The sequence below is a fragment of the Brevibacillus sp. SIMBA_040 genome (genome assembly GCF_046535075.1).
GTDB lineage: Bacteria > Bacillota > Bacilli > Brevibacillales > Brevibacillaceae > Brevibacillus.
On record NZ_JAWRXI010000008.1, the window covers coordinates 173,015 to 230,685 of the forward strand.

At 45.8% G+C, this 57,671-nt stretch carries 50 protein-coding genes and 3 pseudogenes (2 of these 53 running past the window's edge); 42 read left to right on the forward strand and 11 right to left on the reverse strand.

All coding sequences use genetic code 11. The features are described from left to right. A protein-coding gene (locus tag SB752_RS15310) for a M24 family metallopeptidase (protein WP_410716490.1) crosses the window boundary here: on the forward strand, positions 1 to 591 show its 3' portion. It extends 501 nt beyond the left edge of the window; only the last 591 of its 1,092 coding nucleotides appear in the window; its start codon lies off the left edge, out of view; it ends in the stop codon at positions 589 to 591. Positions 592 to 629: 38 nt separating this feature from the next. Next, the gene (locus SB752_RS15315; protein ID WP_410716491.1) at positions 630 to 803 is read left to right on the forward strand and encodes an arginase family protein; all 174 of its coding nucleotides are present in this window, start codon (positions 630 to 632) and stop codon (positions 801 to 803) included. A gap of 99 nt (positions 804 to 902) precedes the next feature. Here SB752_RS15315 and SB752_RS15320 read toward each other — a convergent pair whose 3' ends face one another. Beyond that, the gene (locus SB752_RS15320) at positions 903 to 1,532 is read right to left on the reverse strand and encodes a Crp/Fnr family transcriptional regulator (protein ID WP_410716492.1); all 630 of its coding nucleotides are present in this window, start codon (positions 1,530 to 1,532) and stop codon (positions 903 to 905) included. A gap of 84 nt (positions 1,533 to 1,616) precedes the next feature. Next, entirely contained in the window at positions 1,617 to 2,264 is a 648-nt protein-coding gene (locus SB752_RS15325; protein WP_410716604.1) for a Crp/Fnr family transcriptional regulator, read from the reverse strand. A gap of 356 nt (positions 2,265 to 2,620) precedes the next feature. On the opposite strand from SB752_RS15325, the gene SB752_RS15330 reads away from it, so the two are divergent. From SB752_RS15330 to SB752_RS15425, 20 genes are all read left to right on the forward strand, one after another. Next, positions 2,621 to 4,099: a 4-hydroxyphenylacetate 3-hydroxylase family protein gene (locus SB752_RS15330; RefSeq protein WP_410716493.1), complete on the forward strand. Its 1,479-nt coding sequence runs from the start codon at positions 2,621 to 2,623 to the stop codon at positions 4,097 to 4,099. A 30-nt stretch (positions 4,100 to 4,129) separates the two neighbouring features. After that, the gene (locus SB752_RS15335) at positions 4,130 to 4,342 is read left to right on the forward strand and encodes an NADPH-dependent FMN reductase family protein (RefSeq protein WP_410716494.1); all 213 of its coding nucleotides are present in this window, start codon (positions 4,130 to 4,132) and stop codon (positions 4,340 to 4,342) included. Beyond that, positions 4,302 to 4,427 carry an NADPH-dependent FMN reductase gene (locus tag SB752_RS15340; RefSeq protein WP_410716495.1) on the forward strand — a complete coding sequence of 42 codons (126 nt, stop codon included), beginning with the start codon at positions 4,302 to 4,304 and terminating at the stop codon, positions 4,425 to 4,427. The genes SB752_RS15335 and SB752_RS15340 overlap by 41 nt, the downstream gene beginning before the upstream one ends. 495 nt (positions 4,428 to 4,922) lie before the next feature. Then, positions 4,923 to 6,398 (forward strand): M81 family metallopeptidase, encoded by a 1,476-nt coding sequence (locus SB752_RS15345; protein ID WP_410716496.1) that lies wholly within the window; start codon positions 4,923 to 4,925, stop codon positions 6,396 to 6,398. Then, positions 6,395 to 6,679 (forward strand): serine hydrolase, encoded by a 285-nt coding sequence (locus SB752_RS15350; RefSeq protein ID WP_410716497.1) that lies wholly within the window; start codon positions 6,395 to 6,397, stop codon positions 6,677 to 6,679. Before SB752_RS15345 ends, SB752_RS15350 begins: the two co-directional genes overlap by 4 nt. After that, positions 6,663 to 7,298 (forward strand): hypothetical protein, encoded by a 636-nt coding sequence (locus SB752_RS15355; protein ID WP_410716498.1) that lies wholly within the window; start codon positions 6,663 to 6,665, stop codon positions 7,296 to 7,298. Before SB752_RS15350 ends, SB752_RS15355 begins: the two co-directional genes overlap by 17 nt. Positions 7,299 to 7,602: 304 nt before the next feature. After that, positions 7,603 to 8,316, forward strand: coding sequence for an HAD family hydrolase (locus SB752_RS15360; RefSeq protein WP_410716499.1), 714 nt, complete (start codon positions 7,603 to 7,605; stop codon positions 8,314 to 8,316). Positions 8,317 to 8,332: 16 nt separating this feature from the next. Further along, complete coding sequence (locus tag SB752_RS15365) at positions 8,333 to 9,178, forward strand: MurR/RpiR family transcriptional regulator (protein ID WP_410716500.1); 846 nt, start codon at positions 8,333 to 8,335, stop codon at positions 9,176 to 9,178. Positions 9,179 to 9,212: 34 nt separating this feature from the next. Beyond that, positions 9,213 to 9,935: an MBL fold metallo-hydrolase gene (locus tag SB752_RS15370; protein ID WP_410716501.1), complete on the forward strand. Its 723-nt coding sequence runs from the start codon at positions 9,213 to 9,215 to the stop codon at positions 9,933 to 9,935. A gap of 21 nt (positions 9,936 to 9,956) precedes the next feature. Continuing rightward, positions 9,957 to 11,546: an ABC transporter substrate-binding protein gene (locus SB752_RS15375; protein ID WP_410716502.1), complete on the forward strand. Its 1,590-nt coding sequence runs from the start codon at positions 9,957 to 9,959 to the stop codon at positions 11,544 to 11,546. Between the two features lie 15 nt (positions 11,547 to 11,561). After that, the gene (locus SB752_RS15380) at positions 11,562 to 12,506 is read left to right on the forward strand and encodes an ABC transporter permease (RefSeq protein WP_410716503.1); all 945 of its coding nucleotides are present in this window, start codon (positions 11,562 to 11,564) and stop codon (positions 12,504 to 12,506) included. 5 nt (positions 12,507 to 12,511) lie between these two features. After that, positions 12,512 to 13,330: an ABC transporter permease gene (locus SB752_RS15385; RefSeq protein ID WP_410716504.1), complete on the forward strand. Its 819-nt coding sequence runs from the start codon at positions 12,512 to 12,514 to the stop codon at positions 13,328 to 13,330. 12 nt (positions 13,331 to 13,342) lie between these two features. Next, positions 13,343 to 14,326, forward strand: coding sequence for an ABC transporter ATP-binding protein (locus SB752_RS15390; protein WP_410716505.1), 984 nt, complete (start codon positions 13,343 to 13,345; stop codon positions 14,324 to 14,326). Continuing rightward, a complete protein-coding gene (locus SB752_RS15395) occupies positions 14,323 to 15,303 on the forward strand; it encodes an ABC transporter ATP-binding protein (RefSeq protein WP_410716506.1) in 981 nt (326 codons plus the stop codon). The genes SB752_RS15390 and SB752_RS15395 overlap by 4 nt, the downstream gene beginning before the upstream one ends. Then, a complete protein-coding gene (locus SB752_RS15400; protein WP_410716507.1) occupies positions 15,300 to 16,112 on the forward strand; it encodes a metallophosphoesterase in 813 nt (270 codons plus the stop codon). The genes SB752_RS15395 and SB752_RS15400 overlap by 4 nt, the downstream gene beginning before the upstream one ends. Before the next feature lie 24 nt (positions 16,113 to 16,136). Continuing rightward, positions 16,137 to 16,262, forward strand: a complete 126-nt coding sequence (locus SB752_RS15405; RefSeq protein ID WP_410716508.1) for a hypothetical protein — start codon at positions 16,137 to 16,139, stop codon at positions 16,260 to 16,262. 191 nt (positions 16,263 to 16,453) lie between these two features. Then, positions 16,454 to 17,863 (forward strand): dihydrolipoyl dehydrogenase, encoded by a 1,410-nt coding sequence (gene lpdA, locus SB752_RS15410; RefSeq protein WP_410716509.1) that lies wholly within the window; start codon positions 16,454 to 16,456, stop codon positions 17,861 to 17,863. Positions 17,864 to 17,924: 61 nt separating this feature from the next. Continuing rightward, positions 17,925 to 18,503 (forward strand): TetR/AcrR family transcriptional regulator, encoded by a 579-nt coding sequence (locus SB752_RS15415; protein WP_410716510.1) that lies wholly within the window; start codon positions 17,925 to 17,927, stop codon positions 18,501 to 18,503. Between the two features lie 14 nt (positions 18,504 to 18,517). Beyond that, a complete protein-coding gene (locus SB752_RS15420; RefSeq protein ID WP_410716511.1) occupies positions 18,518 to 19,861 on the forward strand; it encodes an SCP2 sterol-binding domain-containing protein in 1,344 nt (447 codons plus the stop codon). Between the two features lie 919 nt (positions 19,862 to 20,780). Then, positions 20,781 to 21,572, forward strand: a complete 792-nt coding sequence (locus SB752_RS15425; protein ID WP_410716512.1) for a VanW family protein — start codon at positions 20,781 to 20,783, stop codon at positions 21,570 to 21,572. 214 nt (positions 21,573 to 21,786) lie between these two features. Here the strand turns inward: SB752_RS15425 and SB752_RS15430 are convergent, their stop codons facing one another. Then, positions 21,787 to 22,668, reverse strand: a complete 882-nt coding sequence (locus SB752_RS15430) for a LysR family transcriptional regulator (protein WP_410716513.1) — start codon at positions 22,666 to 22,668, stop codon at positions 21,787 to 21,789. A gap of 146 nt (positions 22,669 to 22,814) precedes the next feature. On the opposite strand from SB752_RS15430, the pseudogene SB752_RS15435 reads away from it, so the two are divergent. Next, a pseudogene (locus SB752_RS15435) lies at positions 22,815 to 23,957 on the forward strand (MFS transporter). 40 nt (positions 23,958 to 23,997) lie between these two features. Then, positions 23,998 to 24,573: an NADPH-dependent FMN reductase gene (locus SB752_RS15440; protein ID WP_410716514.1), complete on the forward strand. Its 576-nt coding sequence runs from the start codon at positions 23,998 to 24,000 to the stop codon at positions 24,571 to 24,573. A gap of 21 nt (positions 24,574 to 24,594) precedes the next feature. Here the strand turns inward: SB752_RS15440 and SB752_RS15445 are convergent. Together SB752_RS15445 and SB752_RS15450 are read right to left on the reverse strand one after the other, a co-directional pair. Further along, positions 24,595 to 24,800: pseudogene (locus SB752_RS15445) on the reverse strand (transposase); the annotation flags it as partial. Between the two features lie 320 nt (positions 24,801 to 25,120). After that, positions 25,121 to 26,860, reverse strand: coding sequence for a methyl-accepting chemotaxis protein (locus SB752_RS15450; protein ID WP_410716515.1), 1,740 nt, complete (start codon positions 26,858 to 26,860; stop codon positions 25,121 to 25,123). A gap of 177 nt (positions 26,861 to 27,037) precedes the next feature. On the opposite strand from SB752_RS15450, the gene SB752_RS15455 reads away from it, so the two are divergent. From SB752_RS15455 to SB752_RS15485, 7 genes are all read left to right on the forward strand, one after another. Then, the gene (locus tag SB752_RS15455) at positions 27,038 to 29,122 is read left to right on the forward strand and encodes a sigma-54 interaction domain-containing protein (RefSeq protein ID WP_410716516.1); all 2,085 of its coding nucleotides are present in this window, start codon (positions 27,038 to 27,040) and stop codon (positions 29,120 to 29,122) included. A gap of 154 nt (positions 29,123 to 29,276) precedes the next feature. After that, entirely contained in the window at positions 29,277 to 30,383 is a 1,107-nt protein-coding gene (locus SB752_RS15460) for a M20 family metallopeptidase (RefSeq protein WP_410716517.1), read from the forward strand. Further along, positions 30,367 to 31,128 carry an SDR family NAD(P)-dependent oxidoreductase gene (locus tag SB752_RS15465; protein ID WP_103107480.1) on the forward strand — a complete coding sequence of 254 codons (762 nt, stop codon included), beginning with the start codon at positions 30,367 to 30,369 and terminating at the stop codon, positions 31,126 to 31,128. Before SB752_RS15460 ends, SB752_RS15465 begins: the two co-directional genes overlap by 17 nt. A 35-nt stretch (positions 31,129 to 31,163) precedes the next feature. Next, the gene (locus tag SB752_RS15470) at positions 31,164 to 32,522 is read left to right on the forward strand and encodes a glutamine synthetase family protein (RefSeq protein ID WP_410716518.1); all 1,359 of its coding nucleotides are present in this window, start codon (positions 31,164 to 31,166) and stop codon (positions 32,520 to 32,522) included. A 49-nt stretch (positions 32,523 to 32,571) separates the two neighbouring features. After that, the gene (locus SB752_RS15475) at positions 32,572 to 34,026 is read left to right on the forward strand and encodes an NAD-dependent succinate-semialdehyde dehydrogenase (RefSeq protein WP_410716519.1); all 1,455 of its coding nucleotides are present in this window, start codon (positions 32,572 to 32,574) and stop codon (positions 34,024 to 34,026) included. 56 nt (positions 34,027 to 34,082) lie between these two features. Beyond that, entirely contained in the window at positions 34,083 to 35,471 is a 1,389-nt protein-coding gene (locus SB752_RS15480) for an APC family permease (protein WP_410716520.1), read from the forward strand. 198 nt (positions 35,472 to 35,669) lie between these two features. Further along, the gene (locus tag SB752_RS15485) at positions 35,670 to 36,428 is read left to right on the forward strand and encodes an SDR family NAD(P)-dependent oxidoreductase (RefSeq protein WP_410716521.1); all 759 of its coding nucleotides are present in this window, start codon (positions 35,670 to 35,672) and stop codon (positions 36,426 to 36,428) included. Positions 36,429 to 36,788: 360 nt separating this feature from the next. On the opposite strand, the gene SB752_RS15490 is transcribed toward SB752_RS15485, so the two are convergent. Next, complete coding sequence (locus tag SB752_RS15490; RefSeq protein ID WP_410716522.1) at positions 36,789 to 37,280, reverse strand: hypothetical protein; 492 nt, start codon at positions 37,278 to 37,280, stop codon at positions 36,789 to 36,791. A 637-nt stretch (positions 37,281 to 37,917) separates the two neighbouring features. Here SB752_RS15490 and SB752_RS15495 point away from each other — a divergent pair. Together SB752_RS15495 and SB752_RS15500 are read left to right on the forward strand one after the other, a co-directional pair. Next, positions 37,918 to 39,417: an Ig-like domain-containing protein gene (locus SB752_RS15495; RefSeq protein ID WP_410716523.1), complete on the forward strand. Its 1,500-nt coding sequence runs from the start codon at positions 37,918 to 37,920 to the stop codon at positions 39,415 to 39,417. 193 nt (positions 39,418 to 39,610) lie between these two features. After that, positions 39,611 to 39,775 (forward strand): annotated as a pseudogene (locus tag SB752_RS15500) (YciI family protein); the annotation flags it as partial. Between the two features lie 274 nt (positions 39,776 to 40,049). Here the strand turns inward: SB752_RS15500 and SB752_RS15505 are convergent. Further along, positions 40,050 to 40,958, reverse strand: coding sequence for an EamA family transporter (locus SB752_RS15505; protein ID WP_410716605.1), 909 nt, complete (start codon positions 40,956 to 40,958; stop codon positions 40,050 to 40,052). A gap of 891 nt (positions 40,959 to 41,849) precedes the next feature. Between SB752_RS15505 and SB752_RS15510 the strand changes: the two genes are divergently transcribed. The 4 genes from SB752_RS15510 to SB752_RS15525 all read left to right on the forward strand — a co-directional run bounded on the left by SB752_RS15510 (position 41,850) and on the right by SB752_RS15525 (position 46,552). Beyond that, positions 41,850 to 42,881 carry a Cfr family 23S rRNA (adenine(2503)-C(8))-methyltransferase gene (locus SB752_RS15510; RefSeq protein WP_410716524.1) on the forward strand — a complete coding sequence of 344 codons (1,032 nt, stop codon included), beginning with the start codon at positions 41,850 to 41,852 and terminating at the stop codon, positions 42,879 to 42,881. A gap of 598 nt (positions 42,882 to 43,479) precedes the next feature. After that, positions 43,480 to 44,019 carry a sigma-70 family RNA polymerase sigma factor gene (locus tag SB752_RS15515; protein ID WP_410716525.1) on the forward strand — a complete coding sequence of 180 codons (540 nt, stop codon included), beginning with the start codon at positions 43,480 to 43,482 and terminating at the stop codon, positions 44,017 to 44,019. Then, the gene (locus tag SB752_RS15520; RefSeq protein ID WP_410716526.1) at positions 44,012 to 45,073 is read left to right on the forward strand and encodes a DUF4179 domain-containing protein; all 1,062 of its coding nucleotides are present in this window, start codon (positions 44,012 to 44,014) and stop codon (positions 45,071 to 45,073) included. The genes SB752_RS15515 and SB752_RS15520 overlap by 8 nt, the downstream gene beginning before the upstream one ends. 228 nt (positions 45,074 to 45,301) lie before the next feature. Next, complete coding sequence (locus tag SB752_RS15525; RefSeq protein WP_410716527.1) at positions 45,302 to 46,552, forward strand: serpin family protein; 1,251 nt, start codon at positions 45,302 to 45,304, stop codon at positions 46,550 to 46,552. 243 nt (positions 46,553 to 46,795) lie between these two features. On the opposite strand, the gene SB752_RS15530 is transcribed toward SB752_RS15525, so the two are convergent. Together SB752_RS15530 and SB752_RS15535 are read right to left on the reverse strand one after the other, a co-directional pair. Then, the gene (locus tag SB752_RS15530; RefSeq protein WP_410716528.1) at positions 46,796 to 48,127 is read right to left on the reverse strand and encodes an aspartate aminotransferase family protein; all 1,332 of its coding nucleotides are present in this window, start codon (positions 48,125 to 48,127) and stop codon (positions 46,796 to 46,798) included. Next, the gene (locus tag SB752_RS15535; protein ID WP_410716529.1) at positions 48,124 to 49,911 is read right to left on the reverse strand and encodes a sigma 54-interacting transcriptional regulator; all 1,788 of its coding nucleotides are present in this window, start codon (positions 49,909 to 49,911) and stop codon (positions 48,124 to 48,126) included. Before SB752_RS15535 ends, SB752_RS15530 begins: the two co-directional genes overlap by 4 nt. Before the next feature lie 320 nt (positions 49,912 to 50,231). Between SB752_RS15535 and SB752_RS15540 the strand changes: the two genes are divergently transcribed. Genes SB752_RS15540 through SB752_RS15555 form a run of 4 tightly spaced genes read left to right on the forward strand, consistent with a single transcriptional unit; the run spans position 50,232 to position 55,312 of the window. Beyond that, positions 50,232 to 51,383, forward strand: a complete 1,152-nt coding sequence (locus SB752_RS15540; RefSeq protein WP_410716530.1) for an amidohydrolase family protein — start codon at positions 50,232 to 50,234, stop codon at positions 51,381 to 51,383. A gap of 15 nt (positions 51,384 to 51,398) precedes the next feature. Continuing rightward, positions 51,399 to 52,748: an APC family permease gene (locus tag SB752_RS15545; protein ID WP_410716531.1), complete on the forward strand. Its 1,350-nt coding sequence runs from the start codon at positions 51,399 to 51,401 to the stop codon at positions 52,746 to 52,748. Positions 52,749 to 52,766: 18 nt separating this feature from the next. Continuing rightward, positions 52,767 to 53,972: a M20 metallopeptidase family protein gene (locus SB752_RS15550; protein WP_410716532.1), complete on the forward strand. Its 1,206-nt coding sequence runs from the start codon at positions 52,767 to 52,769 to the stop codon at positions 53,970 to 53,972. Further along, on the forward strand, positions 53,966 to 55,312 hold the full coding sequence (locus SB752_RS15555; RefSeq protein WP_410716533.1) for a glutamine synthetase family protein: 1,347 nt from the start codon (positions 53,966 to 53,968) through the stop codon (positions 55,310 to 55,312). The genes SB752_RS15550 and SB752_RS15555 overlap by 7 nt, the downstream gene beginning before the upstream one ends. A 459-nt stretch (positions 55,313 to 55,771) precedes the next feature. Here the strand turns inward: SB752_RS15555 and SB752_RS15560 are convergent, their stop codons facing one another. Both SB752_RS15560 and SB752_RS15565 read right to left on the reverse strand, forming a co-directional pair. Next, positions 55,772 to 56,062 (reverse strand): YesK family protein, encoded by a 291-nt coding sequence (locus tag SB752_RS15560; protein ID WP_410716534.1) that lies wholly within the window; start codon positions 56,060 to 56,062, stop codon positions 55,772 to 55,774. Positions 56,063 to 56,652: 590 nt separating this feature from the next. Continuing rightward, entirely contained in the window at positions 56,653 to 56,880 is a 228-nt protein-coding gene (locus tag SB752_RS15565) for a hypothetical protein (protein ID WP_410716611.1), read from the reverse strand. A 429-nt stretch (positions 56,881 to 57,309) separates the two neighbouring features. On the opposite strand from SB752_RS15565, the gene SB752_RS15570 reads away from it, so the two are divergent. Continuing rightward, positions 57,310 to 57,671: the 5' portion of a hypothetical protein gene (locus tag SB752_RS15570; RefSeq protein WP_410716535.1), read on the forward strand. It continues 235 nt past the right edge of the window; only the first 362 of its 597 coding nucleotides appear in the window; its start codon is at positions 57,310 to 57,312; its stop codon lies beyond the right edge, outside the window.

The following is a 57,671-nucleotide window of genomic DNA, read 5'->3' on the forward strand; positions in this document are numbered from 1 at the left end:
GAAACTGAGATTGTTGCGGAAATGGAATACCAGATGAAAAAGCGCGGCGGCGATGCTCCAGCATTCTCAACAATCGTCTTGTCTGGAGAAAAAGCGTCCCAGCCTCATGGAGTTCCGGGCAGTCGCAAAATCCAGGAGGGAGAATTGCTGTTGTTTGATACTGGAGTGGTCGTGGATGGATACTTGTCCGACATTTCACGAACGTTTGGTGTTGGTGAAGTGGATGAAAAGCTGACCGAAATGTACGAAACGGTCTTGCAGGCTAATATCGCGGCGATTGCAGCGGTTCGGCCAGGGGTCACCTTTGCCAGTATCGATCAGACGGCCCGTGATATTTTACAGCAAAAAGGATACGGCGAGTATTTCCTCAATCGTGTCGGGCATGGGCTGGGTCTGGAAATTCACGAATACCCGTCCATTCACGGGAACAACCAGGACCTCGTTAGAGAAGGTATGGTGTTCACGATTGAGCCAGGGATCTATATTCCACAGTTTGCAGGAGTTCGCATCGAGGATAATGTGTGGGTAACGAAGGATGGTGCCGAGGTGCTGACGTCCTATCCGAAAGAACTGAAAATAATCGGTGTTTAGATAGAAGCAGATGTCAACCCGAAACCGTTCTGCGGCATGTGTCAAATTGTTCAGTCTCGCAACCTCGACAAAGTAAGATAATCGGTTTTGACGTTGTAGAAGTGTCCCCCTCATTGGATAACTCTTCAGTGGCTGTCTTTGCCGCTCGGAAAATACTGACAGAATGCTGGGGGCATTATTTGCGCAAAAACAAGCCCGAGGGTGGGAAGTGAGATCCCAGATCACGATTCTTTCTGAGTGCTCCTGCATTCAACAGAGTCGTGATTTTTTTGTTCGCGTTTCTGCTTTCGCCTTAGTTTGACGAATACAAGTCATGTGACATCGGTTTTCACAATTCCACGTAAGCTCTTTAAATCCACTACTCGGATGGCACTACGTTCAGACAATTCAATCAAGCCTTGCTGTCGCCATTTCTGCAAAATCTTATTCACGGTAATGCGGGACGTATCAATATAGCGTGCAAAAGACGTCTGATCGATGGGAATAGTATTATCTTCATGAACAGCTATAAGTTTGAGTAAAAAATTAGCCATCTGCTGTTCAATTGGGCTGTCAGTGAACGCGATGATTTCAGCCAGGAGACGTAGCTTATAGATCTGTGAATTGGTGAAGATCACTGCCGCTTGGGGGTGGTCTTGACATATGCGGGATAAGACCTCGTCGGAGAAAAAGTAGATGACGGAAGTAGCAGTAGTTATGGCAGATGTCAGGTATGAGCCCTTGTAGGAGCCGTGTTCCCCGAACAAACCTCCGGATGGAATGTAATCGATAGACCGCTCATGGCCGTTCTCAGATAAGAGAGTGATCTTTACGCTCCCTTTGTCTAAATAGTAAAAACCGGTTCCCACATCACCTTGACGGTAGATTGTTTTGTTTTTGCCCATTTCGATCTTCTTGCCGTATATAAGGTACGGGGCCCACTGAGAGCGGAGATATGCCATTGTGACCACCTTTCACATTTATTAGACGTCACGACGGTTCTAATTTAGAAGTGAATAGGAGTGACTCTTATCAATTCGACACTCTTACACGGTGTAAGTAGTACATGCCGTGAGATGTGGAGGTTTTAGCATATCTGGGCGTTTGACAACAAAGGCTCGGTTTCTGATTTCAATGATGCCACGTTCCTTCCATGCCTTCAGGATCTTGTAGACGGTGATACGGGTGAGACCAGCACAATCAGCAAGCTCCTGTTGAGTGAGGGGTACTTCGTGGTTTTTAAAGTCTTCGCAAATGTTAAGCAGGAGACGGGCGATTTGTTCTTCTGAAGTCAATGCTTTCATGTTGATGGCAGTCAGAAGAATCCGCATTTTTTGATTGATTGTTTGAGTTAAAAGTGGCAAGAGCTCAGGTCGTACCTTCAGCGTTTCGAGGAATTGCGTACAGGAGAAATGATAGATGACTGCATTTTTTACAGCAATAGCCGTTGTGAAATGGGGTTGCTGATCCATAGTCTGAAGCCCCATGATTTGACCAGGGACTACGATGTTTACTAGACGATCTTTCCCCTTAAAGGTTGAAGTTACAATCTTGACAAGTCCCTTATGAAGATAATAAAAGCCTTCTCCCAGCGTTTCTTGCTTATAGATTGCCGTTTTTCTTTTCACAAATTGACGGGTGCCGTATTTTAAGAGGGTTTCCCATTTCAAATCGGTTTCAAATGGGGATACCATCATCAATACTCCCTTCCTCACGATTTTTTGCCTTATAATCTTAATTTTCTGAACTCGTTATCATGATTATATAAAAATAAAAAGCGCTTTAACAATATTCAACATGGAAAATGACGTGTATCCAAAAGAAAAACAGAAATCATGTTAATTAGTTTACAGATACCAAGTTTCCTCTGTTTGAACTCGCGGTCTCTGCGGTTTCTTTCTTAGGGATCCGAGTAACCTTCTCAACAGTTCTTATCTTTTTCAGCTTTGATGTTAAGTGGACTACAATTTACGGAAAAATCAGATATTATAATGCGATCTAAGGATGAAAATGACGCTATCAAACTAAAAAACAACAGGGAGGAATTGTGATGGGAATCCGTACAGGTGCCCAGTACATGCAGGGCTTGAGATCACGACAGCCTGAGATTTGGCTGCAAGGCAGGAAGGTGACAGATGTATGTGAAGAAGCGGTTTTTCGACAGCCAATTCATGAAATAGCCAAACTGTATGACATGCAGCATGACGAGAAGTACCAGGAGAGGATTACCCATGTTTGTCCGGAGACCGGTGAACGTGTGAACAACGCTTTTCTCGTTGCAAAGACCCCGAAGGAATTGCAGGCGAAACGAGCATTGTACGAAGCTTATGCGGAAGCCACTTTTGGCTTGATGGGAAGAACGCCGGATTTTCTCAATGTTGTTTTGACGTCTCTCTACAGCAATGCGTCTTTCTTGGAAAGGTACAATCCGCAGTGGGCGGAAAACGTGAGAAATTATTACAAGTATGTTCGCGACCAAGACTTGTTTTTAACACATGCGATTATCAATCCACAAAATGACCGCAGCAAATCCTCCCATGAACAAAAGGATGTGTATACCCATTTAGGAGCTGTAAAGGAGACTCCGGAAGGGCTAATTGTCAGAGGGGCGAAAATGCTTGCAACGCTGGCGCCGATCACGGATGAAGTCATCATTTATTCGTTCCCGGGCTTCAAACCAGGAGATGAACGTTACGCCCTGGCATTTGCCATTCCGATTCACACGCCGGGCCTGCGCATCATTTGTAGAGAGCCCATGCAGGATGGTATTCGTTCCGTTTATGACCATCCTTTGGCATCGCGATTCGAGGAAATGGATGCTGTTCTTGTCTTTCATGATGTACTCGTACCTTGGGAGCGCTTGTTCCTCTACAACAACGTAGAAGCGGCCAACCTGCTATATCCAAAGACAGGCATCGGACAGCAGCCGGCGCATCAGACAGGGGTAAAGGGACTGCTGAAGCTCCAATTTGCCACGGAAGTCGCAATGCGGCTCGCAGACTCCATCGGGGTAGACGTGTATCCGAATGTCCAGAATAATCTCGGGGAGCTCGCTCAATCGTTGGAATCGGTCAGAGCGCTCTTGAAGACAGCAGAACTAGAATATGAGACATTGCCGTCGGGCGAGCTTATGCCGGGTTACGTACAGCTTGAAACCATTCGTGGATTGCTTCCGAAGCTGTACCCGCGTGCGATCGAAGTCATACAAATTATTGGAGCAGGCGGATTGCTCATGTCCCCGACTGACAGTGATATGGAGCACCCAGAGTTGGTGGGGGATGTGGAAACGTTTTATGCGGGACGGGAGGGTATCTCCGGTACAGATCGGGTTCGCCTATTCAAGCTGGCATGGGATCTGTGCGGGGAAGCTTTCGGGCAGCGTTTGCTACAATATGAACGATACTATACCGGGGATCCGGTACGGAAATTAGCGATTTTTTACAATAATTATAAGAAGTATCACGCATGCACGATGGTGGATGACGCGCTCAGAGTATTTGGTGCCAAATCGTCATCTGAGGTTTGTTAAACAAGTCCAGACAGATAGGAAGGGAAGGCCATGAAACTATTGGGTATAGCAGGCACATTGATCGGAGCGAAAACAAGCATCGTCGTGCAAAGCGTTCTGGATGAAGTGAAAAAAGTAGCGCCGGAAATCAATGTGGAGCTGCTTGATTTGCGCGAGCATCGGATGTCTCTGTGTGACGGAAGGGATCCGGAGACATACACGGATGATACGAAAAAAAGTGATCGAGAAGGTATCCTCAGCTGATTTTTATCTATTTGGAACGCCTGTTTTCCAAGGCTCGATGACAGGGGCGCTCAAAAATTTGTTTGATCATATCACGAAATTATAGACGAAGACGTTTTGCACAGAATCAGCGATCTTGCACGAGAACTCGTTCATATGCAAAAGACATTGAAGCAGCCAGGAGAAAAACGTTAATGGTTGATAATGCTAAAGAAATCAGAAAATGAGGGCTGTACTAGACAAAAAATCTTGCGGATATCTTGCAAGTTTTTTTGTCTATTTATTGGATGTCACTCACGAAGACAGCTTGATACATGCGCCAACTTGTTTATGAAATTGTCTTGGCACATGATTTGCTTAGTATGGATGAGGAAAATAGGAGGGCATGAAGCCAGATCAATTCTGTTTAGGAAATGATCACAATATGAATGAATGAAAAAGAATGAAGAGTATGAATAATCCGTATTGCGGAAGATGGAAGTTAGCGTTACAATCATTTCCAGAAGTATTTACTTCTATATTAAATGGTACTCGAAGTAAATACTTCTAACTTCATTCGTATAAGCGTTTTAATTCTGACTTTTCGGGAGGTAGAAGACAAATGCGAATTGCAATCGGTATAGTAGCTCACGAGACAAACACATTTTCCAGTGTACGTACAACGGTAGAGTCCTTTAAAGAACTAGAGTGGGACCATGGACAAGCAATTTTGGATAAGGGTAGAAATGTACGTGACTTCGTCGGAGGAATGATTGATAAGGCAGAAGAATTGGGGATTGAATTGGTACCCACTTTCTCTGCTTTTGCCGAACCATCAGGAATAATCACAAAGGAAACGTATGAAACCCTAATCAAGGAGTTACTAGATGGTATCAAACATGCAGGTGAGATAGATGCCGTTTGTCTAGGTCTGCATGGAGCAGGAGTAGTAGAGGGGATTGATGATCTGGAAGGAGAAATTTTACAAGCGGTACGCACTGTAATAGGCTACTCTATTCCACTTACGGCAGCGCTTGACCTGCACGGAAATCTGACCCAGAAAATGATAACGGAAGCAGATGCACTGTTTGGTGTTCATTTATATCCACATGTGGACATGTATGAACGAGCCGCCGAGGCAATTGACCTTGCCCATCGTATGGTAAAAGGCGAGTGTAAACCGGTGATGCATCTTACAAAACTGCCGCTGATTATCCCCACCTCGACGACTAATCTCTCACCTGCAAAGGATATTAATGAAGCGTGCTACAAGTGGGAAAAGGAGCCTGGAGTCATCGACTGCGCGTTTTTTCACGGCTTCCCCTATACGGATACGCCTGATGTAGGTGTCTCCATTATCAGTGTCGTAGACGGAGACAAGGAACTGGCAAAGCGAGTGACAGAGGATGTTGCAAGACTGGTTTGGGAAAAGCGGGATGAGTTTACACCGCATGTCCTTACCTCGGCAGAAGGCATTCAGGAAGCACTTGGGTCAGAGGGCCAACCGGTTGTAATTAATGAAACGTCAGACAATCCTGGCGGAGGTACACCTGGAGATGGGACGCACTTGCTGAGAGCGATGCTAGAAGCAAAGCTGGAGAATGCCTGCTTTGGTTTTATCTACGATCCAGAGGTAGCGCAAATCGCTCATGAAGCTGGTGTCGGCTCAACAATCGAAGTAAAGCTGGGCGGTAAAACGGATATGTTGCACGGGGAAGCTCTATCTATCACAGCCTATGTAAAAAGCTTGTCGGACGGAAAGTTTATCGCTTCTACTCCCATGGGAAAAGGAAGTCAAGTTAATTATGGTAAGTCAGCTAGACTGCAGGTAGACGGGTTAGATATACTCGTTTGTTCTGTGCGAGCGCAGGTGATGGATGAACAAATTTTCCTGTTGCACGGCATTAACGTTTTGGAGTATAAGATTGTCGCGCTAAAATCCAGTCAACACTTCAGAGCTTCCTTTGAACCGATTGCAGCCCGGATCATTACAGTAGACTCACCTGGACTTACATGTCTGCAATTTACTCAATTCGATTACAAACGACTCCAACGCCCCATTTATCCGCTTGATCAGGAAGCTGTATTTGCCAAATGAAAAAACATTGGGAAGCTGCCTTTGAAGATTTTGCTCAAAATGTGTTTTCAGAAAGTCGCGCACCTGGCCTGATTGTAGGTTTGAATAAAGACGGAGAGTGCCTGTACAGAAAAAGCTTCGGCTACCGAGATGCAGAGCAAAGGCTGGAATTAACGCCAGATACCGTAATGGGGCTGGCTTCGGTGACAAAATCCTCCCGATCCAGACTGGGAAGACGGTCTGGTCGTCGCAGCTTCTGGCTTCTTAACTTCTACCCTGCGAGACATGCTGAACTACGCTGAGATCTTCCGTACAGGTGGACTGGTTGGCAAGGAGCGCATTCTTTCTGAGGAAAGCGTTAAAGAAATGATGCGGCCACACATTCGTTGTAGTTATGACAGATATTACGGATATGGATTGATGATCCAGCCCGACTTCTTTGGTCAAACGATGGTAGAACATGGAGGTGCGATAAAGGGTGTAGCGGCCCAGCTGACCATTTTGCCGGAAAGTGGAATCACGGCAGTAAGCTTTGCCAATTTGGTAGGCACACCTGTTGGGGAAGTAGTTACGGCAGCAATCAATACGTTTGTAGGGCGTCCGGCAGACGCTTCCGCTGCGATGTACAGGGAGTATCACGTTCCTGTTGAAAAAATGGGCAGGTATGTTGGACGATTCATTTCAGGCGAAGGTGCGGATTTAAGTGTAGTGCTAGAAGAAGGAGCATTACAGATCGTGCATAATGAATCCATCACCGGGATCGGAAACAAAGAAAAGTATCCGCTACAGCCAATCGGAGAGGACTATTTCTTGGTCAACGTAAAGGGAAGAGAGTTTTCCGTTGGGGTTATTACTGAGGATGATGGGGAAGTGAAGGCCATCTCTTATGGCCTACGGATCATTCCCAAAGAGAGAAAGTAGAAAAAGGGTCGAGGGAGAATTCGGAATTATCAACAAACAATATGTGCAAAAGGTATTGGAAGAGAATGCAAAATTAAAAGCTGAGCTAGAAAAGCTTCAAACAGGAAATCATTGATGAAGAGAAAGTCTCCTTTTACAAAAAGGGGGGCTTTTTTTGTTTGTGAATAAAGAAACACAGTAATTTACGATTTCAACAATTTGCGTTAAAGCTGGGTTAATATCCGTTCTCTATGATGACTATGAAGGAAATGAATCAAAACGGAAGTGATGAAGGAAATACTACACGGAAATGAGGGTATGCAGCATGATTCAGTTTTTATGGTTCGATCTTGGGTACACACTAGTACAAATGAACAGGGAAGAGGTTTACCAGAAGGTACTTGGGGAGTTCGATGTATACCGCAGCCAGGAGGAAATCGCGCTTGCTTACCATCGGACAGACAAGCTGTTCATGCGAGAGTATCAAGGCGTGCTTGGCAAAGACAGTAGAGCATTCTTACCGTGGTATGTCGGCGCTCTTAACTATAAACTACGTCTTTCCTTACCGATTGAAGAGGTTGTTCACGTTTATCGAAAGCTTGCTGATGAATATCCTCTGAAATGGACTGCCTTCGATGGGGCAAAAGAGACTCTTTTTGAGCTAAAAAATCTCGGCTACAGGCTTGGACTGATTTCCAACTGGGATCAAACGGCGAGGACAGTGCTGGAAAATAACGGTCTGGACGAGGTTCTCGATGAAGTCTTCATCTCCTCAGAAGTTGGACTGGAAAAGCCTGACCCAGCTATCTTCCGACTGGCATTGGAAAAAGCCAAAGTGACGTCCAATCAATCTCTTTACATCGGTGACAACTATTACGACGATGTGATCGGCTGTCAAAAGGTCGGCATGCATTGCCTGCTCATTAATCCATATGGAAATTGTGGCGTGGAGGAATTATCCTATCAGCCAGTTATTCGCGGAATCGAGGATGTTGCTACCTACTTGGGTCATCCGCAGCAGCGTCTTGAGGTCAATTAACGGGAGAGATTTGCCTATGCAGTCGTTTGTAGAGAGAATTCAGGAGCACTTTGACACCTTGAGTACCGGCCAGAAAAAAGTGGCTCACTATATTCAAACCAACATGCAGGATGCAGTCATGCAATCAGCACACAAGATCGCGGATAACTCGGGGGTTAGCGAAGCAACCGTTCATCGACTGGCGCAAGCTTTGTCCTATAGCAGCTTCTCCAACATGCTTCAGGAATTGCGGCACTATGTGCTGAAGGATCAGCGGGCGGTGAGAAATTTCCTGATTTCCACAAGCCATCAGGAAGATTCCTGGCTGGAAAAGCATTTTCAGCAAGAGTTGGACAATCTGCATGAGACGATGGCACGTACGGACAAGTCTTCGATCAACCTAGCCGCACGCATGCTACTCGAAGCGGATCGCATCTGGGTGGTTGGCTGGCGGATGGGATTATCCATCACCTCATATATGAGCTTCGTTTTGAAGTACATGCTGGGCAATTGTGAATTAATTCCACAAGGAGGTGTTGCGGAATACGCGACCTACATAAGGCCAAGCGATACAGTGTTTGCCTGTGGCTTTCCAAGGTATTGCTCCAAGACTCTAAAAATAGCTTCACTCGCCAAGGCAGAGGGGGCGAAGGTCATTGTGCTCACCGATTCTGAGCTGTCACCATTCGCCAAGCTCGCTGATCTGACGCTGTTTGCTTCCAATAAATCTACTGGATTTTTGGATTCGTATACGGCCTCATTGTCGGTGGCAAGCGCGATTATAAACGAAATCTCCTACCTGGAGAAAAATCGCGTGCACAAAAATATTCAGAAGATGGAAATGATGTTCAAAGAGTTTCAGGATCATTTTGAGTGGAAATGACGCATGGGAAAGGAACCATAGGATGAATCTTACGGTGATTGGATGTTGGGGAGCGTACCCCGAGAAAAATGAGGCGACCTCTGGATATCTGGTCGAATACAACGGGAGCAAGATTTTGTTGGATTGCGGAAGCGGTGTACTGTCTCGTCTGCAAAATCACTGCTCTCTCGAAGAGCTGGACGCCGTCGTCATTACGCATACACATGCCGATCATTTTGCGGACGTGTATAGTTTGGAGTTTGCCATTCTGATACTTATGCAAATGGGCAAAAGGAAGAAGCCACTCGACGTGTATGTATATGGTTCCGATCTGGACAGCCTGTCCTTTAGCTTCCCGCAGTATGTGCATGTCCATCCGATCCACATAGGTGAGTCATTAAAAATCGGTACAGCGAACCTCGCATTTTCTGAGAACGTCCACGAGGTTCCTTGCTGTGCGGTCAGGCTGACAACAGAGGACGGCAAAACACTTGTTTATTCTGGAGATACAGGCTATTGCCAATCGTTGATCGAGCTTGCTCGCCATGCTGATGTGTTCCTGATTGAAAGCAGCTTTTACGAATGGCAAAGAGGGATGATGGATGGCCATTTGACGGCGGGAGAAGCCGGTGCCATCGCTGCTTTGGCTAATGTGAAGAAGTTGGTGCTTACACATTTTCCTCATTATGGAGAACTTACTCAATTGGTTGAAGAAGCAACACAGCATTACGACGGACCCATCCATTTGGCTTATGGTGACATGAAACTATCGATCTAATCCTGGAAAGGGGTTTTTCCCATGTTGAAAATAAGGCAGACGTTCGTAACAGGCTTCTCCATGCTTGCAGTATTGTCGATGGTCATCTCTGGTTGCGGCAGCAGCACCTCTTCAGCTCCGGCAACAACAGGCTCCGCACAAACAACGACTGATACACAGACAAAAGACAGTGGTCGGGATGAGAAAGTGGAGGGCGGAACTGTACGGGTTGCCATGGCAACGGAGCCGGATAACCTGGATCCATATTTGTCTGCAGCGACTGACACCAGTTCCATGATGGATAACGTATTTGACGGTCTGTTCGAGGCAGGAGAAAACAGCGAATTGGTTCCAGCAATTGCAGAATCGTACCAGGTTTCTGAGGATGGGCTGACCTATACGTTCAAAATCCGTAAAGGGATCAAATTCCACGATGGCTCGGATTTGACTGCTGAAGACGTTCAGTACTCGTATGCAAAGCTGTCCGGACTGAACGGCAAGGAACCACTATCGGCAAAGTTTGCTGCCATTGAAAAGATTGATACCCCCGACGATTCCACGGTAGTAGTCAAGCTCAAAGAAAAGGACGCAGCTTTTCTAGCAGCCAACATCGTTGCCATCGTGCCAAAAGATTATGAAAAGCAAAGTGAAAAGCCGATAGGGGCTGGTCCGTTCAAATTCTCGTCCTATACACCGGGCCAGCAGCTCGTCTTGGAGAGAAATGATCAATTCTACGATCAAGAGAAGAAGCCTGCACTTGATCGCGTCGAATTCAAAATCATGCCCGATACCAATGCTTCTGTATTGGCTATGCAATCTGGCGATATCGACATGATTCCAGGCATTTCTGACCAAGGCGCAAAGCAGTTGGGTGGGGGATTCCAGATCGTCTCCGGTCCGCAGAACATGGTTCAGCTGATGGCCTTGAACAATTCGGTAAAGCCACTGGATGATGTGCGGGTTCGTCAGGCAATCAATTTTGCGATCAACAAAGATGTGATTATTCAAACGGTTGCAGAAGGAAACGGAGTAAAGCTTGGATCAAATATGAGCCCGGCAATGAAAAGGTACTATCAGGAAGGCTTGACGGAGCGTTATCAGACCGATGTGGAAAAAGCGAAGGCACTGCTAAAAGAAGCAGGCTACGAAAAGGGCTTCAAGCTGGCAATTACAGTTCCTTCGAACTACACCTTCCATGTCGATACGGCACAGGTTATTGCAGAGCAGTTAAAGGTGGTTGGCATTGCAGCAGAGATCAGGCAGATCGAGTGGAGCAGCTGGCTGGAAGACGTGTACAACAATGCTAAATATGAAGCAACGATCATCGGTTTGACTGGAAAGCTCGATCCGCATGAAGTCCTGGGCAGATTTGAAACCACCTACCGCAAAAACTTCTATAAATTCAGCAACGTCGAATTTGATGATCTCGTAAATCGCGGACGCACGGAAGTGGAGGAAACGAAGCGGGCTGACTTGTACAAAGAGGCACAGACGATCCTCACCGAGCAGGCAGTTGCGGTATTCATTATGGACCCTAGCCGCTCCGTTGCGTTGAAGAGAAATTTACACGGCTTCAAAATGTATCCAGTACAAAAATACGATTTCGCCGCGATGTATTTTTCCACAAAGTAAACGAGGGATGCTGAAGTGAGATTTTACATGACAAAGCTGGCTACTTTGCTGTCCACCGTCTTGCTCGTCTCTATCATGACGTTTCTAGTCTTTCAAATTTTGCCGGGCGACCCTGCCGAGATCGTGCTCGGTGTGGACGCAGATCCTCACCAGCTGGCTGAATTACGCAAGACAATGGGGCTGGATCGACCGCCTACGGAACGTTATGCTTCATGGATCGCGGATACGGTGACCGGAGATTTCGGCACGTCGCTTCGCTATCAGCGATCAGTGGCGGATATCGTGGCAGAGAGGCTGCCTGTTACGCTATCACTATCTGTAATGTCGTTGGGATTGACCTTAATCATCGGTCTTCCCCTCGGCATCTACATAGCAAGAAAAGACGGCAAGTTCTCGTCTACGCTGTTATCTGCCTTCACGCAGCTGGGTTTGGCGGTACCCTCGTTCTGGATGGCATTTATTCTGATTCTGGTGTTCTCCGTCACCTTCAAGCTCTTTCCGACTTACGGCTATGTACCCTGGACCAAAGATCCTGTGGGTGCGTTCAAATCGCTGTTTCTGCCTTCACTCGCCCTCGCGATTCCGGGCATTGCTGTGATTATCCGGTATTTGCGCAACACGCTGCTGGACCAGCTCCGTATGGATTACGTACGAACAGCCAGAAGCAAAGGATTGCGGGAGAAGAGCATCATGTACGGCCATATATTGCGTAACTCTCTGATTCCGGTGCTTACGATTGTCGGCTTGTTGATCGCAGACACGCTGGGAGGCAGCATCGTTGTAGAGAATGTGTTCGCTCTACCGGGGCTTGGCAATCTGCTTATCACTTCGATTGGCACACGCGATTTGCCCCTCTTACAGACGCTCGTTCTTTACATTGCGATTATTGTAGTTTTGATAAATTTTGTTGTCGACATCCTGTACAAAGTGATTGATCCGCGAATTCGATTGAAAAGGTGAACGAGATGAGATGGAACCAGCTAGTACGCAATAAGCTGTTTATCATCGGAGGTAGCTTGATTGCTGTACTACTGGGACTGATGGTGACAAGCCTGTTCTATACTCCATATGGTCCCAACGACATGAATACAGCAATGCGCCTGGCACCACCGCAAGCCTCCCACTGGTTTGGAACAGATAATTTCGGACGCGACATTTTTAGCAGGATTATGGAGGGAACACAGACTTCATTTGTGATTGGCATCGCATCTGTCGCGATCGGCTTGGTCATAGGCCTTTTGATTGGTGCGATAGCCGGTTATTGGGGAGGATGGCTGGACGAAATTTTGATGCGGATCATCGATGCGATGCTGGCGTTTCCAGGCATTTTACTGGCAATCATGCTCGTGTCCGTGTTCGGTCCGGGATTTGGCAATACCATCGTCGCGCTTGGAATCATGAGTGTGCCAGCGTTTGCCCGAATTGCCCGCAGTGGCTTCATTCAATACAAGGAGTTTGCTTTCGTCAAAGCAGCGATAGCCAGAGGCGCAGGCTCACTACGCATCATTTCTCATCATATTCTTCCCAATATTACTTCCCCGCTCATCGTTGCTTCGACGATGCGATTTTCCGGGTCCATCTTGGCAGAAGCCGGATTAAGCTACCTGGGTCTTGGCGTACAGCCGCCCGATCCAAGCTGGGGCCGAATGCTGAAAGAAGCACAACCGTTTATTATCGGTGCACCTTGGTACGTTTTTATTACGGGAGTGGTCATAACAGCAATGGTTCTCGGTTTCAATCTGCTCGGAGACGGAATGAGAGACGGTTATGACTTGAAGCGTTAGGAGGGACGAACAATGGCAAACACACTGCTGGCAATCCATGAGCTGGATGTGGCATTTACAATCGGTAAAAAGCAATATCCAGCGCTGCGTCAGCTGAGCTTCCAGGTCAAAGAGAAGGAAAGAGTAGGAATCGTCGGAGAATCGGGCTGCGGAAAAAGTCTTACTTCCTTGTCCGTCATGGGTCTATTGCCCGAATCGGCAACGATTACACGTGGCGAGATCAGTGTGGCAGGTAAAGCGTTGTCGACTGAAAAGGGAGAAGAATGGAACTCCATACGAGGCAGGCAGGTCGCAATGATTTTTCAGGATCCGATGTCAGCACTCAATCCGCTCATGCCAGTCGGAAAACAAATCGCCGAAATGGCGATGACCCATCTTTCCGTCTCGAAGAAGGAAGCAAAAGGGCTAGCTCTGGATATGATGGCAAAAGTCGGACTGTCCCGAATTCATCAGCTCTATGGAGAATATCCGCATCGTCTTTCGGGCGGTATGATGCAAAGAATCATGATCGCGATGGCTTTAATATGCAAGCCCAAGCTGCTAATCGCAGATGAGCCGACGACAGCGTTAGATGTCACGATTCAGGCACAAATTTTGGACTTGCTCCATGAAATGAATCGTTCGACAGATACGGCAATGTTGTTTATCTCCCATGATTTGGGGGTCATTCGTGAGGTATGTGAGCGGGTGATTGTGATGTATGCGGGATATGTGGTTGAGGACGCTCTTGTACGTGAAATTCTGGAACATCCGAAGCATCCGTATACAGCCGCTTTGTTGCAGGCACTTCCAAGTGTTGAGAAGCGAGGTCAACTGCTTTATACCATTCCCGGACGAGTGCCTCCGTTAACCGAACGAGGGGACGGATGTCCATTCGCTGGTCGTTGCCCGAGAGCCTCCAACATATGTCATACGAAAACCCCCGAGCTTGAAATCTGTGGGAATAGTCATCAGGTGCGTTGTCATCTCTATGCGGAAGGGAAGATATTCGCATGAGCAAAGCACTGATCCAGGTAGATACACTGACGAAGCATTATGCTTTGCCCAAAATGAAGCTACTTGAGAAACGACAATTTGTAAGAGCGGTAAACGAGATCTCATTCGAAATCTCAGAGGGAGAGATATTCGGACTCGTCGGGGAGAGCGGCTGTGGCAAGTCCACGACTGGACAAATGCTCGTCCAGCTGGTGAAGGAATCACATGGCAGAATTTACTACCGGGACCGGCAAATCAACCGATTATCAGCAACTGAAATGAAAGCACTCCGACAGGATCTGCAAATAGTCTTCCAGGACCCGTCCTCTTCCTTAAATCCGAAGAAGACGATTGGCTGGTTGTTGGAAGAACCGCTTGTTATACACGGCTACACAAACAAGACGACAAGAAGAGAGATAGTGATTGAGACGCTTGAGCAGGTCGGACTCGGTGCGGATTACGTGAAGCGATATCCCCATGAATTAAGCGGTGGACAAAAGCAACGCGTAGGCATTGCTGCAGCTCTTGTCCTGAAGCCCAAATTTATTGTTATTGACGAGGCAGTGTCAGCACTGGATGTATCCGTACAGTCGCAGATTTTGAACTTGCTTCTGGAACTGCGTAGCAAACTGGGATTGACCTATCTGTTCATTTCCCACGATCTCAACGTCGTGCAATATATTAGTGATCGGGTAGGTGTTATGTATCTGGGGAGGCTAGTTGAAATATTCGATGTCGACCAATCGGCAAACGGACCGCTGCATCCCTATACAAAGGCGCTTTTCTCTGCAATACCCGATGTGAAAAACACCAGAGAACGGATGCTTTTGAAAGGCGACGTGCCCAATCCGCTTTCCCTGCCAGACGGATGCCCTTTTCATCCGAGATGTCCGCTGGCAATCGACAAATGCAGCAAAGAAGGGCCGACCTTGCAAGCGATAGCACCTCGGCACGCAGTCAGTTGTCATTTATTCGAGGAGGGGGATTTTCTTTCATGAAGCTAGGAATTATCTCAGACCTGCACGTAGATCTCAACGAGGCTCCCGGTGAACCGCTTGTGGAAGAAGCGCTTCTGGAACTAACTACCCAAGAAAAACTCGGTGCTCTAATCATTGCTGGAGATATCTCCAACGATGTCCATCGAAGCTTGCAAGTTCTTGAAATACTTCAAGAGCAGGCCGGCATACCCGTTCTTTTTGTTCCTGGCAATCATGATTATTGGAGCAAGGATAACGGCATTACCGACACATGGGAAATCTATCGCAAGTTTCAATCGTACGCAGGTTGTGTAAGCGAAAGACCTTATACCTTGGAAAATGGATGGGTCGTCGTTGGCAATTCGGGCTGGTACGATTATACGATGGGCGAGCCAGGGTATTCCTTTGAACAATTTGAGCAAATGCATGCGATGGACAGAACCTGGCAGGATAGCATCTATGTGCGATGGGGTATGAGTAACGGGGATATTCACCGATATTTTTACGAGCGTATGGAAAAAGAACTGGCGCAGTATCGAGACAGCCAAATTATCATGGTGACGCATATGCTGGCTCATCCTTATTTTAAGGTGCCGATGCCTCATCCGCAGTGGTCGTATTTCAACGCCTTTTTAGGAAGTGTAGACTATGCTGACCTCTACAGGAAATACGGCGTGCGTTATGGAATCATGGGTCATGTTCATTACCGCAAAAGACATGTAGAGCAGGGTACGGACATGATCTGCGCCTGTCTCGGCTACCGCAAGGAGTGGCGTAATAAGATCGTAACGGCAGAGCTTCGTGAATGTATGCAAATTGTCCAGCTTTAAACCGCGTTAAGTAATATTCTTATCATGGCTCATATTGTCCGAAATCTGGAGGATGTGGAGAAGCTGGTTGAAGCGGGGGCAACCCGTATCAGTACAAGCTCGGGCAATGCCATCGAAATGGTCAGCAATCGCAGTTTGCTTACTAAGTAGCTGTTTGTTGGGAGAGAGGAATTACTACGTAGGGTAGGAGAGTCTGAGCTCTTCCTACCTTTTTTGTGTTGGTATTATTGCTGTGAATCAGCCCCAAGTGCAGTGCAAGACAAAGGCGACATTGACTGCTTTTAAATATGATGCTTATAATATATTATGACCATCATATTTAAACGTAGGAGGATATGAATATGAACCAGCTTAATCCGGTGGACACATTGGTTATTGGATCAGGTCCGGGAGGGTATATGGCGGCGCTAAAATCCGCACAGCTTGGAATGAAGACGGCAATTGTAGAACGTGACCAAATCGGCGGAGTCTGCACCCATGTGGGCTGCATTCCTTCTAAAGCATTGATTGCAGAGTCGCATCGTTACAATACGTACAAGCAATGGAACAACACTGCTGCTTCCATCTCATTTGAGAATGCTCAGGCTTTCAAACAAGCTGTCGTCAACAAGCAATCCGGCGGAGTCCATTATTTGTTAAACACGGCGGGAGTAACGATTCTCACAGGAGAGGCAAGCTTGATCGATGAACACACCGTAGCTATAAAAAAAGCGGGAGCGGATCAAAAGCTTTCATTTAAACACGCTGTTCTGGCAACGGGTTCCCGACCAATTGAGCTACAGGCACTGCCGTTTGGAGGACGTATCTTGTCATCCACAGAGGCTCTTTCACTTTCTCAAATACCAACCAGCTTGGTCATCATCGGTGGCGGATATATTGGTGTTGAACTGGGACAAATGTATGCCAAATTCGGCACCAAGGTGACAATTCTGGAGGGAGCAGGACAAGTGCTGCCAGGATTTGAGGCTGATCTTGCCGCACCTGTTATCCGCCAATTGAATGATGATGGCATCACCATTATTACGGGGGCGACAGCCATAAAAGCAGAACAGCATGCTGATTCGCTTACACTCCATTATTTGAAAAATCAAGAACAGCATCTTGTTAAAGCGGGGTATGCGCTTGTGACTGTAGGAAGAAAGGCGAATACGGACGGGAACTTAGGGCTGGGGCGCATTGGAGTCCAGATGTCGAGAAATGGACTCATCGAAACTGACGAACAGTGCAGGACGTCGATTCCGCATATTTTCGCAATTGGAGATATTGTTAAGGGCCCGGCGCTTGCCCACAAAGCATCTTATGAAGCTAAGGTTGCAGTAGAAGCCATTGCTGGTGAGCCTTCTGCCGTTGATTACAAAACGATCCCGCTTGTCGTTTTTTCTGAACCGGAGCTTGCAAGCGTTGGATTGACTGAAACAGAATGCAAAGCAAAAGCCATTCCGGTTGTTATTGGCAAATCCTCGTTCTCCATTAATGGCAGATCATTGGCGCTGAAAGCACCAGAAGGTTTTGTCAAAATGATTGCAGACCAGGCATCAGGAACTGTAATGGGTGCACAAATCGTTGGAGTAGAGGCTTCAACACTCATATCGGAACTTGCACTTGCGATCGAGATGGGAGCGACCGTTGAGGATTTAGCTTTGACCATTCATCCTCATCCTACTTTGGGAGAGGTGATCATGGAGGCAGCAGAGAATGCCATTAGAAAAATCATGAAGGATAGAAATAAAGAAAAGGCTGTCCCTAATTGACACTTTAAATATGATAGTTATAATTTTTTGTAACAAATCATGTTTTACGGGAGTGATTGGCATGCCTTATACCCAAACACATAAAATGAAAGTTCGCGAAAAAATCGTGGGAAGTGCTGCGGAAGCATTCCGCAAGAACGGCATTAAAGAAGTGAGTGTGCCGCAAATCATGAAGGGTGTGGGATTAACCCACGGAGGTTTTTACGCTCACTTTGCGAATAAAGATCAGCTTGTCGCCGAAGCGTGTCGGAAAGCGCTTGAAGAAACGATAGATCTTCTGCGAAGTGCTGCGGAGCATAAAGCGGAGGATTCAAAGATACAAACTGTCATTGACTATTACCTAAGCACAGCTCATCGGGACATGTTGGAAAAAAGCTGTATTCTTCCCACTTTGTCCAGCGAAATCTCGCGTTCTTCCGAAGATATCCGTGAGACATTTACGGAGGAGCTAACGCGGTTCATTTCCTTTATTTCTGGAATGGTTGGAAACAGCGATCAGAAAAGCATGGCTCTGATTAGTACAATGGTTGGCGCTCTGTTGCTTGCGCGTTCGGTAAATGACCCCGAATTAAGCCAGAACATTCTCGATGCCAGCAAACGCTATACCAAGGAGCTAGTTTCGATCCATACATCTTCTTAAAGGAGTTGTGCACAGTGGCAAGATCAATCATGAATGAACATCCTACTGTTAAGCTGTACCACATGAAACAAGAAGCAGCAGAGGAGCTGCGCATGGCTTCTGTTGATACGCAGTGGTTGCGGGATGTATGCCTCGATGCAGGAGCTGATGATGTCGGATTTGTCTCTATCGGGCGGACTGAACTCGACGCCCAGCGCCAAGAAATTGTAAGTTTGTTCCCTCAAGCCCGGACACTGATCAGTTTCGTCTGCAAAATGAATCGTGAACCTTTGCGTTCAACTGCCAGGTCCATTGCCAATGCGGAATTTCATCATGTGATTGATGACGTGACGCATATCGGACATCAAATCGTGAAAGAGCTTGAAGCGAGAGGCATCAAGGCGTTGAATCCGCCTGCTGGGTTCCCGATGGAGGTTACAAGTCCCGGCAAGTCATGGGTCATTTCCCATAAACCGATTGCGGTTGCAGCTGGACTCGGACAAATCGGTATCCACAGAAATGTCATTCATCCCAAGTTTGGTAACTTCATTTTGCTCGGAACGATCCTGATGAATGCGGAATTGACCTCAGAAAGCCAGCCGATTGATTACAATCCGTGTTTGGAGTGCAAATTGTGCGTGGCTGCCTGTCCGGTAGGGGCGATAGGCTCTGACGGTCACTTTAATTTCTCTGCCTGTTATACACACAACTATCGAGAGTTTTCCGGAGGCTTTACTGATTGGGTGGAAACAATAGCCGACAGCAAAAATTCAAAAGCTTACAGAGCCAAAGTCAATGACACAGAAACGGCTTCCATGTGGCAAAGTCTCTCTTTTGGAGCAAATTATAAAGCTGCGTACTGTTTATCTGTTTGTCCTGCTGGAGAAGATGTGATTGGCCCTTTTCTTGCTGATCGTAAAAGTTTTTTCCAGGAGGTTGCCAAACCGTTACAGGATAAAAAGGAAATGGTTTATGTCGTACCGAACTCCGACGCCGAGGAACATGTCAGAAAGCGTTTTCCGCATAAAGAAGTTCGTCTTGTGAGCAATGGCTTGCGCTCAAAATCAATCCGGGCATTTTTGGCCGGTCTTCCCCACATGTTTCAAAGAAATCAAGCTAAAGATTTAGTGGCTACCTATCATTTTACTTTTACGGGAGAAGAAGAAGCTCAAGCAACGATTGTCATTTCGGACAAGACCATTTCTGTAAAAATGGGACATATCGGTGATGCAGATTTCCAGCTTATCGCGGACAGTAAAACCTGGATTCGTCTGCTATCCAAAGAAACAGGGATATTATCAGCTGTCCTCTCCCGAAAAATTCGCACGAAAGGCCCTGTAAAGCTGCTCAAGGCATTTAGCAGATGCTTTCCGTCGTAAAAGCAGACAAGCAAGAAGTAGCCCCTCTTGCGGGAGTAGCGCTGGTGGTGGATTGGCAGCGGGTCTAGCCCTATACGTTGAATTCGACATCCATCATCTGAGGCTGCTTATTAATTGCAAAACAACTAGACTTTGACGGTGTCTTAATTGAATTACATGTATACTCTGTATATCATCATTTGCCTCCAATGTTTCCGAATGCGCATTTTTCTCAAGAAGGCGCCAAATCAAGTGAATACGCCTTGCTGAGAGCACTAAAGCTGCTTTGATGTTAAGCCAACTTAAGTAAGACTGGTTTAACATCACCTTTCCGGATATGAGCCGAAAATCATATCCGGGAATTTTTATGCATTTTTTCAAAAAAACCATTGAGTCTCCAATCACTGGAGAGTATATCATGGAGATAGGGATGCAGATAGCAATTTATGCTTAACCGCTAAAGCTAGCAATGCTCACAAAAAGATATGGGAGGGGAGTAATCATGCAAGGCACAGAATGGAAACAATCATTTGAAGAGTACATGAAAAAATAACGGAGGCAGCCAAGGTCCCAGGCGGAACAAGAATTAGCCCATCTAGAGAATCAATATGTAGAGGTAGAAAATAGCTTTAATCTAATAAAATTGAAATTTCAGTAAAATGCAAATTGCTCTCATTTATTTCGTCATAGGTACTATTTGCGAACCCCCAAATTATCAAGAGTGTGCTTTAAATGGATTATTATATCGTTTCATTCGTTAAGGGTAGCGTTAGTCTTGGGTTAACAAATTGGATTTTCAATGGCTGGGGAAATCGATAGCCGTTGCGTATATGTGTTACATTTTATGATTTGTGTTTGGGGTTATTACGAACTCGCAAATATTCAAGTTATCCGAAACTCCATCGCACTTAAAAGTCATTTGTTAATAGGTGGCTGCTCAATGATAAAACAAGTCTTAGTTAAATTACCTTTGGTATATAGACTTAGAATCCTTCAGCTTCGCATAAAGAGAGCTAGCTGTAACTTTTTCGTGAATTTTGCAAAAGAAAGAATAGCCGATCGATTTCCCTATGTGATAAAACGGCATCAATCTCTCTTAAGGAGAAAATTAGGAACATCTGATCCTGTGTTACAGGAAAATAAAATTACAAATTTGAGCATTGCTCTAAAATCCATTAACGGTATTGTATTAAAACCAGGTGAAACATTTTCGTTTTGGCATTTAATCGGGAAACCTAAAGCAAGTAAAGGATATATTGACGGATTGTTGTTATCTCAAGGTGAAGTGAAAACGGGTGTTGGGGGAGGGTTATGTCAATTAGCTAATTTACTTTTTTGGCTTGCCTTACATACACCGTTAGAAATTACGGAAAGACATCATCATAGTTTTGATCCATTTCCAGATGAGCATAGAGTCTTACCTTTTGGGAGTGGTGCAAGCGTATTTTTTAATTACATTGATTTACGTTTCTGTAATCCCACCAATCATAAGTTTCAATTTCATGTTTGGTTAACTGATCAACATCTAAAAGGAATCGTATTTTGTGATAACGAATTACCATTTTCATACCATTTGGAAGAAAGAAATCATCAATTTCATCATATAGAGGGGAAAAACTTTAGAGAAAACGAGATATGGAGAAGAGTCATTGATAAACAAACGGGGAACATGATACAGAAACAGTTAATGATTCACAATTATTCTGAAGTGAAATATGAAGTCACTCGTTAGGAATTTCAGAAAAAATACAGAATCGGAGAATGGTACGACTTCTTAAATTGAAAGAGGTCAACCAGTAAAACTTACGGGTATCGATAGTTGAAGAAGATAGACAAAGAAAGAGCCATCTGATAAGGATGGCTCTAAAACTTGCCGTTACTGAGTTGAATATCAGGACAACCGGCTTTTTGCACGAAAGGAGAAACGCACATCGGGGGATCGGCGTTCATATTACAAGGTTTTGAAAGTATTCAATCGTATAATCTCGAAATTTGCGTGCAGCCACAGACAAGTAACGTTTTTCAAGCCAAGCGATTTGATAGGTGCGTTGACAGTCAGGGTCTGAAATAGGGATTAGATGAAAGGGCAGTTCTTTATCATAAAAAGGGGTCTCGGGCAAGAATGCGACTCCAATACCGGTACGCAAAAAATGAATAATGGCGGAAAGTTCATCCACTTCGCAAACGATATTTGGAATAAGGCCTGCTTTTTCGCAAAACGTATCGGTCATCTCTCGAAACGGATTTCCTTCTTTAATGCATATAAATGCCTCTTCTTCCAGTTCAAGCAAATCAATGCTCGATCGATGAGCGAATCGATGCGTTAAGGGGACCGCTATTTTAATTTTTTCTGTGAGAAACGATGTTCCCGCAATTCCCTCTTCTTGTAATGGAGGAAACGTGATACAAATATCAATGTCCCCGTTTTTTAATTGCTTGATTTTGTCGTCCGTTGAAGCTTGGTTGATATGAAGTTTGATGTCAGGATGTTGGGATATAAATGATCCGATCATATCGGAGAAGCATTTGTGCGTCGTAGTCGAAAGATAGACTCGTCTTTGTTCTATTTCCGCTAAATCCGCCACTTCCGTTTTTCCTTCTTCAAGCAACATAAGCGCGCCTTCCGCTTTTTTCAGAAATGCTTTTCCATATGGGTTCAGTTTGATGTTTCTTCCTTTGCGGTCGAATAAAGGCACGCCCAATTCGGCTTCCAAGCGCGCAATCGTTTGGCTTAGTGCGGGTTGTGCGATTCTTAACTTTTCCGCAGCTTTCGTCATATGCTCCAACCGGGCCACCGTTCGAAAATAATGTAATTGTAATAGCTCCACAGTATAGGCACCTCTTATTCATAATATTGACATTATATATTAATAATAAAAGATATATTTTTAACTATATAAGAGGTGTTATAAAATGTCTATAGGGTTGACTGAACAGCAAGCAAGTGGGGTAGTTTGACGAAAGAGGGGTGAAGATGGAGCAAACAGATGGTTGGCAAAAAAGAAGATTGATGTATGCTGTCATGGCCACGCTTGTTATATCCACCATGAGTGCAACGATGTTTAATATTGTTTTGCCTGAAATAAGAAAGGAATTTCATTTGTCTCTTGCACAGGTAAGTTGGGTATCGACTGCTTATATGTTAACCTATGCCATTGGTTCCGTTACTTACGCAAAGCTGGCGGATCTGTATAGACTCAAAAATTTATTGACGGTCGGATTGATCATTCTTGCTTGTGGTTCCTTTATTGATCTTACGGCGCAAACTTTTTGGATTGTTCTTGTTGGTTGAACAGTACAGGCGATAGGGGCTACTGTCATTCCAGCTGCAGCGACGATCATACCGGTACGTTATTTTTCTCCAGAAAACCGAGGATATGCCTTGGGTTTGTCGGCCACTGGGTTATCGCTTGGGATTGCTCTAGGGCCAATCGTTGCAGCGTTCATTCTTAGCGAATTAAATTGGCGATGGCTTTTTTGCGCTCCGTTGTTGGTGATCCTTTCACTACCGTTTTATCGTAAATACCTGGTAGATCAATCACGGAAGGGAACCGAAAGCTTCGATTGGATCGGGGGAATCCTGCTTGCAGGCACTGTGGCGTTCTTGCTTTTGGGCATTACGAATAGTGAGTGGGGAAAATCAATAATTTCAATCGTTTTTTTAATCTTAACTATCGTACGCCTTCGCCTTACTGCACATCCTTTTATTAAATTGAATTTAGTGGTTTGTTTTATTCTATTATCTGCTTTTGCTGGTGTTTCATCGTTGTTCATATCAGTCTTTTTGATCTTTGGGCAAGTTGGACAGACGTTCATGACCATTTCTATGTCAAATTCCATTTCCCGAATGTTGCCAAAAGAGCAGATCGGAGTAGGTATGGGGATGTTAGCGTTGCTAAATTTCATAGCATGTGCGATCTCTGCCAATATACTTAGCAAGTGGGTTGATATGGGTTATGGATTTATGTGGAATCCAGTTCATTCTTTTCCTAATGCTGCCGTATATAGCAACATCTATTTCGTCTTGACCACATTGCAAGTAGGTATATTTCTATTTTACAACTTTAATATGAAAAAAACTCGAAAATTGCCTCAGCATCTAGCACCAGATGAATGAAATCCTGAAGTATGAAATCTTAAGGAGGATGGAAAATCATATGTTAAAAATAGGAATTGTACTTGGAAGCACGCGTAAAGGGCGAAATGGCGAGGCGGTGGCCAAATGGATATACCATTTTGCGAAGAACCGAGAAGATGGTGTTTCGTACGAGTGGGTGGACCTTGTCGATTATGACCTGCCTTTTTATGGTTCGGAAATATCGATAGAAAGGCAACATGTCGCGGATTCCGCAATCCAAGCCTGGACACAGAAGATGGCATCTTTTGATGGATATATATTCGTAACTCCTGAATACAATCATGCTACAAGCGGAGTGCTAAAAAATGCGCTAGATTATTTAAATCGTGAAGTAAACAATAAAGCTTGTGGATTTGTCGGTTATGGCGGTTTAGGTGGCGCGCGTGCAATTGAGAATCTGCGTTTGATTGCAGGGGAACTGCAAATGGCGGATGTTCGTACGGCAGTTACGTTCTCGCTTATGACTGACTTTGAGAATATGTCTGTTTTTCGTCCGGCTGATTATCATGAGAAAAATGCACAGCAAATGATCGATCAAGTCGTTGCTTGGAGCGAGGCTTTGTGCGCTGTGCGTGGAAAGAGGCAGGTTGGATGAAAGCGGTAGCGATTTTGTCGTATGGTTCTCCCGATCTGCTCGTTCGTACGTCACTAATTTCTTTGCGTGAGTAAACCGATCGATTTCTCCATTTTCTGATAGCATCGTTGCCGCGATTTTTTTCCGATACCGGGAATTGTTTGGATAATCTCATATTCTTCAACTCCTTCAGCAAGAGCATCAATCTGGTCCTGTAAGCTGGAAAGATGCTCTTGATACTGACATAGACCTCTCCCTCTCCAAAGAATTATTGCCGGCTACCCCTATTGACTGCTTGCAGTTCCACAGCATCTAGTGATGCGAGATCTTCTTTTGTCCCAACCAGCCTAAACATGGTTTCCACAAGTAGGGGGGTGAACAGTTTTAGCTATAATGGTTCAATTTGCCGCAGAAAATTTCGTGCAAGGAATTCTAGGCAATTGTCCTCCTCGAGTAGCTCCTTCCGTCCATTGTCTTTCCTTCTCTACAGGCTCATAAAAAGAAAAGCCCTTTTGATCACAGTGACAGGGTGAAGACTGCCAGGCAACCAAAAGGACATTTCTATGGCTTATACTTTGAAGATGTTAACGGTGTCACGCAGCTCCTGTGCCATCTGATTCAAACGTTGAGCAGATTCAGAGATCGCTTGCAAGGAGGAGAATTGCTCTTCCGATGCGGCAGCTACATCTGTAATTTGATCGGCAGACGTTTGGGAGATAGCGGCCAACTGGGTCACAGTTGCAGATACTTGTTGGGAGCTAGCCGACATTTGTTCAGATACAGCGGAAACATCTTCGACCTGTTCGGCAACTTGTTGGGTGGCGTTCAGGATATGCTGGAAAGCATCTCCGGCATTTTTCGCTACCTGAATACCTGTTTCTACTTCCTTCGTGCCTTGCTTCATACTTAGGACCGCTTTGCCCATTTCCTGCTGGATTTCCTCGATCAGCAGGGTAATTTGGGCTGTCGATTTGGACGACTGTTCCGCAAGCTTTCGAACTTCATCCGCCACAACAGCGAAACCTTTCCCGTGTTCGCCTGCACGTGCTGCTTCAATCGCTGCATTCAGCGCCAGCAGATTGGTTTGGGAAGCAATCTCGGTGATAACATCGACGATATGGCCGATCTCTTTCGAACTATTCTCGAGTGAGCTTAGCGCCGATGATGAGATTTGAACAGAGCGGCTGATCGAATCCATCTGATCAATGACCATTTGCACAGAATCGGTACCTTTCTCTGCTTCCTTCGACATGTCAAGAGAGGATTCTGCGACAGAGGAGGTAGATTCGGCAATGCGCTGAATTCCTGTAGCCATTTCTGTCATGGCACGGGCATTCTCGTTTGCAGAGAGAGAGGTAGCATCTGTACCTGCCTTCAAACCCTGAATCGTCTCGGTCACCTGCTGCAAAGTAGCCGTGTTCTGAGCTGCACCTTCCGCTAATTCATGTGCAGAGGTTGCCGCGTGCTCTGCATGCTTTTGGACGTTCTCGATAATGGTACGCCAGTGGTTGATCAAGCCGTTCACTTTATTTGCGACCAGGCCGAGCTCATCATTTTGTTTTACTTGAATGGAGACATCCAGGTGACCTTCATTCATTTTTCCAATTACGTGTACGAGATCTTTTAGTGGCGACAAGAATTTACGCAGGAATCCGTATTGTAAGAAGAACACAATGATAAAGGATACAAGGAAGCCGATTCCCAACCATTGAAATAGCTCTTGCTTGCCTCGATCTACGATATTCGCGTTCGTATCAACCCCAAAGATCGCGATGACATTCCCGTTTTCATCCATCAATGGCTGCAGAATGGTGACCCATGTGCCATACACGTCGGTGTAGATGCCCGTATTCACCGCATCTTTACTCTTCATCAGCTTCTCATAAGCGACAACCCATTGGGGGGCTTGTTCAAAAAAGTCGCCAGCTTTAAAACCCGCTTCATACACATGAGTTGGCAATGCGATAGTGAGGTTGCTATTGCCGTTTTTCATTTCTGATCCAAAGACATAGGCTTGGGCGATGTTCGGATTCTCTTTGGACATTCGGTCCAGCTGGGAAGTTAGCTTGATCTGGACTGGGTCTTTTGGATCATGTTGGGCAATGGCGCTCTTGATGTCAGCAATGTCGATTTCTCCTTTTGCGTAAGAGGCAAATCCGCGTGCTTGTTCATCCAGATTTTGCTGGAGGATTGTATCCTGAACGACAAAGCTAGCGGCCCCCAACATCAAGCCCATCAAGAGAATAGTCAAGCAGGCGAGCACCAAGTTCTTCCCAAAGAATGAGACCTGCATCTTCTTGCGTGGCATTTTTTTCAACTCCTTCATCTATTTTGGTGGGAAAAATGCTCTGTTACTTAAATAGCAAGAATCGTGCCAATTGTTAGGTTATTTTTTTGTCAATTTACATCATTATTTGTCAAAAAAAGACGATAATAAATAGAGAGAAAGAATCAAATTCTTAAAGATCAAGTGGAGTAAGAGGGAGTGTTTCCTATCAAAGGGAAGAAAAAGGTAGCCGTCATCGCGGGTTCTGACAAAACGGCTGAGGCGATCACCAACCAATTAATTGTATTGTTTGGCACATATATAGAATTTTACGGTTTCTCGCAGAAGTCCTGGAACAATGAAGGTACTTACGATATGGTCCTCATCAGTACACAAACGATTTTCACAAGGGAGCTCGCTCCAAAAATAAAACCGGGGACTGTAATATTAATCATACGCCGTACCCTTCTGCGAACCAGTTGGGAAAAGGTGATGGCGATTCCTGTAGGGACGAAGCTGCTCATGGTCAACGATGAGAAAGATTCAGCAGAAGAAACCATTGCCCTGTTACGGGAGCTGGGTGCAGGTCACATTGAGCTGGCTCCCTATTATCCGGAAATTCAAAACTGTCCAGCGTATACTTCCGCGATAACACCTGGTGAAGGACAACTTGTGCCAGAGAGTGTAAATCGGGTAGTTGATATCGGAGAACGTGTGATCGATGTCAGCACACTCGTCGACATCCTGACTCACTTTAATCTCCTGCATAGCGACGTCCAAGATGTTTTGTCTATTTATTCTGAATCTATTATCACGAGAAGCCAGGGCATCCAAATCACGATGCAAGGTTTGATTCATACAAAACTATTACTGCAGCAAACGCTGGACATGGTGCAGGATGGCGTCATCGCCTATGATCTGAATGGTAAGATAACATTCTTTAATACGGCTGCCCGAGCCTTGTTTGAATGTTCGGTTCAGGAGGCAAACCAGCTATCGGTGAAAAGCCTTTTTGAAAGGGTCAGAATCAATCTAGATGTAATGGCGGAGGAGTTCAACGATTGTCTTTTGCAGATCAAAAAGCATAGAGTTCTTGCAAGCAGGCAAGTGATCGAAGAAAATGGCCATTTTACTGGCGGAGTGCTGACGTTAAAAGCGGCTCGTCACGTAGAAGAGCAAGAGCTAAAGCTAAGGCTGCATTCAAAAGGATATCATGCGAAATTTTCTTTTTCTGATCTTGTTACTAGCTCGATTCGTATGAAGAAAGTGGTAAAGCAAGCTGAGAAAATGGCGGGCAGCGATCTTGCAGTGCTTATTCTTGGAGAAAGCGGGACGGGGAAAGAATTGTTTGCTCATGCGATTCACCAAGCTTCTGCCCGTGCCTCGTTTCCGTTTGTTGCCGTCAATTGTAGTGCACTGCCGGATAATTTGCTGGAAAGCGAGCTGTTTGGTTATGAAGAGGGAGCTTTTACAGGGGCACGTAAAGGAGGCAAGCCGGGTCTTTTCGAGCAGGCGCACAAGGGGACCATCTTTTTGGATGAAATCGGCGATATCTCACCAAATATGCAAAGCCGGCTTCTGCGTGTTCTGCAGCAGAAGGAAGTGTTGAAAGTGGGTGGAACCCGTTTGCTTCCCGTAGATGTTCGGGTAATTGCGGCAACCAACCGTGATTTGGCCCGGATGGTAAATGACGGAGCTTTTCGCGCTGATTTGTACTACCGCTTAAAAATACTTCAGCTGCTGATTCCGCCATTACGAGAGCGTAAAGAGGACATTCCGCTGCTTTCTGCTCATTTTTTGCGGAGAAGAGGGGCGAATGAAACGCTTCTGGAGCCGTTGCTCGGAACGCTTGTCAAACACAGTTGGCATGGAAATGTGCGTGAGCTGGAAAGCGCGATGGAATATGTAGCTTTTATGAATGATCCCAGTCTGTCCGCCAAGGATATCCCCGGGCTAGGGGATGAGAACGAAATGCAATCGACTGTTCTCGAGTCAAACGGATTGCCGCTCCAATTGTATCGCTCAGGTCTGGGTAACGAGCACTTCATACTCAACTTGATCTATCTTGCCAAGACAAGTGGAAAGAATGCTGGACGACGGTCACTCGTCGAAATGGCACGTCAAAATGGTGTTGTCATTCATGAAACAAATGTCCGAAAGATCGTTGAAAAGCTGCGGATGGATGGACTGATTGAAGTAAGCACAGGTCGCGGGGGCATTACTTTAACGGATAAAGGCTATCAAGTTTGCAGCGGTCACGAAGAAATGGGGAAATCGGGAGAAAAGGGAGGAATGGGTGTATAATCGCCCGTTCCTCCCTTTTCTCCCGATTCTGAATTATAGTAATTATACTGAAACAAGTTGGCATAGGACTTGCTAGATTAGTAGGTGGCAGATGATATCAATAGGAATAAAGAACTAGAACGAACGGCATGGGTGAAAGAAGGATGTGATCATCTTGGAAGAAGCACTTGTTCGATTGACTAGCACCCTAATCCAAATGGAAAGCACGACTCCTGAGAGAATCAACTACGCAGTGGAATTCTGTGCGGGTTGGTTACAGCGCCATGGAGTTCCTGTCCGCCTGCGAGAGAATCAAGGGCTCAAAATGATCACAGCAACAATCGGTCAACCTAACGCTGACAGTACGCTCGTCTTAAATGGCCATCTCGATGTTGTCCCTGGTCATACCGAGAATTTTATCCCGCAGTTGGAAGCAGGCAGGTTGTATGGAAGAGGGAGCTACGACATGCTCGGTGCCGTAGCGGCGATGATGACTCTCATAGCAGATCTTGTTCAACAGCCGCCGAAATGTCGCATAATTCTGCAACTTGTTCCAGACGAGGAAAAAGGCGGAGAATTGGGCAGTGCCTATCTGGTCGAACAAGGGAGCGTCGGCGATTTTGTCATTTGTGGGGAGCCGACCAATCTGGATATTGCTGTTCAGGCTAAAGGAGTGCTGCAGGTCAAAGTCGAGTTTTCAGGCATTTCTGCCCATGGAAGCAGACCGTGGCTCGGAAAGAATGCGATTGTTGCAGCTATGCAAAAGTACAACCAGCTAGCGACCCTTGATTTCATGAAAGAAAGTAGTCGTTTTTTCCCGGCACCATCATTTAATTTGGCAAAGATTGAAGGCGGCGCTGCGCTAAATCAGGTGCCGGATCGTTGTTCGCTCTACCTGGATATTCGTTATCTTCCTACGCAAAATCCAGGGGATATTCTTGAATCGATTCGTCAAGCTGTACCAGATGCGCTTGTAGAAATGCTTCGACACGGTTCACCTGTTACGACTGATGCATGTAATCCTTATGTGCAGACGCTTCATCAATCGACTGCCCACATCTTCGGTAGAGAAACCGTATTGTTTGGGCAGGATGGGTCGGCAGATACGCGGTTTTTCGCCCAGTACGGCATTCCAGCCGTTGAGTTTGGTCCCATTGGCGCCAATCATCATGGCCCTGACGAATATGTAGAAATTGAGTCACTTGTACTCTATCAAAAAATATTGAGATATTTCATCAAACAACTGGAAGGAAAGGTGAGTAGAGATGAAATTGAAAAATAAGGTTGCGATCGTAACGGGAGCTGGTTCAGGGAATGGACGGGCGATTGCCCTTCGTCTTTTCGAAGAAGGAGCTACGGTGGTCGTCGCTGATTTGAATGAAGCAGGAGCAAATGAAACGATTTCCCTGGCTCCTGAAGGCAGCAAAGCCATGGTTGTGAAAGTGGATGTGACCCAAAAGGATCAAGTAGACAATATGGTTGCTCAAACCGTACAAGAGTTCGGGAAAGTGGACATCCTTGTGAACAACGCAGGTATCGTTGCATTTACACCGTTTCTTGAGCTGGATGTGAAAGAATGGGACAAAGTGCATGACGTGAATCTGAAAGCCCCGTTCCTTTGCTCGCAAGCGGTGGCAAAAGAAATGATCAAAGCTGGGCAGGGCGGACGCATTATCAATATTACATCTGTGGAAGCACACCGTGTCGTTTCTAGCAGTGGACATTGCCAGCCTCATTACAACTCGTCAAAAGGCGGATTGCATATGCTGACGAAAGCCATTGCCCTGGAGCTCTCCTCGTATGGCATCACGTGCAATGCGGTTGCTCCCGGTGTGATTCAAACCCCGTTCACTGAAAAAGGTTTGGCTATTCCAGAAGTGAAAGAGTGGGTCCTGGAGCGTCTGCCTGTAGGTCGTATCGGCCAACCTCAGGATGTTGCGAATGCAGTATTGTTCTTGGCTCAGGATGATGCCTCATACGTAACAGGCAGCACGCTTGTCGTAGACGGCGGTTGGACCATTCACTAAACATTGTCGACCATACACAAAAAGGAGTGGGCATCATGGGGAAGCTTGATCTCGCAGCATTAAAGGATCAATACCAAAATGGAACAATCGACATGATTACAGTAGCCGGTGTAGACATGCAAGGAAAGCTTTTCGGAAAGAAAGTGCCTGTACGCTACTTCCTTGATGATGCTGTCGGCGGAATTCACACCTGCGCCATCAATTTTATCTGGGATGTCAGCTTGAAATACGCAGAGAACTATACGTTTTGCAATTTTGACACAGGGCTGCATGACATCAAAGTGGTACCGGACATCTCCACGTTACGCACCTATCCTTGGATTCCTAAGAATGCGGTGGTGATTGGTGATATTTATAACAAGGACGGTTCAGAGGTAACGATTGCCCCTCGAAATATCTTGAAAAAGCAGCTGGCGAAAGCTGAAGCATTGGGCTATCGCGCTTATGCAGCTTCTGAGATTGAGTTTCATATTTTCAAAGAAACGATTGATACGGCTCGCGAAAAGAACTTTTCGAATCTTCAGCCGCTCTTTTCATATCCAGTAGACTATTCGATTTACCGCTTGAACGTGGATGATTGGTTCCTCGGGCAGCTCGCTCGCTATCTGGAAGAGGCAGGAATCCCTGTGGAAGCACTGAAGGGCGAATGGGGAAATGGCCAGGTTGAGTTGAATGTACAGTATGCGGAAGCCTTGGAGATGGCGGACCGAACTGCGATTTACAAAAATGGCATTAAAGAAATCGCAGCGTTGAACAACCTTATGGTGACGTTCATGGCAAAGCACGATACAGACGCTTCTGGCAGCAGCGGGCATACGCACATCAGCCTGTGGGATCTCGCAGGAAACAACGTATTTTACGATGCAAACCATCCGTATAAACTGTCGGACACTGGGCGCTACTTCCTCGGTGGCATGATGGCACTTGCTCCTGAGTTCATGCTCTTTTATGCGCCTTACATCAATTCGTACAAGCGTCTTGCCAATACCGGGGGAGCGCCAAATACCCAGACATGGGGCGAAGATAATCGCACGACCGCATTCCGCGTAGATGGACATGGCAAGTCATGCCGTATTGAAAACCGGATTCCAGGCTCAGACGCCAATCATTATCTCGTTCTGGCAGCCTGCTTAGCTTCGGGACTCTACGGTATCGAGCACAAAATCGACATTGTGGCACCAACAAAAGGCGATGCCTCCAGTGCTCCTGGCGTGAAACGCTTGCCAGCCAATTTGGCAGAAGCGATTCAAAAACTCTCGAACAGTAAAATCGCGCGAGAGCTTTTGGGAGATGACGTTGTCAATCATTACCTGACAGCTGCAAGCAATGAATTAAACGATTATTTCCTTGAAGTAACCGATTGGGAACGGAAAAAGTATTTCGAGTTTATTTAACGTAGTCGAATCGCTTTTTCGTAGTCGATGAAAAGGAGGGCAATCTACAATGTACCCGATACAACATGACGACCTAAACTATGCATGGATTAATGGGGAAAAAGTATTTGTAAAAGATTCGATGAATGTTATGAATCCGGCGACAGGAAAACCGATGGCACGTGTTCCTCGCGGAGGAAAGGAATTAACCAACCAGGCAATTGATGCTGCATCACAAGCATTTCCTGCATGGTCAAAGTTGCCTGCTGATCAGCGGGCTACGTATCTGCTGGATTGGGCGGAACGTATACTGGCAGATCGGGAACGACTTGCATGGCTGCTGTCGACGGAACAAGGGAAGCCGCTTGAGGAAGCCAGAGGCGAAATTTTTGGGACGACAGTCTATATTCGCTGGTATGCCGAAGAAGGAAAGCGTGCGTATGGGGAGATTATTCCCGCTTCTCGTCAGGGACAACGCTTGATGGTATTTAAAGAAGCAATTGGTGTGGTGGGACTCATCCCTCCAGCAAACTTTCCCAGTGCCATCGTAGCGAACAAAGTCGCACCTGCACTTGCAGCCGGCTGCACGTTCGTACTGAAGCCTGCGGAACAGACTCCACTCATCGCCATCGCCTTGCTCGATCATTTGATGGCAACAGGTATTCCGGCAGGTGTTGCCAATGTTGTGACGGGTGTAGCCGAGGAAATCGGATCAACCTTGTCAGCAGATCCTCGCGTGCGCAAGATCGGGTTTACTGGATCCACGCAGGTAGGCAAAATCTTGATGCGCCAAGCGGCTGACAATGTAAAACGTCTTACGCTGGAGTTGGGCGGAAATGCGCCAGTGGTCGTCTTTCCAGATGCCAATATAGACAAGACTGTCGATGCGATCATGGGCAACAAGTTCGAGAATTGCGGACAAGTTTGCAACGGGATCAACTTGATCTACGCCCACGAATCCATTCGAGCAGAGCTCGTGGAAAAGCTGGCAGAAAAAATCCGCAATCTGAAAGTAGGAGTCGGCACGGACGAAGGAACGCAAATCGGCCCCATGATTGACCCAAGCTACCTCGATAAGGTCGAGTCACTGGTGGGCGATGCCGTGGCAAAAGGGGCCAAGCTCGTTGTAGGCGGCAAACGTGTGACCGATGAAGGGTTGCAAGACGGATATTTTTATGCTCCCACGTTGCTGGATGAAGTGACGGCAGATATGGATGTAACGAAGCGTGAAATCTTTGGACCAGTCGCTCCTGTGTTGTCTTTTACCGATGAAGCAGAAGTGCTTGCCAGGTGCAACAATACGCCTTATGGATTGGCTGCCTATGTGTTTACGAAGGATGCGGCGCGCATGTTCCGGATGATTGACGGACTTGAGGTAGGGAATCTAGCTATTAACGGTACGTCGCTTGCCAACCCGCAATCGCCATTCGGTGGCGTAAAGGAAAGCGGAATTGGCAGAGTCGGCGGACACCAAGGGCTTGAGGAATACATGGAGCTGAAGTATGTGGCGTTAACGATTGAGTAACGCCACCCCTTCGGTGGTTTTTTCGCTTCGACAATTATTAAAACGAGGTGCTGCAAATGTCAAATGCTACTGCAGAAGTGCAATCATCCGAGACTGGCACGAACCTTGGCTACAAACAGGAGCTGAAGCGAGCCCTTACGTTCAAGGACTTGGTCATCTACGGATTGATCACGATGCTCCCCATCGCCCCCATTCAGGTGTATGGGATGATTGCACATGAAGCATCAGGAATGGTTCCGATCGTGTATCTGGTCGGCATCATCGCAATGGTCTTTACCGCGCTTAGCTATAGCAAAATGAGCAACGAGTTTCCGATTGCAGGCTCTGTTTATTCGTATGTGCAGCGCGGTTTGAACCCTCATGTCGGGTTTGTAACCGGATGGCTGATCGCCGTCGATTATTTAATGGCACCAGCTTTGCTGACAGCATTTTCGGCGATGTGGTTGAATAGCATTATTCCTGCCATACCTACCCCCGTCATTGTTTTGGTATTTCTTGCTATTAATACCTTTGTGACCGCACGTGGAATTTCGCTGACAGCAACGACGAACAAAATTTTTCTGTTTTTTGAGATCGCCATTCTTCTCATATTTATGGGTTTAGCTATTAAATTCGTGTTTATTGACGGTCATGGGGCGGGAGGCTTCTCCTTGGCACCGTTGTTCCAAGCCGGAAAGATTGACCTCGGATTTATCGCGAGCGCAGCTTCTATCGCCGTTCTGGGCTTCCTAGGATTCGACGTCATTTCGACGCTTTCCGAAGAAGTGAAAAATCCTGGCAGAACTGTTGGACGAGCTACGGTGTCAACCCTGGTGCTGATTGGTGTGATTTTTATGGCGCAAACGTATCTGGCTGCGCTTGCCCACCCGGATTACACCAACCTTGACCCGGATATGGCGTACTTTGATATCGCACGAGAAGTCGGTGGAGAGTCCCTGTACTATGCATTCATTCTGATTGCCGTAGCTGCAGTAGGGATTGCAAACGCTTTGGCGATTCAATCGGCCATTTCGCGTATTATCTACTCGATGAGCCGCGACAAGCTGCTACCGATGTCAGGCTTTTTGGGCAAAATTCACCCGAAATACAAAACACCGTTCAATGCGACCATTTTCGTTGGTGTAGCTTCCTTCTTTATCGCGATGTTTATGCCGATTGAAACGATTATTCAACTGGTCAACTTCGGTGCTTTGACTTCCTTCATGGTTCTGAATCTTTCCGTATTCGCTTATTTCTTTGTGAAAAAACGGAAGAGAGACATGAAAGGCTTCATCAACTACTGCTTGCTCCCATGGCTGGGCTTCCTGGTTATTGGGTTCGTATGGTGGGGCTTTGACTGGAAAACCTTTGCTGTAGGAACAAGCTGGATGGTTGTAGGTGTCATTCTGCTAGCATTTAAAACAAAAGGATTTAGAGAGCTGCCGCCAACGATGAGAGATTTGTAAAAAAGACAACGACTGCAACGTGGTGACATTTTGCCTCTCGATAGAGACGTTGTACAAGTTCGTGGCATTCGGGCGATCACCGCCTTCATGATGCTGAATGTCACTAGCTCGGCTACGTGAAGTCCAATGGGTATCGAAAAGTAGCCCCTGTTCTCAAAGACATGTAAAGGAAAATACAGTACGAGGAGGTACACATCGATGCGTTTACAAAACAAAATTGCAGTCGTAACAGGAGCGGCACGTGGTATCGGAGCGGCCATTGCCCACAGATTTGCAGAAGAGGGAGCCCGTGTGGTGGCGACCGACGTTAGTAGTGTAGGGGAAGAAGTGGTAGCAGCTGTCACGAGGAAGGGCGGCACCGCCGTGTTTTTTCAGGCTGACGTATCCAAAGCGTCTGAAGTGCAGGCACTCTTGGCTTTTGCCAAGGAAAACTACGGGATTCCTACGATCCTGTGCAATAACGCGGCGATCAACATCCCGGGCTCCGTCGTCGAAACGGAGGAAGAAGTGTGGGATCGCACGATGGAAGTCAATGTGAAATCCATGTTTCTCACTTCAAAATACTTCCTTCCAGAAATGATTGAGGCAGGGGGAGGTTCCGTGGTAAATATGGCCTCCGCCAACAGCTTTGTCGCAGAGCCGCGCTTGTCTGCCTATGTAACCTCCAAAGGTGCTATTCATATGCTAACCAAGCAAATGGCGCTGGATTTTGCTGCAGAGAATGTAAGGGTGAACTGCATTTGCCCGGGGTGGGTAGATACGACCTTTAATGACGCCCATGCCGATTTGTTTGGCGGGCGTGACCATGTGCTGAAGAGCATCCATGATATCCAACCGATCGGGCGTACTATCCAACCGATTGAAATCGCGAATGTAGCCGTGTTCTTGGCTTCTGACGAATCATCCGCCATGACAGGCAGTGCCGTCGTCGTGGATGGTGGTTTATCAGCGAAGTAGTCTGACATATAATAGGTGATGCAGGCTTCAAAGGACGACCAAATGAAGCTGGAGAAGTAGATATCGGTTTACAGCTAGATGCTGCTTACGAATACCGATTCCGCAAAAGTGTTAGAAAAAATGCAATTTAGTGAATTAGGAAGAGATGACGAGATGATTTACTGGGCTTTGGTGAAATAGTTTAAACAAGTCTATCCCGTGGTGACAAGGGATAGGCTTGTTTTTTCTTATTCTCTTTCCAAAGGATTCTTTTCAAGATTGCGATACGTTTCCTTTGTCCACATATGATTGATGGTAGAGGAAGGTGCAGGCTCTAATTCCAGCACAAAAAACTTGCCCAAAATGTACGAGCTTTTATACCTAACACAAAACTATTATTCGATAAGGCATAGTTTGGGCGGGGATACTCCTTGTGGCAGGTCCATAGATAACAATTAGATCTCGGTTCACGGGGTTTCTAGAAAAGGGTTGCCCATTTGTTAACACGATTTGGGTATTTGGAGAAATAGTTAGTTGTAATTGCCCGTCACTACTCACCATTTGACTATTAAAATAATCTACTTTTACATTTTGAAATGAGCTATTTTTTACCATGACAAGTGCTTGATATTGTGGAGGATAAATAAAAGGAACAGGGGCATTCCCATCATAATATCCAGTTACGTGATCTCCTATTGCCACCATTACATGGTCTACAAAGTAAGTTGTAGGTGATACTACGAAATTAACTGATGCTCCTAAACCGTTATCTACAGATATTAATTTATAACAACCTTCCCCTTCACCATTTTGCCCTGTAATGAAATCACTTATCATCGTAACGGTCCCTTGAAAAGAATAGAAATTAATCATGCAAATACCTCCATTGCTTAAAGGCAGGTAGTGGGCCTATTGTTTTTGGAGATAGTTCCCTTTCCATTAATGGTTCCTCCAAAAAATGAAACATGCAATACAGGATATACAATCCTGCTTCTAAATTAATTTATGTGAAATTACAGAGATAGGTGAATATCATCATTTGTCTTTGCTTGATCCATTTTTCTCCTATTCCGATATTGTAGATTTATATCCTATTGTTAATGAATATCAAACAAATACCTACAAATTTCATTCTGTGCTAAACAGTGATTTTTTCCGATGAATTTTTGTAATTAGACCGGATGTCCTGTTACCATTAGGGGTTCCGGTCTTATGCTTTATTTTTTGGAAGAATTGTTGTGTCTTAGTACTTGGGAAAAAGAGAATTTATTTTTGGTGCCGCCGGTCTTCCCAGGACTTTTGTATTCGTCGAAACCCCGTTCGTATGCGTAATCTCCTCAGTAGTCACTAAGTAGGAAAATGCAGGAAAAAAGTTGAACGAGGGCGTGCTTTCCGATTTATTGCCTAGGAATAAGGTTACTGTACAAGATTACCATGCCCATGCTCTTATATAAGGAGTAATTGGTTGGAAAAATATTTCCAATATCTCTAAAAAGGGAGTGTGGATAACATGAGAACAAGGGAAAAGAATCATTTCAGTTGCAGGCGGTTCTTGGTCCGGGTGGTTGCCTTCTCGTTGGCGGCATCGCTTTGTCTGATCGGACAAGCTTCCGCTGCCGATGATGAAATCCAACTGAAGTGGGAAAAACGTTATAACAAAGAGGAGACGCGGGAATTGGTCCAAAAGGTCATTCCGACGAAAGATGGAGGCGGGCTGGTCTGGGCAAACGGGACGAACAGTGATTATCGCATAGTCCCCCCTTTGCTGGTGAAAGCAGATGGAACGGGACGGGAAGAATGGTCAAAGCGTATGCCGGAAGAGTTCTTTATCGCCGACGTGGAGCAGGTGAAAGAAGGAGGATATCTAGTGATGGGAGCGCTGCGCTTGGAGCCGGACAAGCTGCAGCTGATCAAATTGAGTGAAACCGGAGATGAGGAGTGGACGAAAGCAATTGAAGTAGAGGGGGGAGCGATGATACCGGATAGATACGTCCTGCTGTACAAAGATTTCGCCGAAACATCCGACGGTGGTGTGGTCGCAGTAGGCCAGAAATACCTCGAAGAGAGCGGACAGTACCTGTACAATATCGTGAAGATCACAGCAACTGGTGAAATCGAATGGGATAAGCCGTTGAGCAACTCGGCTCATCGGGTTTTTGTTACCAAAAGCGGGGAAATGTTTGTCCAAGGCAGTGTGTTTTCCAATGATGCTCACCTGTACGTGGCAAAGCTGTCCGAAGAAGCGGACAAGCTTTGGGAACATACCTACGAACAGAAGGGTTCGGTCAGTATCAAATCAGTCCTCCCAGCGACCGATGGCGGACTTCTCGTGACCGGATACACCAACCGCTTCTACTCTGACCCGGGTTTCGATGACATTGTTGCGTGGCATATCGATTCGGAGGGGAAGGTTGTTTGGCAGAAGCTTTATGATACCGAAGTGGGAAATGGAGAAGTGTCGGATGGAGAAAGGGGCTTATCGTTGTCCGAAACAGCGGATGATGGCTATATGCTGATCGGGATGATTGATTCGATAAATGCTGACCCTTCCAAATGGAATTTCAAGAAGCTGGATCAATCTGGCGACCTTTTGTGGGAGAAAACGATCTCGTTCCCGCACATACGTGTTGCGAATGCGGTTCCCCAGGGAAATGACCAGTATTTGTTATTGGGGGAATATTGGGAAAAAGGCACAACCTTTGCGGACAAGCGTGACATCTATCTAATTAAATACGGCAAAACAAAAACCATCGTCTCCCTTGAGCCGCAAATGCAAAAGAACAAACTGAAACTCGATAAAGGGGATATTGAAGAACTTCAGGTTACCGCCGTTTATGATGACGATACCAAAGAAGCTCTGACGAACGGGATTCGCTGGACCTCTTCCAACGAAGAAATTGCCGTGGTTGCCGAGAACGGACGAGTTACGGCCAAAGAGAAGGGAAAAGTGCAAATCATCGCAACCTTTCAGGGAAAAAAAGCAGTGTTCCTGGTCCAGGTGAAAGGGTAGATACTCAAATTGCGTCAATTGATAACGTACTTAACCTCCTTTCAAAGAGATAGGAGGTTCTTCTCGTTAACTTCGTTGAAAAATGAAAAAGAGTTGATCTCACTTGAATAGAGTATTCACAAACGAATATACCAATTAAATGGTGTTCACTGATAACTTCTCTTAACAGCAAGAAAAGGGCAATAGATAAGAAATGATAGGTTGTTTTATGTTGATCGTCAAGGCCTCGAAGAATTCGGAATCCGGAAAGCTCCTGAGCTCTGAGCTCATTGAAGCTATGACGAAGTACAATGAGGAATTAGTAAAGGCAGGCGTGCGGGTTATGGCTAAAGGACTTCATCCAAGTTCAAATGGTATTTGGACGTGGAGATGAATATGTTCCAGCTATTTGAAAATGAGCAGCAATCTAGTCGGAAATGAAACGGATGAGTAGAATAATAACTTGACTCAAGTTCCTTCCATATTGGAAAGGGTTTAAGATTGCAGACAAACTGCCCCGCTGGTCGTTCGGCGAGGCAGTTTTGTTTAATGAGACGATGGTATGTTGTTATATTGGCATAGGTATTTTCTTTAGCAGTCAAGCGGGAGGGTTTTGCCACTTGGCAGTGTTAAAAGGGAATCAAAACCTAATTTTAACAGGTGGTACTCTGCGTATTTAAAGATTCCTTCTTCGAATATCTAAATCTAATATTACTGCTAACAATCCCACACAAAATAATGATAACCCCAATCCACTGAGGTACGCTTATGGGTTCCGCCAGTACTATAGATGACATGGCAATGACAACCGGCAGTTCAGATGCTGTTAGAATCGTACCCAAGCCTGACCCAACATGTGGCATTCCAATGGAAAACAAAAGGGGAGGAAGAACAACACCGAATATACCCAATGCCAATCCATAAGGAATTACCCCGATTAATACATCCAAATCAAACAAAAACGTTGGCGGGAAAATGATAAATACGGTTATTAGTCCACCCGTAGCAAGAAGGGCGCTTTTCAAAATGGGAGGGGTTGCTTTTTCCACAGAGCTACTCAAAAAAATGAATGTGGAAAAGGTTAATGCCGCAAGCAATCCCCAGAAAGTTCCCATCCATGATAACGCCATCTGTTCCTGAAACAGTATATTCGCTGCTAAAATGGAACCGATTAGAAGCAGTGCGATGGAAAAGAGCTTTCTTAGTGTCGGCCTCTTCTTATGAAAAACCCACTCCAACAGTGCTCCGATCCAAACAAATTGGAACAAAAAAACAATAGCAAGCGAAGCGTTCAAGGTTTGTAAGGCTTGGTAATAGAATACTCCTGTCAACCCAAATGGAATTCCAGATAGAATAAGCTTTGAAGTTTGTTTCAGGGTTAATTTTGTCTTTTTGGTAAATAAAACAGCAAGCCACGTAAGCACAACTCCGAAAAAATACTGCCCACCGGTTACTGCTGGCACCGTAAAACCTGCTAGATACGCCAATTTAACAAATGTGGATAATATCCCATAACAGCAGCCTCCTAAAAAAACAATCAGTGCATAGTGCCATAATTTCATCATAATCCTCCTTTATTGAACGCAAAAAACCACACAAATGACCAGTAAGGCCTTTGTGTGGCGAAAATAGAGATGACTCTCCAGAAAAGTCCACGTCCCAAATCGGTTTTAGTATTTGGTTCCGGTAACATTATAAAAAACAATTTTAGTTATTGTCAATGTTTGGACTTTGGTCAAGACCTCGCAGACAAACTAATCATCCAGCGTCTCTCCATAGTTCATTTCAGTGAGGGGTATTTCCGACGTGCTTCTCAAAGAAAGGACCGAACGTTCTAGATGGTTTATGAAGAGGTCTGCTGCTTCTTTATAGGAAATGATCAGTTCGGGAGCCTTCCTAGCGAGCCCGGTGTCTGTTGGTATTATCAAGCGAATCGATCTTGTAATGTAGAAACTGGTATGTTAAAATCGTGCTGACACTTAACGATTGGAGATGAAGAGGATAATGTAGTCATTCTTGCCACTTTTTTATTGAATAAAGCAGAACTTGTTTTATTCTCTATTGGCAAGATCGTTACCTTATTCTTTTCACTCAGAAAATATATCCTTTTCATACCCTTCACTGGGTAGGATGTGCCGTATTTTTTTGAGCTACAAGAAAGGTAACTTTCTTGTAGCTCTTTTTTATTTTGACAATGCAAGGGATAAATCATTTCTAGGAGGATGAAAACGATGGAGATTGAGGTTGTAGATGATTATGTGAATCGGTTCCTGTTGTGTGAAGCGGTTCACAAAAAAACAAATCGGTTGCCGGAGGTTTACCAATCTATCGACAGGTGCACGTAGCAATCTGTCTGCAAACGTATGCACCTCTTCTGTATAGTTGACTAATGACGTGTCATAGCGCCAATTGACGGTTGCTATTTACGTTTTCTCCGGCAGTAAGGAGAAGACATGAAACTAACCTCGAAATATGAAACGATTCGGCGAATATTTTCCGACTTAAGGCAGCCTGAGTATCGGTATGCTCAGATTATGGACGCAATTTTCAAGCAAAACATCGGAGAATATGGACAGATGACTATACTGCCCAAATTTTTGCGGGACGAGTTGACCCGGATACTTGGTCCGAATGTTTGCAGTATCGTTCCGGTAAAGGAACTCGCGTCGAAACAGGTTAACAAGGTGCTGTTTGCCATTGCGGGTAACGAACGCGTGGAGGCCGTACGACTTACTTATGAGCGGGGGTGGAAATCATATTGTATTTCTACACAGTGCGGCTGCGGATTCAGGTGCAAGTTTTGCGCCACCGGTACCATTGGCCTGAAACGAAATCTGACCGCCGACGAAATTACCGACCAATTGCTGTACTTTCGCTTGAACGGCCATACGTTGGACAGCATCTCATTCATGGGCATGGGCGAGGCGCTGGCCAACCCACATATTTTTGATGCTTTGACGATTTTGACCGATCCGAAACTCTTTGGTTTAGGACATCGACGAATTACACTTTCCACTATAGGCTTGTTGCCAGGGATCGAAAAGCTGACACGGGAGTTTCCGCAGGTCAATCTAACCTTCTCGCTGCATTCTCCGTTCGACGACCAGCGAAGCGAGCTGATGCCGATCAACGAGCGATTCCCAGTTCGCGACGTGCTGAGGGCATTGGATCGTCACATCCAGCAAACAGGAAGAAAGGTGTATATTGCCTATATTCTTCTTCGAGGAGTAAACGACTCGACAAAGCATGCAGAAGCAGTTGCCGATCTGCTAAGGGGAAGGGGACCTGGGGAACATCTCTACCACGTTAATCTGATTCCGTTCAATTCGACCGAAGTTACGCCAGAGAGCTATCGGCAATCTGATCCTACTCAGATTAAAGCGTTTGTTCGGATCTTAAAGTCAAGGGGTATCAACGTCACAGTCCGAACTCAATTCGGCTCGGACATCGACGCGGCATGCGGCCAGTTATATCGCTCAGAATAATCGGGGTCGTAAAATTTATTACCATAGATGTAGCGGATCCGCGACTGTAAAGAGAACGGCTGCCTTGAAGAGGGCAGCCGTTTCCGATCGAGTGGTTGTGCAGTGCGCAAACCAGTATATCATAATGTCGAAGCCCCGAATGAATTAAATTCCTCTTGGAGAATAACAGTTTCCTAAGTACGCAAAAACTCCCCGATTTCAATAACAAATAGAGGAAACCAAACAAACCGTTTTCCCTGTCAGTTAACAATCAATATATAGCTAATCCAAATAAGAATCATCGTCCCGACAAGTGCAGCGGTGAAATCCTGCTTCCAATTCGTTTTCGCAAAAGGACTCCATTTGCCACCGAAAAGGCTAGCCAATCGAGCGATAAGGAACATGCAAGTTAAGATGGAAAGGACGTGCACGATGAGAAGCACATTTTCACCTCAGATCTAAATCAACATGATTCTCATCATTTTACCAAAGGTTGGAAATTGATCATACAAAGAAAGATGGAATTGATTATTATAAATGAAAAATTTAGGATAATGAGAACCAAACTGCTCTCTCCTCGTGTCTATAGTATATAGACTTCAAACAGGATGTGAATCGATTGAGCGAAACGATGAATAGTTGCGATGAAGAGCTTGCATGTTCCGGAGATTTAGAAGCTTTTACAAGGCTGGTCAAGAAATACGAGCAGAGTATGTATCGAGTTTCCCGTTCCATTTTGCCATCAGAAAACGAGTGTCTGGATGCTGCACAAGAAGCAATAATAAAAGCGTACCATTCGTTGTCTACTTTGCGGGATCCCCGTTTTTTCAAATCATGGCTCATGCGAATCCTTATCAATGAATGTCATCGGCTGGTCCGTAAAACTAGCAAACTCGTACTACTTGACGACTGGCATGAGCAAGCATCTTCCTATCGTTTTGAAAAGAACATCGAGGTGCAAGAAGCCGTCCAGCTCTTGGAAGAAGAACTTCGATTGTGTATCGTTCTATATTACTTTGAAGACATGGCAATTAAAGACATATCGATCGTACTCAGCCAACCCGAGGGGACCATTAAATCTCGATTGAGTCGGGCGAGAAAAAAATTGGCTACCTATTTCACTTCAGAGTCTACAGAATGGAGGACTGGCCATGAATGAATTACAGGTTGATAAAGAGCTTCGCGAAAAGGCAAAGAAAGCGAATGTTGATGTTCCAACCCATTTTACTGCTGGAATTGATCAAGTACTGGGCTCTCTTCCTGTTCGTCCTGGACTGAAGAAATCAAACGTGAGAAAGAACAAGTGGTTGTTACCCGTTGCTTGTCTTCTTTTTGGGATGTTCTTATTGATTGGTGCAGGGTTTGTGTCTCCAACGATGGCACACATGCTGAAAAACTTGCCTTATGTGAGCACTATTTTCGGTTTCGTTGGGGATTCAGGGATAAAAGTAGCCGATCAGCAAGGACTTACTCAACCGTTGGATCAGTCAGTGAACGACCAGGGAATCACAGTGTCTCTAAAAGAAGCCTATTACGATCGCCTTAACCTTTCGATTGGTTTTGCTGTCACATTCCCGCCGAGTGAAAACGGGTTTCAGCATATAGAGAAGCTCAGCTATGAATGGGCAGGGCGTACGATAACGAGAACATTCACAGCGGAAGAAGCGAAGAAAGGTTATCAGATACATTGGCGTCATGTCGAGGGAAATACATACTACGGAACATTTCAGCCGTTCTTCTTTGAAGAATTGCCTGAAGAATGGACGTTAAAATTGGCATTTCAGAAAATAGGTGGCGTAGATGGGGCTTGGCAATTTGACATTCCTCTTTCTCGAAATCCAACAGATGCTGTGACGAAGGTGACGGAGCCAGGAGTTTCCGGTCAATCGAGAGGCATCATATTCTCGGTTAAACAAATTATTCGAACCCCAAGTACCACCAGGATTGTTTTTCAGGTACAAGGTGAAAGTGAATCCACAGAACCGGAACATAAAGAAAAGTTGAATCAGATTGATCGTTTGTCAGATTCTATTCGCGTTTTCGATTCAAATGGCGTTCCTCTTTCCAGCATTACCGACGAAAAGGGAAATAGTCGAGGTGGGATCACTGGAATTAATTTCTTCGCTAAGGATTTTCATCCGATTTCCGCAGAATCCGACAAAATTATTATCGCTGTAGACAAACAGTTGCGTTTCGAGATCCCGCTCGACTGACAAAAAACCGCTCAGCCGCAAGTCTTCCCTGTAGGCTGGGTGGTTTCTGCTGTCGTTCAGCTTGGTCGTTGTATGACTTTTGCATACTAGCGCTTTATGGGGGATCTTACATGCAAACAAGGAAATCTGCGGTTCAGCTCTGCCTATAAATCAAAAACGATAGCATGGAAACATTACCCAAAGATATCCCGTCAAATAAGCATATGAGTGACAGGGGGGTCGAAATAAATGACAATTTTTAGAAAAGGCAATTTAATTAACGCGGGCATTCTACTCGTACTGTTTTTAACTGGGTGTTCCCAGGATTCTACAAAGGGGATTTCATTGGAAAATCGACAAGCCGAGGCGGATGCGGTTGACTCCCGTATTGTCAATGCAAGCAACAAGTTCGGTATGCAGCTCCATCGGCAACTGGTCCAAAAGGAACAAAACCAAAAGAAAAACATTTTCATTTCGCCTACCAGCATTTCTTTGGCACTCGCCATGACCTACAACGGTAGTAGGGGGGAATCGCAAACCGCGATAGCCAAAACGATGGGCTGGCAAGGCATGTCTATTGATGAATTAAATCGGGGGAACGAGGCGCTCATCTCTCTTTTGAAGCAGCCCAGTAATGGCGTTCAAATGAGCATTGCCAATTCGATTTGGTTACGTAAAGGAACATCGTTTCACAGTAATTTCATGAAAACGATTCAGGAATTTTACCAAGCCAAAGTAACCGAACTCGATTTCAATAATCCCGAGGCTTCCGATCATATTAATGATTGGGTAAACAAGAATACAAACGGAAAAATTCCCAAGGTGATGGAATCCATTGATCCTATGGAAGTTTTGCTCCTAATGAATGCCGTCTATTTCAATGGCGGGTGGAAAAAGGAATTCCAGCTTGCCGATACGAATGAAGAAAGCTTCAAGCAACATGATGGGTCCACCAAGCAAGTGCAGATGATGGTCCAGACAGGCACCTACGAATATTTACAGGAAAAGGAGTTTCAAGCTATCCGCCTGCCGTACGGTGAAGGGGAGATGGACATGCTTGTCATTCTGCCAGATGAATCTTCCTCTTTAGGTGCTGTCCATGACAAGCTTTGGGCAGATCACAGCAAATGGCAACAGCCGTTCCAGCAAAGCGAGGGAGAGATCAAGCTTCCCCGCTTCAAGGTAGAATACAAAGAACAGTTGAAAGAACCGCTCAAGGCACTGGGCATGGCGCTACCCTTTGACGAGATGAAGGCCGATTTTTCCGGCATGGCACCTGTTCCACCCAACCTGTTCATCAGTGCGGTAACACACCAAACATTCGTTGAAGTCAATGAAAAAGGAACTGAGGCTGCTGCGGTCACAGCGGTACATATGGCTCAGGCTTCCGCCCCGACCGATACACCGTTCCAGATGACGATAAACCGGCCGTTCTTCTTCGCGATTGAAGACCGTCAGACCAACGCATGGCTTTTTATAGGATCTGTGGTCGAACTATAAACGCTGATACTTAGTTTGCAAGGTGTTTCATTTCATCAGTGGAGAACGCTACTACTGACAAAAGCCGATGACCGATCACTGCGAAATTTCCAGGAACTGAGGTTAATTAAACCTGATTGTCGAACTCAATGCTCTGAATCCTGAGGCAAAATAGAGAGCAAATAATTGAAGGAAAAAATAATAGTAAGCGAAATAACCGGCGTTCACGAGGAGCGCCGGTTTATTGGGTAAATCCGTTATTGATTACCATCCCGCATATTGTTTGACCTTTTCCATATCAATGCTGTTGCTTTCGAGATCCTTGAAAGCTTGATCCAGAATCGAGACCGCTAAGTCAATTTCTTGTTTGGAAATGGTCAATGGCGGAGTTATCTCAATGACATTGCTATGAATGCCGACATAAAAAACGATCAGGCCCAATTCAAAGCAGCGGTAACAAACAGCTGCTGTTTTTTCAGCTGCAGGAGCTTTTGTGAACCGATTCTCCACAAGCTCGACCCCGATCGCCAATCCTCGTCCTCGAACGTCGCCGATCCACTCGTATTTTTGCTTTAGTTCCCCCAGCATTTGCAAAAAGTAGGCTCCGTTTTCTGCAGCATTCTCGATGAGCCGCTCTTCTACTAGAATAGCGATATTCTCTAAAGCAGCCATGCTGCATAGGGGATTGCCACTTGCCGTGAACATGTGGACGCCATTGCCCGCATCAAGCAGTTCTTTTCTAGCCACGACCGCGCTGATCGGCAATCCAGCTCCAAGTGATTTGCCCAATACGACAGCATCTGGAGACAGGTCGAAGTGATCAAAGGAGAACCATTTTCCCGTCCTGCCCATTCCTACTTTCACTTCATCGAAAATCAGGGATATATGGTAACGCTGACACAGTTTTTGCAATTCCGGCAAAAAATCATCAGGAGGTACGATCAGGCCACCGTCACTTTGGATTCCTTCGACGATTAAACCGGCGGTGTCTTCGGGAGGACAGACGGTACGAAAAACTTCATTTTCGATGTATTGAATGACTTGTGAGGTGAGCGCGATTGTCTCTCCAAATGGAGGTCGATACGGATTGGGATACGGTACTTTTAGGACATTGCCGCTGCCGATGAATTTGGCTTGCGCTGGATGGCCGGACAAGGAAAGAGAACCCATCGTTTGTCCGTGGTAGGAACCCATAAACGAAACCATCCGCGAACGATTGCGAACGAGAGGCAACAGCTTGAATACACAGTCATTCGCGTCCGAACCTGAATGGCCAAACCAGACCTTTTTCTCAAACGAACCAGGCGTTATCTCGATGAGCTTTTGCGCCAAGCCGACCATGTTTTTCTCTGGAATGGTGAGCTGTGACGTAAACGATAAGGACTCATACTGTTGTTTCAATTGCTGGGCAATGCGCGGATGACCGTACCCGATTCCCGCGACTGCCCAGCCAGCGCTCAAATCCAGATAGGACACACCTGCCCCGTCCGTCAGTCTGGTCCCGAAAGCGGAGGCTACCGCTATCGGGTAAAAGCGGATTTTCAACGCGCTTGATATGACTTTGTCTTCAGCAGAAAGCAGTGTGTCCTGATTCACCGGAGCATCCCCCTAACATATTTCAGATCGTATTTTTTCAGCTTGTAATTCAGATTTTGCCGGGGAATCCCTAGCTGCTCACTCGCTTTGGTGATGTTTCCCCTAGTGTCGCGCAAGGCTTGTTCGATCATGGCCCGTTCCAGGTGTTCAATCTGTTCGGGCAGATTCCCCCGGTAATCATGGACTGAGGGCTGGGATGGCAGAGAGGGTTCTGCCAGTTGGTTCATTTTTTGTTTGAAGTCATGGGGGAGGTGATCGTACGAGATCATCGTTTCGTCATAGACCAGATTCAGGGAGCCTTCAATGGTATGTTCCAGCTGACGGACATTGCCCGGCCAGCTGTAATTCAGAAAAAATTGGAAAACGTCATCGTCCACACCTACTACATCAACTCCTAATCCATTCGAGTGCTTTTGGATGAAAAAGTCGATGAGGACGGGAATATCTTCTCGTCGCATTCGCAAGGGGGGAATCAAAATAGTAACGACACCTAAACGGTAATACAGATCTTCCCGTAGCCTTTCGTTTGCTATCGCCTCATGCGGATCCTCATTCATGGTAGCAACTACCCGAACGTCGATATCGAGTACCTTTGACGATCCCAGTCGCTGGATTTTTCTCTCCTGCAGCACACGGAGGAGCTTGGCTTGCAGGTTTGGATTCATGGAATTGAGTTCATCCAAGAGCAACGTTCCCCCATGCGCCTGTTCAAAGAGGCCTGCCCGATCGATGGCACCGGTAAAACTCCCGACGCTCGTCCCGAATAGCAACCCTTCAAGCAGTGCTTCCGGCAGAGCTGCACAATTTTGGGCGATGAACGGCTTGTTTTTGCGTGGACTTTCATTATGGATGCTTTGGGCGATAAGCTCCTTGCCTGTCCCGGTTTCTCCCACAATCAGAATATTCGAACGGGAGCGAGCAGATCTACGCGCTTGCTCAACCATGTATCCCATTTCCTTGCTGGAGTAGACGATCGTCTCAAACTGGTAGCGGGTATTGCTTTTTTCTACGGTGGGAAGTAGGGGAACGGTTGTCACAGGAGTTTGTTTTTGCAATTGGTATATGGTTTCGGTCAATTGCTTTTGCTCTGTAATATCCTTGGTGATTTCGACGGCTCCCACCTTTTTGTTTCCTACATTTAACGGCATGGTACGAGAAAGTGTCGTCACCGCTTTTCCATTGTTCGCAAAATGGGTCTCCCGATGATTAAGCACCCTGCCTGTTCGCAAGCTGGTTAATAAAGTGCTCGTTTCTTCGTCCAAAGACCAGATATCTTCCAGCCTTTTTTCCCTGACCGCTTCGGGCTCAAGCGTATCCAATTCACCCATTTTCCGATTGTAGAAAATGATTTTTCCTTGCGGGTCGATGCTGCAGACGCCTTCTTCCAACTGGTCCAAGATGGAGTCATACATAGCTTTGGTTTCATTCATTTGCTGCAATTGGTGCTGCAATTGCTGCGTTTGCGTGATGTTTTTGAAAATGAACAGAAACAGTACCGAATTCGGTGGGATACCCAGACAGGAGAGATTCGCAATTAACTGCTGAGTACCGAACGAAATGGCAATCCCGGTCATGTTTTTTCTTATTTGTATGCATTTGCGAAATTCTTCGGATGGGATCAGTTCAAAGATGGAGATCCCAATCAAACTGCTTGGACTACTGGAAAACAGACGGGTGGCTGATCGGTTCAACGAAAGGATGTCCCCTTTGTCATCGGTAATCACCATGCCGTCAAAGCTTACGTTCCACACATCGTGCAAAGGGAGACCGGAGTAAACATTCACGTGTATATATCACCCCTATACTATAGAAAAAATTTGGTGAAAAAAAATGAGCGTTTTTAATCAAGCGAGGAGGAAGGAGAGTTTTATTTTGTAAACTATAGCAGATACATCTGGGCTTTTGGAAGGTGAAAATTACAAAAAGAATCAAAATTTAAAAAGAAAAAAATGTTTCGAAAAATATTTGTCTATTGGAGATTATTTTTCGTTTTCTATCGAGTGTGCCAGATTAAAAGAGTGAATATTCGTGCGTTTTTTCTTTTTGTATATGTTGGCACGAATGTTGCTTAAAGACATGGCATCACATGTTACAGGAGGTCATTATGGCAGAAATATCTTTGCGAGATGTACAAGCGGTCGACGTTCATGCCCATCCATATGTAGCGAATGAACACCCTTACACGACCGAGGAATTTATTCAGAAGCTGTCCTTGTCCGTACTACCCAAGCAAATGCACAAAGGACAAGTCTCTTCGCCGCATCAGCCTTTTCCGGGCTCTATCATGTGGATGCAAATTCTGATCAGACGAATGGCTCGTTATTTTGCCTGCGAACCGACACTCACGGAAGTGGTGAGAGTGCGAAATGAACGAGCAGCAAACTTCCAGGCTTACACGAGAGATTTGTTTGAGGATGCCAAGATCACGGGTGTAATTACCGATTTCGGGTATCCAACTCCGATGCTTAAAAAGCAGGCGTACACAGAGCTGTGTGGCGCGAGAATCTGGGAAATTCACCGGATCGAACCCGTCATGGTGCGTTTGCGTAAGGAATGTGCCAGCTTTGGAGAGTTCATCGAGATGTATCGTGCAGATTTGAAGAAAGCGTTAGAGAGTGCAGATGTGGTCGGTTTGAAATCGATTATTGCCTACCGCAGTGGACTGGAAGTGATGGATAAGGATGAGCAGGCAGCTTCCTCGCAATGGGAGGAATTCCAGGCAAATGAACGCGCTGAAGCCAAAGCTTTGCGGGACTATTGCCTGCACATCGCGATGGAGGAATGTACCGCTGCAAACAAAGTCATGCATATTCACACCGGAGTAGGGGATGGCGATGTTATCTTGCCGAAAGCAAGCCCCAGCTTCCTGCTCCCGCTGCTGCGTCACAAGGCATACGCCGAAACCAAGGTTCATCTCGTTCACGGGGGCTATCCTTGGGTGGAGGAGGCGGCATTCATCGTCAGTATTTTGCCAAACGTCTACATGGACATTTCGTTGCAAAATCCATTTGTCGGTCACGGAGTCAAACGGATTCTCTCACAAGTTTTTGAATTCGCGCCGTTTGACAAGGTGATGTATGGCTCCGATGCTTTTACCGTTCCGGAAATGAACTGGCTGGGGGTGCACCTGTTCAAGGAGTGCTTTGAACAAGTGTTGCAGTCATGGGTGGAGTCGGACTACGTTGATGCCGAGACAGCACGTTATATCGGAGAAATGGTGTTGTTCCGTAATTTTGAGAGCATCTATATCAAATAATTTGGGGGTGCCATGATGGAACAAAGAGTGTTGGAGCTTGCACCGGAGCGAAAGCTGGGGTATTGGCATATTTGGGCCTTGGGGGTAGGAGCCGTCGTCGGGGACGGCGTCTTCCTGCTCATGGGGCAAGGAATCGCCATGGCAGGTCCGGGAGCCATCCTCGCCTATTTTATCGCGGGTCTGTCGCAATTTTTTCTCATGATTGCGCTGGGCGAACTCGCAGTCGGGATGCCCAATGCTGGAGCCATGTCCCGTTGGGTGGAGAGGATGATGGGACGCTGGTGGGGCTTTTTATCCGGGGTAACATTTGCGCTCGGATGGGTCATTGCAGGCGGTAGCGTCGGCTTGGCACTAGGAAAAATTACGATGTGGTTTTTCCCGAAATTGCAAGGAGAGTACTGGTCAGTCATTTTCGCCGTCTTCTTTATTACGGTGTTTGCTGTACTCAATATCATGGGGACAGAAATCGCTGCAACCACGCAATTATTGCTCGTGATTATCATGACTGCTGTTATTGCTATCTTCTCACTCATTGGATTAAAAGATATGAATCTAGACAATTTCACACCTTTTCTCCCGCACGGATCGGAAGGCTTTTGGTCGGCCATTCCGCTCGGAACGTACGCTTACTTGGGAGCAGTAACACTGGCAACTGCCGGGGGCGAATGTAAGGACCCAAAAGATTTGCCGAAAGCGCTGATCTGGTCCGGAATGACTTTTTTACTTCTCTATACAGCTGCACAGGCTGTCTTGCAAGGCTTGATTCCCTGGGATCAGATCACGATGGACAGCTCGCCGTTTACGGTTGCGGCAGGGCAAGTATTTGGCTTTGCTGGAGCATTTGTCATGAATGCCGTCGCCTGGATTGCCGCTACCACCTGCATTTTGATGGGGACGCTATACGCAGCCTCACGAATCTTTTATGCCCAGGCTCGCGAAGGCTTTTTACCGGCGTTTTTCGGCTATCTCCATCCAAAAACGAAAACACCAGTGTACGGTATCCTATTTGTGTGGGCTTGCTCGGTCGCTCTTGTGATTTTGGGCTCCTTAAATCCAGACTTTCTCTATGTCGAGCTATCCAATCAGTTGGTTCTGGCTTGGATTGTATCCTGGACATTGGCTCTGATTGCCGCCGTTCTCTATCGCAAAAAGCATCCAGATGAAATCGAACGATTGCCTTGGAAACAACCCTTGTACCCACTCTTCCCGACATTGGGCTTTATTGGAATCGGCATTGTCTGCTACGGCTCGTTCGTTGGGTCTCCGATGACGCTGCTGCGCGGTGCGATCTGGATGGGGGCGTTATTCCTCGTGTTCAAGCTGTTTCAGAAGAAAGGTCAATCTACGGTTACTCATCGTAGCTAAGATAGGAAGGGATCAACCATGAAAAGCTCCATTCACGAAAAGCTGTCACTTGGCGAGGAACTCATGCAGCAATTAGCCGAAATCAGAAGTTACCTCCATCAAAACCCAGAGCTATCCTTTCAGGAATACCAGACTAGCGCGTATATCGTGTCTTGGTTGGAAAAGTGGGGAATCCCGCATCGCCGCTTTGGTGAGACGGGGGTCGTCGTCGACTTGTTCGGTGACGGGGGAGAGGGGCCTCATATCGGAGTTCGAGCCGATATAGACGCACTCCCCATCGAAGAAAAAACGGGGCTGCCGTTCGCTTCCAAACAACCGGGCGTGATGCATGCATGTGGACATGATGGACACACCACGATTTTGCTCGGCACTGTCTATCAGCTGTACCAGTTGAAAAGCGAGTGGAGGGGACGTGTGCGCTGCATCTTCCAACCGGGCGAAGAAGCAGATGGAGCAGCGCAGCAGATGATCGAGCAAGGAGTCTTGGAGAATCCTCCAGTGAACGGGATGCTCGCCCTGCACATGTGGCCGCATCTGCCGTTTGGATCGGTAGGGGTCAGAACCGGAGCGATCACGGCCTCTTGTGACGATTTTCGGATCGAAATCGAAGGGAAGGGCGGCCACAGCGCAAGACCTCATCATGCGGTCGATGCGATTGCGATCAGCAGTCAGATTCTTCAGGCGCTCTCCCAGCTCGTGACCAAGAGTACGAATCCCGTGGACCCAGTGGTTGTCCACGTAGGCAAGATTCAGGGAGGGACAGCGAATAACATCGTAGCGGATCGGGTCGTCTTGGAAGGAACGACACGGACGGTTTCGCGGGAGACGAGAAAAAAATTGCGATTGCAGTTCATCGCGCTCGTCGAAGGAATCGCAGAGGCTTACGGAGCGACAGCAAAAATCATGTACGCCGAAGGCTTGCCTCCTGTCATCAACGATCCACTTTTGACGGACTGTGTGAAACAGTGCGCGGCAGAGTTATTGGGTGATTCTAGTGTCTACGTCCTGCTAGAACCATCTATGGGGGCAGATGATTTCGGAGCTTTTGCTGAAAGAGTCCCGAGCACGTATTTTCGATTAGGCATCCAAGAAGCGGATCGCCCCGTGTACGATTTGCATCATCCGCAATTTCAGTTTGATCAGGAGATTATCCCGATTGGCGTAAAGCTTTTTACCCATACGGTTCTCACATTGCTGGATAAAGGAGAGAAAGAGATATGTTAACAAAAGAAGATGTTTTGGGATTGGTAAAGAGAGAGCAAATCGAATTCATTCGGATCGAATTTCTTGACTATGCCGGAGTGACACGAGGCAGGACCGTTCGCCCAGCCCAACTCGCAAGTGCAATGGAGAAAGGGGTTAACTTCAGTACAGCGATCATGAGTTTTGACTGCTTTGACGAGTACATCCCGAATCCGACGTATGGAGCAAATGATGGAGATTTTTTTGCCATACCAGATCCTAAGACATTTGCCATCCTGCCATATCGGAAAAATACAGCACGGATGTTGTGTGACCTCGTCGATGCCAATGGAGATCCATGGGCAGGTTGCCCGCGAAATGCACTGAAGCGGCTTTTGTCAGAGGTAGAGTCCCAGCTTGGCGGGAAGATGTACATGGCATTTGAACAGGAGGCGTATCTGCTCAAGGAAGTGGATGAAAAGATCCAGCCAGCCGACAACAGCCATTGTTTCTCTACCGTAGGGGTGGACATCCAGGAGGAATTTGTCCAGGATTTTGTCCTCTCGTTGGAAAAGATGGGCGTGGAAACCGAGCAAATCTCCAGTGAATACGGCCCTGGACAATTGGAAATCAACTTGAAATACACACCGGCGCTGCAGGCAACCGACAATCAGGTGACGTTCATGCACCTGTTTAAACAAATCGCAAAAGACAAGGGAATGATTGGCACGTTGATGCCAAAGCCCTTCCAGCACCTGGCCGGAAGTGGTCTACATGTGCATATTAGTCTCTTTGACGAAGCCGGGGAAAATCTCTTTGAAGATACTTCGGATCAGCGGGGACTCGATATGTCGGAGAAAGCGTACCATTTTATCGGCGGGCTCCTCAAGCATGCTTCCTCTTTGATTGCGATCGGGGCACCGAGCGTCAATTCCTATAAACGCATGCAGCCGGGTACATGGGCTCCTGCTCACATTTGCTACGGCTCAGGCAATCGTTCCGTACTCGTGCGAATTCCCGAAAAGCGCAGAGCAAGGCGTTTCGAGTTTCGTGGAGCGGACGGCACTTGTAATCCATATCTGTTGGCCGCCTGCTTGGTGGCAGCGGGATTACATGGAATCCAGAGCCGAATGGAGCCAGGGGAGCCAGCCACTACCGATGTGAGTAAAATGAGCAACGCCGAGTTAAAGGAGAGAGGAATCGGCTGGGTACCTCGTTCTCTCCCAGAAGCAATCAGTCATTTGTCCGAGGATACGATCTTGGCAGAGACGATCGGCCGTTCGATTTGGGAAGAGTTCATCAACATCAAGCGGACAGAGTCAGATAAATTCAATCGCTATGTAAGTGACTGGGAGAGAAAGCTGTTCTCGAATCTGTTCTAACTGAACTGTAAATGGTATCCTGAGCCATATGAAAAGGGTCGATCCTTTGTAAATCAGAAAGAATAAATCGAAAAGTCTAACAGTATGATGGTAATGGGGAAACGTGAAGTTCTTCTCTATGATGGAGAGGCCAGGAGGAAGGGCATCTACTTTGTCAGGAGGGAACGAAAATGAGAATGAATTTGGATATTCTCATCCAGTTACTCATGCTCATTGTGATGATCATCGAACTGGCAACCAGATAGGGAGAACCTTCATACCACAGGGAAGCGAGGAACCACCATACGTGGCTCCTCGCTTTCGCTGTTTTCGGGACGTTATTGTTGATAAGTCTCTCAGATATCATCAGGAATTGTGCAGCGAGTATGCTGAGTGATTGAACACAACATTACTGCTGTTAATGTTCAAGGGGCACAAAAGGATAAAAGGACAACAGATTGCTATCCTACATTTCCTCTATTAATTGTTTGATCTATCAAAAAAGTGTTTTATCACTAAATTCAAAATACCACCTAATATTGTACCTATGAAAATGGAGATACCGATCAATCCGTATCCCATACCGCTCCAACCACCGACAAAAAAGCTGATGATTATAATTGCAACGCTTACCATAAGTACTACAGAAAAACCTATACCAATGTACTTACCATTCTTTTCTGGAAATATTCTTCTTGCTATTATTGATGCAATAGCAAATAACAAAGCGACTCCTAAGCACATATAGATGAAGATTTCAAAACCTTCCATACGTCACCTCCTTGCTGCATGTTGTTACACTCATTGTAATACTGAATGAAAAAACCATAAGTACCAAATATCTTTGGTACCATCTTCATTAAAGCTATTATTGGCTTTATTGCAGGTGAAAGGGACAACTATTTAACAAAGAGAATCTATTTATCTTACCTATCTTGGGAATAGCTTGCTTTTTTGTGTCAGATCGATTTGAAAAGAAGTAAATCAACAAAATATCACAAGAGAAATTAAATTTGCCAGAATGTGTTGGACAATACCACTAGCGGAAGCAGGGTGAACTATGGGAGAGCTTCCAGGCAAGGCCTTTTCGCCCGAATACCAAACAATTAAAAGGGGTCCCGCCAACATTCCGCGTTTATCTTAACTCCAATGTGACAACCACTGTTAAATCAATGGTTGTCACATTGTTTACATGTATTCTATGTAAAATTGATATGTATCTTTTGAGATAATTGTCGAGCGTTAGTCTCTTGGTATGAATACTTTAACGAAGTTGAGTGAATTGAAACTATCAAACTCGGGGTAGTACCAGCGAAGCTGACACCACCCGCAAAGTAGATGTAACGCCGGGTACAACTCGGTTACACGCAAAAAGCAGTTGGCCGATATGGCAAAAACGACTCAACATCGCATTTCTGAAATATGGCCTCAAACGGATCGCCTCCATTTTGTTTAGCTTCCAATAGCGCTCGACCGATGCGGAAATAAAGGCGCAACTTGTCATTGATCGCCTTTCCCGACTGTTGAAAGCGATCGGCGTGATTTCGTTTGGCTCGGTTGAATAGCATCCCGAGTATACGATCGTGCATATGCAAACGAGATCCTCATATTAGGGGATCTCCTTTGCAGATTTCAATGTGTTTTTCAAATTTTATACTTGGTTTTAGATGTATGTATAATCTTTATATGGTAAAATATGTTGAAATAAATTAAAAAACAGCAACTCCTGTTTTTTAATGAAAAAAGGTAAGCGACATCACCAACCTACGTAGTGAGCCGATAGTGCTCAAAGGATTATCAAAGGATGTTTAGCTATCGGTGATCCATGGGCCAGAAAGGGAACTGTTGGGATAACGCTACAATGGAGAGCTTTTGGGCAAAGCCAAGCAATAATGGATTAATGGTAAGCTTTTCAAAATACGCAAATGAAGTGCGTCCGGCAGTGTTTTGTCATAATGAATCCTACTATCATGAAGAGATTGTGACACGATCAAAAAAAATAAAAAAGAGTGTGAAATATGAAAAAAATATTATTGGTTTGTATCATGATAATGTTGATGCTAGCATCGGCTTGTGGAAATGTTGAAATGACATCAAATCCAAATACTTCTAGTGAGCCTAAACCTGAAACGGATGAGTCTATTATTCCAAAAAACACAACCGATTGTACTGTAGAACGTATAAATTTGGATAGTGAAACTGAAAAATATTTCTATGGAACTTGGAAAGTTGAGAAGCTTTTAGGATTTGCAAATTCATATAATGATGCTTCTGAATATCCAACAGGGCAAAAATTTATTGGAGATGAAATTATAATCAAAAAAGACTTTTTTTCATCAAAAGGACTTAAAAACTATCAGAAATATCAATATGAACTAAA

Bases quoted from the DNA above. Each gene is read 5' to 3' on its own strand.
- SB752_RS15320 (WP_410716492.1), bottom strand. From the start codon at position 1,532: ATGGCATATCTCCGCTCTCAGTGGGCCCCGTACCTTATATACGGCAAG.
- SB752_RS15325 (WP_410716604.1), bottom strand. From the start codon at position 2,264: ATGGTATCCCCATTTGAAACCGATTTGAAATGGGAAACCCTCTTAAAA.
- SB752_RS15330 (WP_410716493.1), top strand. From the start codon at position 2,621: ATGGGAATCCGTACAGGTGCCCAGTACATGCAGGGCTTGAGATCACGA.
- SB752_RS15335 (WP_410716494.1), top strand. From the start codon at position 4,130: ATGAAACTATTGGGTATAGCAGGCACATTGATCGGAGCGAAAACAAGC.
- SB752_RS15340 (WP_410716495.1), top strand. From the start codon at position 4,302: ATGATACGAAAAAAAGTGATCGAGAAGGTATCCTCAGCTGATTTTTAT.
- SB752_RS15345 (WP_410716496.1), top strand. From the start codon at position 4,923: ATGCGAATTGCAATCGGTATAGTAGCTCACGAGACAAACACATTTTCC.
- SB752_RS15350 (WP_410716497.1), top strand. From the start codon at position 6,395: ATGAAAAAACATTGGGAAGCTGCCTTTGAAGATTTTGCTCAAAATGTG.
- SB752_RS15355 (WP_410716498.1), top strand. From the start codon at position 6,663: ATGCTGAACTACGCTGAGATCTTCCGTACAGGTGGACTGGTTGGCAAG.
- SB752_RS15360 (WP_410716499.1), top strand. From the start codon at position 7,603: ATGATTCAGTTTTTATGGTTCGATCTTGGGTACACACTAGTACAAATG.
- SB752_RS15365 (WP_410716500.1), top strand. From the start codon at position 8,333: ATGCAGTCGTTTGTAGAGAGAATTCAGGAGCACTTTGACACCTTGAGT.
- SB752_RS15375 (WP_410716502.1), top strand. From the start codon at position 9,957: ATGTTGAAAATAAGGCAGACGTTCGTAACAGGCTTCTCCATGCTTGCA.
- SB752_RS15385 (WP_410716504.1), top strand. From the start codon at position 12,512: ATGAGATGGAACCAGCTAGTACGCAATAAGCTGTTTATCATCGGAGGT.
- SB752_RS15390 (WP_410716505.1), top strand. From the start codon at position 13,343: ATGGCAAACACACTGCTGGCAATCCATGAGCTGGATGTGGCATTTACA.
- SB752_RS15395 (WP_410716506.1), top strand. From the start codon at position 14,323: ATGAGCAAAGCACTGATCCAGGTAGATACACTGACGAAGCATTATGCT.
- SB752_RS15400 (WP_410716507.1), top strand. From the start codon at position 15,300: ATGAAGCTAGGAATTATCTCAGACCTGCACGTAGATCTCAACGAGGCT.
- SB752_RS15405 (WP_410716508.1), top strand. From the start codon at position 16,137: ATGGCTCATATTGTCCGAAATCTGGAGGATGTGGAGAAGCTGGTTGAA.
- lpdA (WP_410716509.1), top strand. From the start codon at position 16,454: ATGAACCAGCTTAATCCGGTGGACACATTGGTTATTGGATCAGGTCCG.
- SB752_RS15415 (WP_410716510.1), top strand. From the start codon at position 17,925: ATGCCTTATACCCAAACACATAAAATGAAAGTTCGCGAAAAAATCGTG.
- SB752_RS15425 (WP_410716512.1), top strand. From the start codon at position 20,781: ATGATAAAACAAGTCTTAGTTAAATTACCTTTGGTATATAGACTTAGA.
- SB752_RS15440 (WP_410716514.1), top strand. From the start codon at position 23,998: ATGTTAAAAATAGGAATTGTACTTGGAAGCACGCGTAAAGGGCGAAAT.
- SB752_RS15450 (WP_410716515.1), bottom strand. From the start codon at position 26,860: ATGCCACGCAAGAAGATGCAGGTCTCATTCTTTGGGAAGAACTTGGTG.
- SB752_RS15465 (WP_103107480.1), top strand. From the start codon at position 30,367: ATGAAATTGAAAAATAAGGTTGCGATCGTAACGGGAGCTGGTTCAGGG.
- SB752_RS15470 (WP_410716518.1), top strand. From the start codon at position 31,164: ATGGGGAAGCTTGATCTCGCAGCATTAAAGGATCAATACCAAAATGGA.
- SB752_RS15475 (WP_410716519.1), top strand. From the start codon at position 32,572: ATGTACCCGATACAACATGACGACCTAAACTATGCATGGATTAATGGG.
- SB752_RS15480 (WP_410716520.1), top strand. From the start codon at position 34,083: ATGTCAAATGCTACTGCAGAAGTGCAATCATCCGAGACTGGCACGAAC.
- SB752_RS15485 (WP_410716521.1), top strand. From the start codon at position 35,670: ATGCGTTTACAAAACAAAATTGCAGTCGTAACAGGAGCGGCACGTGGT.
- SB752_RS15490 (WP_410716522.1), bottom strand. From the start codon at position 37,280: ATGATTAATTTCTATTCTTTTCAAGGGACCGTTACGATGATAAGTGAT.
- SB752_RS15495 (WP_410716523.1), top strand. From the start codon at position 37,918: ATGAGAACAAGGGAAAAGAATCATTTCAGTTGCAGGCGGTTCTTGGTC.
- SB752_RS15505 (WP_410716605.1), bottom strand. From the start codon at position 40,958: ATGAAATTATGGCACTATGCACTGATTGTTTTTTTAGGAGGCTGCTGT.
- SB752_RS15510 (WP_410716524.1), top strand. From the start codon at position 41,850: ATGAAACTAACCTCGAAATATGAAACGATTCGGCGAATATTTTCCGAC.
- SB752_RS15520 (WP_410716526.1), top strand. From the start codon at position 44,012: ATGAATGAATTACAGGTTGATAAAGAGCTTCGCGAAAAGGCAAAGAAA.
- SB752_RS15525 (WP_410716527.1), top strand. From the start codon at position 45,302: ATGACAATTTTTAGAAAAGGCAATTTAATTAACGCGGGCATTCTACTC.
- SB752_RS15540 (WP_410716530.1), top strand. From the start codon at position 50,232: ATGGCAGAAATATCTTTGCGAGATGTACAAGCGGTCGACGTTCATGCC.
- SB752_RS15545 (WP_410716531.1), top strand. From the start codon at position 51,399: ATGGAACAAAGAGTGTTGGAGCTTGCACCGGAGCGAAAGCTGGGGTAT.
- SB752_RS15550 (WP_410716532.1), top strand. From the start codon at position 52,767: ATGAAAAGCTCCATTCACGAAAAGCTGTCACTTGGCGAGGAACTCATG.
- SB752_RS15555 (WP_410716533.1), top strand. From the start codon at position 53,966: ATGTTAACAAAAGAAGATGTTTTGGGATTGGTAAAGAGAGAGCAAATC.
- SB752_RS15560 (WP_410716534.1), bottom strand. From the start codon at position 56,062: ATGGAAGGTTTTGAAATCTTCATCTATATGTGCTTAGGAGTCGCTTTG.
- SB752_RS15565 (WP_410716611.1), bottom strand. From the start codon at position 56,880: ATGCACGATCGTATACTCGGGATGCTATTCAACCGAGCCAAACGAAAT.